The following is a 57671-nucleotide window of genomic DNA, read 5'->3' as shown; positions in this document are numbered from 1 at the left end:
AGGTTGTGGATAAAATAATCTTTAGATTTTGCTTGATCTTCTTGGTTTAGCTCATCATAATTGAGGATAAATAAATTTTCTTGTGAGAGCAAATTTTTGAGATGGAAGAAACTTTTCTCCAAATCCTTTTTTTGTCTTCTAAGCATCTTCTCAATAGCATCAAGCTGCTGAATAGGACTCATCCCATCATCGCCCACTTTGGAGATTCCCTTGTTGTAGAGTTTTTTCAATCCAGCAACACGGATCATATAAAACTCATCCAGATTCACTCCATAAATTGCCAAGAATTTCAAGCGTTCAAGCAGAGGTAGATCCTCTTTTGTGCTTTGATCTAAAACACGGGCATTAAACTTCACCCAAGATAACTCACGATTGAAATATTTTTGCATCTCATCCCCTCAAGAACTATCATCATTTTTTCGGGCAGGGATTCTGCCCTATCTTAACCAATAAAGAAAAAATCCGATAAAATGCCAGCGTTTTTGCACATGCAAATTCGACTATCCGTCAAAGGAGGATCATAGATGAAAAAAATTATTTTGGCTTTGGGGCTTTCATTGAGCTCTATTTTTGCAATTGATTTGGGGATCTTGACCATCTCTCCAGAAGTGGGAGCAACTCTCAGCTACAGTAAAGTCAAAGGTGAGATTGAAGATAAATCTACCTCTTTTAATAATGACAATACTTTTAGTCCTGGTGCATATGCAAGACTTTGGCTTGGAGTTGCGGGATTTATGATCGCTCCACATGTCAAGTATGACTATCTTAGAAGTTCCTTTGTGAATTCAAAAGAATCCATCCACAATATTCAATATGGAGGAGTGCTTGGATATCGCATCCCCTTCATCAAACTCACACCTTTTGTTGGAGCGAGTTATTCAACATTTAAAGGTGGTTTCATCAGTGGAAGCTCGATCAAGGAAACTTATGCGATCAACTTTGGTGTCAGATGGGAAGTCCCTTTGTTTTCTTTATTGGTGATTGGCTTTGAGGGAAGCTGGCAAAAACCTGATCTCAAAATCCCTGCTTCAAGCGGAAAGCATCATGCTGAGATGCTCAACCTTGGTGGCACAATCGGTTTTGCTTTCTAAACTAGCTTCTAGGGGGAAGGGGGGCTTTGATACAATACGACCTCAAAAATCAAATTGAGGTTATCATGCAGCACTTCATTTCTCTAGCCCAAAAACATAATCTTCTTAAAGTCATCGACACACCACTAGATGTCGATCTTGAGATTCCTCATCTCTCCTACATCGAAGTCAAAAAACCTAATGCCAAAGCACTTCTTTTTACCCACCCAAAACGAGGAGAGCATATATTTCAAACACCAGTTTTGACCAATATCTTTGGCTCCTTTGATCTCTTGCGTTTGATTGTTCAAAAATCACCAGAAGAGATTGCTGGGCAGATTCAAAACCTCCTCAAGCTCACTCCCCCCAAAACACTTGTTCAAAAACTTACAAAAGCCAAAGAGCTCTTTACACTGCGTCATGCAATCCCCAAGCTCCATCCCCACAAAAAAGGAACATGTCAAGCAAACATCAATCTCAATCCCTCTCTTTTTAACTTACCTGCGCTCAAGACTTGGGAACTTGATGGTGGAGCATTTATCACAATGGGACAGGTCTATACCCAAAGCCTAGATGGGGAACTCAAAAATCTTGGAATGTATCGCCTCCAAATTTATGATGATCGACGCCTAGGACTTCATTGGCAAATCCACAAAGATTCCAATCACTTCTTCCATCAATACAAAAAAGCTAGACAAAAGATGCCTGTGAGTATCGCACTAGGTGGAGATCCTCTCTATACATGGTGTGGGCAAGCTCCGATGCCTTATGGAGTTTTTGAACTCGCACTATATGGAATCATTAGAGAGAGAAAACCTCAACTTGTCCAATCCATCACCAATCCCATCTTTATCCCAGAAGATGCTGACTTTGTGATTGAGGGATGGGTCGATCCAGAACAAATGGAACTAGAGGGACCCTTTGGTGATCACACAGGATATTACACTCCAATCGAGCCCTATCCTGTGCTTGAAGTCAGTGCCATCACTCACAAAAATTCACCCATCTTCCCAGCCACCGTTGTAGGCAAACCTCCTTTGGAAGATAAATATATGGGCTATCTTACAGAGCGTGTCTTCCTTCCTATGCTCAAAATGACAACCCATGGACTGATTGATTATCATATGCCAGAAAATGGCGTATTTCATAATCTCATTCTTGCCAAGATTGATCCTGCATATCCTGCACATGCTAGACAGCTTATGCATGCATTTTGGGGAATAGGACAGATGAGTTTTGTCAAACATGCATTATTTGTCGGCATGGATGCACCTCCCCTGACTGATTATCCAGCAATCACACAGTATATTCTCAATCGTTTTCGAGCAGATCATCTCTTAATCACAGAAGGAGTGTGCGATGCCCTAGATCACTCATCTCCAAACTATGCACAAGGAGGCAAACTCGGTGTTGATGCCACAGGGGATGAATACAAACGAGATGGTTTAAGAATCTTGGAAGATCAAGAGCTCTTTGGCAAAATCAAAGCCCTCCTTCCAGAAACCCAATCTATCAAACAATACTGCACCCAAACCAACACACCAATCTGCCTACTTGGGATTCACAAATCAAATCTTTCTATTCTCCCAAGGCTTCAAGCCCTCACTCCATTGTCCTCTCACCTTGGAATCCTCATCGCTCTTGATTCTTATAAAAACAATCTAGAAAATGCCTATATGATCATTTGGAGAGTGGTCAATAATATTGATGCAAAGCGAGATATTTGGATCCAAAATGGCGTGGTTTATATCGATGCAACAGATAAGGGGGTTTGTGATGGACACTTGAGAGAATGGCCAAAAGATACGGATTGTTCAAAGGAGATTATTAGCAAGCTTCAAAATATGGGGCTTTTAGAGGAAGATCAAGAATTTTTGGAGAAATTTGCCATCCTTCACTCCTAAACACTCCCCAAAAGGAGTGCTCACACTAAATAATGACATAAAGAGGTGATCAAACACTCTTTGGAGTCTCCCTCAAAGAGACTCCATCAAATATTTTGATGACCAAGATGGCTAAAGTTTTGGGAGAAGGATTTTATTGATCAAAAACTAACCAAGATTAACAAGCCCCAATCCCCCCTCTCACAAGCCCAAGATTCCACGGGAATCTATAGACTTTTTTTGATTTTTTAAGTAAGTTACCCTTTTAATTCACACTAAGGATAAGAACACATGCGAGGAATCAAAGTTTTTTCGGGATCAGCATATAGAGAGTTTAGCGAGGAGGTTTCAAAGTTCCTAGATCTTCCTCTATCCAATGCAAGCGTTGGCAAATTTAGTGATGGAGAAATCAATGTGCAAATTGGAGAATCTGTCAGAGGACAAGATATCTTCATCATCCAACCCACTTGCGCTCCAACCAATGACAATCTTATGGAACTCTTGGTGATGATTGATGCATTCAGACGCAGCTCTGCCAACACGATCAATGCCATTATTCCCTATTTTGGCTATGCACGCCAAGACCGCAAGGCAGCTCCGCGTGTTCCGATCACTGCCAAACTTGTCGCCAATCTCTTAGAAACAGCAGGTGTTGATCGAATCGTTACGATGGATTTACATGCTGGGCAGATTCAGGGATTTTTTGATGTGCCTGTGGATAATCTCTATGGCTCAATCGTCTTCAAAGATTACATCAAGCAAAAAGACTTACCCAACCCCATCATCGCTTCTCCTGATATTGGGGGTGTTTCTCGAGCGAGGTATTTTGCTGATCAGCTTGGATTTGATCTAGTGATAGTGGATAAGAAACGAGAAAAGGCCAATATTAGTGAAGTGATGAATATCATCGGGGATGTAACAGACAAAGATGTGATCCTGGTCGATGATATGATTGACACAGCAGGCACTATGTGCAAAGCCGCCGAAGTTCTCAAAAAACATGGTGCCACAAGCGTCATGGCTCTAGGCACACATCCAGTCCTAAGTGGTCAAGCCCTTGAGCGCATCAATGCGAGTGTCTTGGATGAAGTTGTCATGACCAATACAATCCCACTTCTTCACAAATCCACCAAGATCAAAATCCTAAGTGTTGCTCCACTCTTTGCAGAAGTAATCCGCAGAATCAACAATGACGAGAGTGTCAATTCACTTTTTAGCTAATCCTTAGCTATCAAAAAAAAAGGGGGGGGGCTACCCCAGCCTTGCAATCACACTGCCAAATACATAGCCCTCTTTGACTTGCGTGATCTTCACCTCATAATATCCAGCATCAATCCCTCCATCAATCTCCACCTCATTGATCAAAATTTCTCCATCAATTTGCGGTGCCCAGCTCAATGCTCTCGCACTATAAAAATACTCGCTCACCTCACTCTTACCCTCGATAATCACAGGCAATACTTTTCCAAGCATCGATTTTTTGCGTGCTTTTTGCTGAGATAGGATGATTTTATTGAGAGTTTTGATCCGAGAGTTGATCACCTTAGGTGCGATGTGTCCATCCATCATATGAGCTGATGTCCCCTCCTCGCTTGAGTAGGCAAACACATTGATCGCATCAAACCTAAACTCTTTGATAAACTCACAAAGCTCTTCAAATTCTTCTTCACTCTCTTGAGGATGCCCCACAATCAAAGTCGTGCGCACAAATGCATTGGGTATATCTCTCATCGCTTTTAAAAGCTCGATATGTTTCTCTCGACTAACACCCCTCTTCATTCTTGTAAGCATACTTTGACTGATGTGCTGGATAGGCATATCAAAATAATTTTGCACAATCTTTGAGTTTGCAATCGTCTCAATAAGCTTGAGATCCGTTGTACTTGGATAAAGATACAAAATCCGAGCACTTCTAGCCAAACTCTGCTGATCTAATGCCTCAATCAGCTTGATCAATCCCTCTCTCTCGCCACAATCACGCAAATATGAACTGCTATCTTGAGCAACAAAAGAAAAATCTTGATATCCTCGCTTGCTTAGATTCTCAACTTCTTTCAAAACAGAATCAATTTGGCGTGATCGAAGCTTGCCTTTAAAGCTTGGGATAGAACAAAACGAACAAGATTGATTGCATCCCTCACTGAGTTTGACATATGCATGGATTGATGAACCTGTGATTATCCGCTCATGGTGCTCATCTGCCAAAAATACTCGATGTGTCTGCATCCCCTGTCTTTTGGCAATCATCAAATCAATCTTGTCATAATCCCCAACACCTGTGATGATGTCAATCTCAGGCATCTCTTCTAAAAGCTCTCGATGATATCTCTGACTCAAACATCCACTTGCGACAAGCAATGCACCTTCTTTGCGCTTTGAGCTTGCCTCCAAAATCGTATTGATACTCTCTTGCTTAGCAGCAGAAATGAATCCACAAGTATTGATAATGATCACATCAGCCTCACTGACCTCATCAGTCAGCTCATACTCTCTGAGACGACCAAGCATCACCTCGCTATCGACAAGATTCTTTGTGCAACCCAATGAAATCAAATGCAGTTTATTCTTCACTAGCCTTCTCTCAGCTCACCACCACTTTCCCCTCTTCTTCATGAGTTGCACAGATTCCCATCATGTTGTAGCCACAATCCACATAATGCACCTCTCCTGTCACTCCGCTAGAGAGATCAGACAAAAGATACATGGCAGAATTTCCTACATCTTCGATGCTAACATTGCGACGCAAGGGGGAATTGACCTCATTCCATTTGAGCATCAATTTAAAATCTCCTATCCCACTTGCTGCCAAAGTTTTGATAGGGCCAGCAGAGATTGCATTGACACGGATTCCATCTTGACCCAAATCATAAGCAAGATAGCGCACACTTGCCTCAAGCCCTGCCTTGGCGACACCCATGACATTATAGTGCGTCACATATCGCACAGCGCCCAAGTAACTCAAAGTCAAAATACTTCCCCCAGCACTCAGCAATGGACGCATCTCTCTTGTGAGCTCAATCAAAGAATACACAGAGATCTCCATCGCTTGAGAAAAAGCTTCTTTGGACACATTCATAAACTCCCCACTCAAAGCTTCTTTGGATGCAAATGCCACAGAATGCACTATAAAATCAAGACTTCCAAAGTCTCTCTCTAGATTCTCTCTCAAAGAGACAAAATGCTCAGGCTTACTCACATCAAGCTCATAAACATATTCTCCACTACCCAGCTCCTCAGCAATAGGTCTCACACGCTTCTCAAGTGTTTCATTCAAAAAAGTTAGAGCAATCTTGGCACCCTGCTCTTTACATGCTTTGGCAATCCCATATGCGATTGATTTATTATTGGCAACTCCAACGATGAGCCCCTTCTTTCCTTGCATTATCATTTCATCTCTCCATTTTCAATAATTTCACAAAAACTCTCAAGCCTCAAGCTCGCCCCACCCACAAGCACACCATCTACTCCATCCAAACTCATAATCTCTCTAGCATTTTGAGGATTGACACTTCCTCCATAAACCACCCTTGAGCATCCCAAATCTTTCAAAATAGCATGCGTTTCTTGTATCTCTATCAAACTCGCACTCACCCCTGTCCCAATCGCCCAAATAGGTTCATAAGCAACAATCAAACGCGCATAAGAAAGATCAATGCCAGATAATTGCAAAGCCAAAAATTCACGCACTTTTTGAGCTTGCCTAACCTCCAAGCTTTCTCCTACACACAAAAAGATATTCATCCCATGGTGAGCAAAAAACTCAAATTTTCTCTGACAGATTTGATCACTTTCACCCAAAAGGACTCTACGCTCACTGTGGCCAATCATTAGAGTTTTGATCTGAAGTTCATTGAGCTGATCTAGACCAATCTCTCCAGTATAGGCACCTCCACATACAGGATAAGCATTTTGAGCCCCGATAGAAAAATGACTAAAGTCATCATAAGCTAGTGCGCTCATCGGAGGAAAAAGATAAACCTCCGCCCCAAATTGTCTATCGCGCAAAAACTGATTCAATCCTTTGGCATAAGACAAAGTGGAAGAACGCGTGTGGTTGGTTTTGAAGTTGCCTGCTATAATCATCATTTCCTCACTTTCTTAGATTTTTTTGAATTTTATCTCAAACACAAAAAGGATTTTGATGCGAACCCTCACAATCATTGATACATTTGGTTTCTTTTTTAGGAGTTTTTATGCACTCCCTCCATTGAGAAATTCAGAAGGTTTTCCTACAAGCCTTCTGCTAGGATTTGCCAATCTCATCCATACAATCTACAAGGAACAAACCTGTGATTATCTTGTCTTTGCCCTTGAGGGGGGAGGGATCAATCATCGCAAAAAACTTGACCCAAACTACAAGGCCAACCGCTCACCAGCTCCAGAAGAACTAAGACTTCAGCTTCCCATCGCAATCGAGTGGATTACTAAAATGGGGTTTGAGAATCTTTCATTTGAAGGATATGAGGCTGATGATGCTATTGCTTCACTGACACATTGGGCCAAAGATCAAAATATGCTAGTCAAGATCATCAGTCACGACAAAGATCTCTATCAGCTCATCGACGACACAACATTCCTATATGATCCGATCAAAAAATGCGAGATTCGATCACAAGAATGCATCAGCAAGTGGGGAATCAGCCCAGAAGATTTCATCCATTTTCAAGCTCTTATTGGAGATACAAGTGACAACATCCCAGGCATCAAGGGCATTGGCAACAAAACTGCTCAAAAACTCATCAATCACTACCACACCCTTGAAGCCCTATATGATGATCAAGAACACTTAGAATCACTCGTCACAAAACGCCTTGCAACGCTGATTAGAGAGGGCAAAGAAGCGGCTTTTAGAAGTCGTGATCTTGTGACCTTGCGCAAAGACCTTATTCAGAGCTTCACCCCCACTCCCTTCCCTAAAGACAATCCCCTCAAATGCATCTTGCCAGATTTGGTGCGCTTTGATTTTGAGCGCCTTATCCTCAAAGTCAAAGGACAAAGTCCATTTGGTTTCAAAAAACCTTTTGATCAAGACTATGGACAAAAAAAAGTCCAATATAGCCCCAAGCCTTTTACTTATCGATATCATCTACTCACTTCACTAGATGAAGCACTCAAGATCCTACAATCTCATCCTATAGAATCTAGAATCGCATTTGATTGCGAGACTGATGGATTAAATATTCAAGAATCTCAAATGGTGGGCTTTAGCTTCTCCCTTGATGGAGTGGATGGCTATTATGTGCCATTTGCGCACGATTATCTTGGAGTCAATACTCAAATTTCAAAAGATGAAGCCAAAATCCTCATTCAAGAAATTTTCAAACACCCAATCATTGGACACAATCTCAAATTTGACTACCTCATCACCAAAAATAATTTTGATCTTTTGCCACAAAATCTCATCTTAGATTCTATGGTTTTGGCTTGGCTTGAAGATAGCAGCTCTCCTGTGGGACTTGATAGGCAAATGTTTAAATGGTTTGATCACAAAATGATTGCCTTTGAAGATGTGGTATCAAAGGGACAGCATTTTGGCCAGATCCACCTTGAAGATGCTGCAAAATATGCAAGTGAAGATGCTGTTGCTACTTATCAACTTTTTCATTTTTTGGAAGCAAAACTCAAAGACATACCCCATCTTCTCAATCTTGCTCATACATTGGAATTCCCCCTTATTCTCACACTTGCAGAAATGGAAAATCAAGGGATCAAAATCGATATTGCATTTTTTGAAAAGCTCAAAAATCAAGTCTCTCAGCTGATTTCAGAGTGCTCAAGCAAAATTTACACACTAGCCAATGAAGACTTCAATCTCAATTCCCCACAACAGCTTTCAAATATTTTATTTGAGAAGCTCAAGCTCAAAGGAAGCAAGCAAGTCAAAGGAGGATTTAGCACAGAAGAAAAAGTGCTAGAAAAATTGATCAATGATCACCCCATCATTCCTGAAATCTTGCAATATCGAGAGGCTTATAAATTGCGCAATACCTATATCGAGCCTCTACTTAAGCTTGTCGATACCCAACATAAAATCTTTACTTCTTTTTTGCAAACTGGGACAGCCACTGGACGCTTGAGCTCCAAATCTCCAAACCTCCAAAACATTCCCGTGCGCAGCGAGGCTGGACGAAAAATCAGAGAAGGCTTCATCGCTCAAGAAGGATGCGTTTTGCTAAGTGTTGATTATTCACAGATTGAGCTTAGGCTTTTGGCTCATTTTAGTCAAGATCCTAATCTAACCCAAGCTTTTGAAAGCCATCAAGATATCCATACACAAACAGCACTCAAAATCTTTGGAAATAGCGATGATTCCAAACGCGCTATTGCCAAAAGCATCAATTTTGGACTCATCTATGGCATGGGAGCCAAAAAACTCTCAGAAACACTAAAAATCCCTCTCAAAGATGCCAAAAGCTATATCGAAAGCTATTTCACCTCCTTCCCCACGGTGAAAACTTTCCTTAAAACTCAAGAAGAAAATATCCTCTCTCAAGGCTATGCTCAAACCTTGCTTGGACATCGAAGATATTTTAATTTTGACACAGCAACAGACTTTCAAAAGTCCAATTTTTTACGCGAAGGAATCAATACAATCTTCCAAGGCAGTGCAGCCGATCTCATCAAGCTTGCTATGAATGCAATCCAGCAGCACATTCAAAACACACCGATCAAAATGCTTTTGCAAGTCCATGATGAGCTGATTTTTGAGCTTCCAGAGAGTGGGGCTAGAGAGAAGGGGGAAGAGATCGCAACCATTATGAACTCTATCTACTCTCTCAAAGTCCCTCTAGAGTGCGGAATCTCCATAGGACGAAATTGGGCTGAACTCAAATAATCAGTGATAGAGTGCTTTTTGATTTTTGAGCTCTTTGTCATAGTCCTTGCCTTGAGCTCCACCAACGATTCTCTTACGAGAGGCATTGAAAGCATCATTGATGATGCTGCGTGTAGGATTAAAGTCTTGAGTTTTGATCCCTGCAATATCCAAAATAGTATGAATCAAGTCATCAGTCATATAAGGGCGATTGATAGCTTTTTTGATGCGCTGATATAACTCTGGATGCTTTTGGATAAAGAGATCAGAAACATAAATCATAAAGGGAATCTCAACCATAAAGCGACTGATTTTATCATCAGAGTGCCCTACAAAATCTCGGTAATCATAAACTTCTTCTCCATGATCGGCAAGGTAAATTACAAGCGAATCACTAGATGAAAAAGATTTAAAAATCTCACTGACCACATAGTCATTGTAAAGCACGGCATTTTTGTAGCGTGCAATTGTTCGATCTCTTAGATTGAATGTCCTATCATTAAAATAAGCAAAAGATTGGGGATATCGATTCCCATAGCTCGCATGTGCACCCATCAAATGAAAAACAAAAAATTGAAAGGCTTTTTTGGAATCAGGTTTAGCAAATTCAAGCAGTCTTCCATCATAAAATACTTCATCAAAATTTCGCTTATATTCAGAAACAAAATGTGCTTCTTGACTTAAGGATGCAATGGCCCCTATTGGTCCCCCATGTGTTACATTGAGTTGATTGGAAACCCAAGTAACCCAGTAGCCATATTGTCTAAATAAACTTACAAGATTCTCTTGTAAATACCAAGGCTTCTCTGAATTTTCAACATTTGAAAATGTTAAAACATTTTTTAAAGAGAGTGTTGTTTGGGCATGCGGTGAAATCACATCAGAAAATACAAAAAGATTTTTGTTTATTTCAAAAGTAGAAAGCAAGGGTGTCGTAGGATCAAAAAATCCATAAATTTGCATATATCCTCTCTGAGTTGATTCCCCCAAAATTAAAACTAAATTTTTAATCTTTTCTGTTGAAGTAAGGGAAGTGGCAGATACTGTTTTGAATGCAAATAGCTTTTGATATTCTTTGAGAGCTTTTTGAGCCTCTTGCAATTCATGCAAGGCTCGATAAAACTCGCAACCTTGACGCATCGGAGTCATAAAAGTAAAGGTATTGCGATATTGGCAAGAAGCAAAATTTGGAACCAGTAAATAAATCTCATAAATCCAAGCAAAAATTCCCAGAAAAGCTAAAATTTTAAGACCGACAAAAGGAAGGTGTACTTTTTTAAAAACCAAAAATCCTACCCCTATACCAACAAGACTTACACAAATGGCCCAAATAATCTTTGCGCCATAAAGCTCAAAAAATGACATTGCCTCACTTGGGTTGGTTTCCAAAAGTGTTGCAACCATTGCTCCGCTCAAAGGAGTTTCAAAAATCCAAAGACAACATAAATCAATTACAAAACAAAGCGTTGAAATCAGCAAAATAATGTAGCACATTATGTAGCCAGCTTTTTTTGCCCCATAACATACATAAAAAAGAGTGGCCAACATCGCCCAGCCTACAAGCTTTGCAACAAAAATTGAAATAGAAAAATTTTTCCCTATAGATGTTAGACCATAAACAAGAAAAAAGAGAAAACTTACATACAAAAAAGCTTGGATAAAAAAACTCCTGTCTTTCATGACTCTATGCTTTAAACAAAGATTCCAAGGCATCAAGTCCCATTTTCTTGCCTTCTTCTGCTGGGAGATTGCCCTGCTCAAAAAGCTCTGCTACGCCCACTTCTTTGATCTCAATCTCACACTGTGTTAGCATCGATGCAAGACGGATATTGACGCCATTCTTTCCGATGGCTTTGGATTTTTGATCACTTGTGAGCGTGACGATGGCTTTCTTTTTGTCTCCATTTTCTTCGATTTTGACACTTGAAACACTTGCAGGAGACAAAGATTTGGCGACAAACAGCTCCAAGGGCTCACAGTATTCTACACAATCGATATTTTCTCCATTGAGCTCTTTGCTCACAGCATTGATTCTCACTCCCTTTGTCCCCACAGTCGATCCAATAGGATCGATCTTGGGATTTTGTGTAGAGAGAGCGATTTTTGCTCGATCCCCCGGAATCCTCGAGCATCCCTCGATCACCACTTCTCCATCCTTAATCTCTGGCACTTCCAAATGCAAAAGCTCGATCAAAAACTTAGGTGTTGTGCGTGAGAGTTCGATTTGCATCCCTCCTTTGGCAAATCGCAGATGTTTGAGCACACAAGAGACAGTATCGCCTACTTTGAATTCCTCTCCTTTGATTCGATTTTTCTTACTCATCACCCCTCGGATCTCTTCGATCTCAATGTAAGTATTCCCCTCATCATCTACCCTCACAACTTGTCCACTGACGATCTTTCCAAGCTTGGCTTTTAATCGCTCATAGAGCTTGTCTTCAAGCATTTTTTGCAAGCGAATCTCAAGCATCTTAAACAGCATATTGATCGCATTTCTGCTCATATTCTCAAGGCTAATCTCATATTTGAGCTCATCCCCGATATTTAATTCTGCATTGAGTTCTTTGGCCTTGCTAATCCCCATCGAATTGAGATCTTCCTCTCCATCCTCACAAATCACAACTTTCTGAAATAATTTAAGTGTCCGCTCTCTCTCATCGATCTCTGCGCTAAACACAGCCTCAGAACTGAGTTCATCTGTCGCGATTTTGACCAAACATTCCTTGACCAAATCAATCACAAGATTTGACTCAACACCTTTTTCATAGGCAATAAGCTCTACAATATCTAGCATCTTTTCCATCTTCTTCCTTATGACAGCTATAAACTTTGGGATAACTAATTTGCTTTTGAAGTTTGCTTGAGATTATAGCAAGCTTTTGGCTTCAAACTTTGAGATCCAAAGAGTATAATACGCGATTCAACTAAACTCATAAGCTAAAGGAATGATATGGACTTCAAACTTGCCAAGCAAAATCTCCAAGACAAAAGTGAAAAAATCACACTCAAACAAATTCAAGAAGCCGCTCAAGATGGAGAGAAAATCTTTTATTTTTCCAATGAAAATCAACACAAAGATCTCCTTAAGCTTGCCGAAACATTCCAAAAAAGTGGCAGGAGCGCTCATTTGAGAGAAGCCAAATTTGGGCTTGATGAAAAAGAATACATCTACGAACTACACATCATCTAACAATGAATACCAAAAAACTCTATATCGAAACCATGGGTTGTGCGATGAATAATCGCGATAGCGACCATCTCATCGCTGAACTCAGAGAAAAAGAAGGTTATGTTTTGACTGATCAGGCACAAGAGGCAGATTTGATCCTCATCAACACATGCTCAGTGCGCGAAAAACCAGAGCGAAAGCTTTTTTCTGAAATCGGTCAGTTTAATGCCATCAAAAAACCTCATGCCAAGATTGGGGTTTGTGGATGCACAGCAAGTCACCTAGGAGAAGAGATCATCAAAAAGGCTCCGAGTGTGAGCTTTGTTTTGGGTGCAAGAAACATTAGCAAGATCACCCAAGTCATTCATCAAGATAAAGCCGTAGAAGTAGATACAAACTTTGATGACAGCACTTATATGTTTTCAAAAAACACCAATCCAGATATCAAAGCACTTCTAAATATTTCTATTGGTTGTGACAAAAAATGCACATATTGCATCGTTCCGCACACACGAGGCAAAGAGATCTCCATCCCCACTCAAATGCTTCTTGATGAAGCACAAAAATTGGCCCAAAATGGTGTCAAAGAACTTTTGCTTTTGGGACAAAATGTCAATCATTATGGGACACGATTCTCAAACCCTCACAAACCCACAAACTTCACTCAACTTCTTCGAGAGCTTTCTCAAATCGAGGGGATTGAGCGTATTCGCTTCACTTCCCCCCATCCACTCCATATGGATGATGAGTTTTTGGAAGAATTTGCAAGCAATCCAAAGATATGCAAAAGTATCCACATCCCTCTCCAAAGTGGATCTACAAAAGTTTTGCGCGAGATGAAGAGGGGCTATACGCAAGAATGGTATCTTGATAGAGTGCAAAAGCTCAAATCCCTAGTGCCTCATGTGGGAATCAGCACAGATATCATCGTTGCTTTCCCCACAGAGACAGAAGAAGATTTTGAAGAGACGATGAAAGTCCTAAATCTTGTCCAATTTGATACACTCTATAGCTTCATCTACTCACCCAGACCACACACAGAAGCTCAAAATCTTCACAACCCAATCTCTAAAGAAGAAGCCTCCAAAAGATTGGCTACACTTCAAGCACGCCACAAAGAAATACTAGCCCAAAAAGCTAAGCAAGAGATTGGAAGCATTCATTCTGTTTTGATTGAAAATCATCGTGACCAATCCCCCTACATTTGGAGCGAAGGAAGGAGTGATACAAATCGTCTTATCAAGATTCCCGACCAAGTCCTCCCTCTTGGATCAATCGTCTCAATCAAAGTCACACATCATGAGGGTGGTAGCCTAAGTGGCGAACTGCTCTCATGAAACGATTCAAAAAAAAACTTCTTCTTTTTTTGGCTCCTCGCCTGCTCTATGGCTGGCTTTGGGTGATCTACAAAACATCCAAAAATCACTTTCATATCCCGCAAAATGCGATTGAGGGGAATTTCATCGCAACCTTTTGGCATGGTGAGATCCCTATGCAGGGCTATTTCTATCACCAAATCCTCACCCAACTCCACCAAGATCACAAACACTTTTGCTATGGAGTGCTCATCAGCGAGCATTCTGATGGAGAAATAGCAGCAAGACTTTATGAAATGTATGGTTTCACTGGCATTAGGGGATCAAGCACACGCGGAGGAGTCAAAGCCCTCAAAGATGCCTTGGGAAAGCTCAAACAAGGATGGAATATCGGTCTCACTCCAGATGGACCCAAGGGTCCCTATCATTCCATCGCCAAAGGAGCGATCAGTATGGCAATCAAAAGCCAAACTAAAATCATCGGTTTGCGTGTGCAACCTAGACATTTTTGGCAACTCAAAAGCTGGGATCAGATGAAAATTCCCAAACCCTTTGGGATCATTGACTACTATGTTTTGCCTCCATTGTGGCTAGATCCTAATCTCTCAATGGAAGAAAATCAAAACATTCTCAAAGCCTATTTAGAACAAGATCTTCCACTCAGTAATTCTAGAGAGGAATAATCCTTGCTTATTGCTTGGATATCTTTATAAATGAAGGACGATTTGCAGTGTTTGGCTTGATTAGAAAACTTTATTCTAAAATCTTTATAGGAATTCATCTTGACAAAGACACTTGCCATGTCAATATCATTCGCACCAAAAATGGAAAAATCAGACAAAACATCAAGACCCAAACCAAACTGATTAACAACACAATTTCTATGGAGACGCTCAAATTGATTCATTTTTATCGCAAGCGTCATCCTTTTACATTTATTGGCATGATGAGCAAAACCCCATATCAAGGAGCGATTCCCTCAGTCGATCCTCAAGATTTCATCCAGCATCAAGTCAATATCAAACAGAATGATTTCATCACATTTCAGACTTGGAGTGCCTATATCGACAAATCTGCTTGCGGGGCACTCACACATCAAATCAAAGAAATCGGGCCTCTAGATTGCCTGTTTTCACCCTTTATTTTTATTTTTATGCAAGCCCAAAAATACCCAAGACTAACGCTCTATGTGCTCCAAGAAAAAGAATCTCTCTCTCTAGCAATTGCTGATCAACAATGTCTTTACACAGGAAAGACATTTATACTTCAAGATGGAGATGCTTCATTTGAACTTCAATCCAGCCAAAGCAGTATTTCTTCTCTTGATCGCCTTTTGGAAAGCCTCAATGAAGATATTGACAAACTCGATTCCAAAGAGATCTCTAAGGGGGCAAGTGAAGATGAAGAAGGAAGTGATGAGGCAAGACAATCAGAAGAGCTCAATGATTTTGTTCGTGCTACATCTGTTGTGCAAATCTTAGAGGAAAACATCCAGACATATTACAAAAGCAATCAAAGCTCTTTTATCCATGAAATCATCTTCTTTGACACCTATGGAATCACTCCAGATGCGATTCAATACATCCGAGATACTCTGCTTATTGAGATGCGTGTGATTCCATTTTCTCCAGCAGAAGAGATCTCGACATTGATGTTCAAAGAGCACCAAAGGAATCAATTATGAAATTGAGCTTCATCACCCCCAACAAAAAGTCCATCCTCTCCCCCATCACCAAAGCTTGGCTTATCTGTTTTGTCGCATCTGCATTGATGATCGCTGGGTTTTGGGGATTGCTTGATCTTCAATCTTCTAATTTTATGCGTTATTCTGAAGAATTTGAATCCAAGATCCACGCTCAACAATCCATTCAAAACACGCTCAAAGGACGCCTTGATTTTTTGCAAACCCAGCTTGAAATGCTCCAAACCATCAAAGATCAAAACTCCTCTCTTACAAATGCCATCAAAAATCTCTTTGATCTCATTCCAGAGCAAATCACCATCAATGCCATATCTTTGACAGAAGATGCGCTCACCATCAAAGGGATCACCCCCTCCAAAGAGCTCTATATCTTCTTGCTTGAAACACCTCTAAAGGCAATTTTTTCAGATAGTAGAGTTGACTTTTTTGTATTGCCTAGTGGGTGGTATAACTTCGTTTCAGTCAGTAAAATCAACCCAATTTACAAAGGCGAACAATGATTGACAAAAGAGAAGAACTTGCAGAGTTAATTATCAAGAATTTGATTTTTATCCCACTTTTTGTATTGTTTGGCTTTTATGGCATCACATTGATTTTGCTTCCAAAGATTCAAGACTTTCAAGACAAAAGATCAGCGGTCAAACAGCAACAGTTTTTTGAACTCAAACTCAAAGAGCAAAATCATCAACTCCAAACACAAATTGATGAGCTCTCACGCAACAATCAAAACCCTCTTGCTTCACTCCAAAAAAATCTTGATGTTACCAAACTTCAAACTATTGCCCAAGAATACTTCAATGCCCCAACAATCAAAGAAATCCAAAACAAAACAGATAAAATTTTTAGCCAAACTCATCTTCAAATAGAGGGGGAAAGCAATGGAATCAAGGCTATTTTTGACTTCATCGAAAAGATCGATCAATTGATGCCCAATGCCTCATTTGCTCTTCCTCTACTGATCCAAAAAGAAGATCCACTGACCAATACATTAAGATTCCAACTTCTTCTCCACACCACTAAACTCACTCCAAGATCATAGTCTTTGTCAAATCCTCTTAAGACTCATCAAGTTTTTATGTTAGGATTTTGGCTCACCACGACTAAAACACGACAAAAGGAGAAAAGATGAAAAAGTTAAGTTACTCGCTAGTCACTTTGGCTGCATTGGGAGCTCTTCATTTTGCTTATGCTGAAGATGGGCAAAACACAGAAGATAAAACTATCCCACCTTCGACCAAAACATCACTTCTAGAAGCTCTTCAAGGGACAACCATCGGTGGTTATGCCTATGGACAAGTCACTTCAATGTTTGGAAGCGACGCTGATGGAACAGCGATGAGACTTAGAACATGGATTGATCTCAATACTGGTGCATACCATGGATTTAGCATCGGAACAGCGATCTATGCTTCTATCGGTGGAAGCTCCCCCAATGGCGGAACCTTTATCAGAAACTCTGGGTTTAGTCCTTATGAGACGATTCCCGTTGGATTGCGATCACTGTATGGACGCAAGACTTTTGAAAGCAGTGCGACAGTGATCACAGCTGGAAAAATCACACTTGCAACACCTTTTTCTGATACAAGTTGGGATTCAGGATATGGGGTTTCTGTGGATAATTATGATGTCAAAGGACTTGGTTTCCACTTGCAAGCATATGGTGCTTGGGCGTTGGATAATGGAAACTCTATCCCTGGATCTTATAATTTTGTCGATAGCAGCCTTGAGGGCAAAGTATCAAGTGGTCTGACTTCAGAGAATGGGTTGTTTATCCTAGGTATCTCTGGAGATCAGAAAGAGTTTGCTGGGGTAGGGTTTGATGTCTGGGCAGCTCATTCAATTGACACAATTGATTTCCTCACATTTGTCGATCTCAATTACACAATCTCTGGACTTACTCTCCAAACTCAAGTAGCAACAACACAAGTGGAAACTTCAAGCAGATATTTCCACTCAACAGATGCAAGCAAGACACTTGATTTATCAGCAAAACTCAGAGGTCTCTACAATCTCCAGCTGACTTACAATTCAAGCGAGCATGGATTCAAAGCTGCAGTAGGATATACAGGAAGCTTTGGAGATGGATATGGCGCATTGCTCAATAATGTGTCTTCTTTCAATATGGGTGGAAAAATCTGGTATGACACACTTAGCTCTGGAGCCAATGGATATGGAATCACTGGTGTAGGAGGATTCAAAAACAAAGATGGCTCTTCCTCTACAATCCAAGTTGCCTATGCTTCTATCGGCTATAAAGGCACTGCAAATCTTTCTTTGGGTCTTGATTATGCATGGGTATCTGGAGATAACAATTATGCACTTATGAAAAAAGGAAGTGCAAACAATCAAAATATGACAAATATGAATGCGACTTTCCATGAAGTTTCATTGTCTATGACTTATGCATTTACAGATAAGCTCTCTATGTCCGTTCTTGGAGGATCAACATTTGGAGATCTTCAAATGGGACGCGCTAGAATGAGACTTAACTACTCCTTCTAATCCTGCTGACGCCCCTCTCTTGGGCGTCATTCTTTTGTGTGCTTTACCCCCCCTTCTCCTCGCTCAAAATATCCCCCACTTTTTGTTTGATTATTTCAAAAACAGATATTTCTGTGCTTCTTGACGATCGAGTGGCACAAGATGATGCTCTCTCTCTCCAATTCTGACTTGATAAGATTGAGAAAGCTCACTTTTACCATATCCAAGCGTGATCCGCCCAGCTAGACACTTATCTGCCTCACTTGCATCTTTTTCCACTAATCCAATAGGACCGTTGCACTCCAATAATTCAATTTTTTCCATCAGAGGATTTTGGATATCTAGCTTTTGATTCTCTTCTTCATTTCTAGCAATGATGCATCGACCCCCATCAGGCAAGACCATATATCTTCCCACCTTGACAAGCTCCACATCTTCAAAAATCATCCCACGATGAGCTTGCAAATCTCTGATTTTAAGTGCCACACTTGTATCTGTGAGCAAACACCCTCCCCCGGGCTTCTCATAATATTTCCACCCATAATTTTTGATCATTTCAAGCTGTCTGCTTCTCCCACGCCCATGCACATCAAGCAACTTCTCTCGATCCACCCATCCCACTCTTTCAGGATATGTCTCTTCCAAAAGCTTGGCACTCATTGGGCGCAAGAGTAACTCATCTAGACTCTTTGGCTTTGCAATCCCATCTCCATCAGGATCAATCAAATGCGCAAATCGCTTATCCTCACCAATCTTTCTCACCAAGATTCGTACTTGATCAAGCGCCTCTTTTCTCTGACTTTTGGGGCGTTGTCCCAATACCTCTCCACTGATAACAAAATCAGCTTTGAGCTCCAAAAGTTTCAAAAATGCATTTTTGAACATATTGGCATGACAATCTACGCAAGGGTTGAAATATTTTCCATATCCATACTTTGGCTTAAATAAGACATCATCAAAAAATTGCTTACGAATATCTACACTGATAAACTCCACCCCAATCTGAGCTGTTGCATTGTGAAAATATTCTAGTTTGCTTTTATTGCCTCCAAAGCCGATATTGAAATTGAGTGCGACTACCTCAAGTCCCTGCTCTTTCAAAAGCTGCATACTGATCAAACTATCACATCCCCCACTAAACAGGGCTAAAACCTTTTTCATATTTCTCCTTTCTGTATTTTTTGAATGAAATTTTTATATTTTGTGATGAGTTCTATCTTTTGCCTATACTCTAGGTTTTTCTCAAAAGGAATCTTTTTGAGTTTTTGCTGATAATCCTTGATCGCAAAATCTCTCACCTGCTTTTTAAAATCATCAAAATCCAAAGCCACGATCGCCTCATTGATCCTAATCCCAAGTAGTGCTGGATGATTCCACTCTTCTTGCAAAATGAGTGCAAACTCTTCAAAATGTCTTTGAAAAGATTGGATCTCCAAAAACTCAATCGCAAAATCCAAAAATTCATGATGCTCCAAAATGCTTTTAATCAACACAAGTTCGGTCAAACTCGCATGATCCACCCTTGCAATAGAAGAGACTTGCTTTTCTCTTCTTGTGCGCACAAGCGAGAGTGGGATTTTAAGCAATCTTGAGAGAAATGCTCGATATTCTTCTTGCAAAAGTGAAGAAAGAGAGTGCAAAAACTCCAAAGATTCTTTAAGTGCTTTTTCTTTTTGTAAAGGATTTTTGAGATCATAAGCTCCCACAATCTGCTCCAAAACAAACTCAACAAATGGAATAGGGGAAGACAAAAGAGATTTGATCTCTTCAATTTTCCCAGCAACAACCATATCTGCTGGATCTGCCCCTCCCTCAAAAATCACAACTCCCCCCTCTCTCCCAGCCAAGAGCTTGGCTGCTTTAAACGCAGCATTGATACCTGCTTTGTCTCCATCATAGCTTACAATCACCTCAGGCTCTCCTTTGCTCAAAAGTGGAAGATGCTCTTTTGTCAGAGCTGTTCCAAGAGTGGCAACGACATTTTTAAACCCTGCCTGATGCATCATAATCACATCGATATAGCCCTCAGCGATGATGATTTGCTTTTGTGCATAGATTGATTCTTTGGCTAAATGATAGGCATAGAGAAGCTTGGATTTGTTAAATACTTTGCTTTGAGGAGAATTGATGTATTTGGCACTATTTTCTCCCATCGCTCTCCCACCAAAACCCACAACTTTGCCACTAGGAGAGTAGATAGGAAACATCAGTCTTTCAAAAAAGCGTGAATACACTCTATCTCTATCTTGTCCCAACACTCCAAGTTCTATAGCCTCACTGCGTGCATTGTGCATATCTGCAAATTTCACGCTCTCAAATCCCGCACCACAAAGGCCAAGATTAAATCTCTCAATACTCTCTCTTGAGATCCCACGGCTTTTGACATACTTGAGTGCTTCCTCTGATTGCAAGAGTTTAGAGTGATAAAACTGGGCAATCTCGTCCAAAAACTTAGAATCTTGTTTTTGTCTCTCTTGGGTATAGGTCAGTGAAAATCCCACCAATGAAGCAATCTTTTCTACAGATTCTGCAAAGCTGAGCTTTTCATACTCCATCACAAAAGCAATCGTATCTCCACTTGCCCCACACCCATAGCAATGATAAATCCCCTTAATCGGACTGACCATAAAGCTAGGAGTCTTTTCATCATGAAATGGACAGCAGGCACTATAATTGGATCCTGCGCGTTTAAGCTGGATGTAATTTCCCAAGATCTCGATGATATCAAGACGAGCCTTGAGCTGTTCGATGGATTCTTTTGTTATCATTGTACTTTCCCCAAGATTTCAAACCAAAAAAGGCATTGTAATGAAAGAAATTCCAATTATGTTTTGTTTCGATCAAAACTATGTGATTCCCGCATCTGTCGCGTTTTACTCACTATTAAAAAACAATACCCCCCCCCCCACACAGAAGAAGTGTATTTCAAACTCTTTGTCGTGCACAATGACATTTCTCACAGCGATCAAGAAAAACTTCAGCTCACCATCAAGCCTTTTTCTCATTTTGCTTCCCTAAGTTTTATCCACGCAGGAGAATATCTCAAAGATATTTGGGAGAAGCTACCAGATAAGCATCATTTTGCTTATGAGATGTTTTACAAACTCATTGCTCCTAGCCTTTTTCCACAATATGACAAAATCATCATTTCTGATGTTGATGTTGTGTTTTTGGGAGATGTCAAAAAAGAATTTTTAGAATTTGATTGTGATGAGAATCACTTGCTTGCAGGAGTTGTAAGCAATGATCCTGATGCTTTTTTTCCCATTCCTTCTAAGGGATACAGAAGCGGATACAAAAGATTTAATGCTCAAGAACTTAAGGCCTTACAATATGGGGTAGATGCCTGCTATCTCATTATCAACTTAAAGCAATGGAGAGCTCACAAGACACAAGAGAAAGCTATTGAGTATTTACAAAATAATTTCCATAAGCTTGTTTTGGCTGAACAAAATGTATTAGCGATTGTATGCGCCAATCATATCAAATCTCTAGGATTGCAATATGGCGCCTCCAATAAATCATGGCTTCATCTAGGAGAATCTTGGGAAAAACTCACACCAAAAATCTACACTCAAAATGAAATCGATGAAGCATGCAAAAATCCTATTCAACTTCATTTTGCAGGAGCAAATAAACCATGGAACACACCTTCTGAACCAAAGTCAGAAATATGGTTCCAATACCTTTGCCAAACCCCATTTTTACAAGACTATCTCAATACTCTTGAGCAAAGGATGTTCAAAAAATTCAAAGAATCTCGCTTTGTCTATCGTCTCTTGAGATTGATCAAAAGAAAGCTGTTGAAATCTTGATATTGATTCCAGACAGCACCACAATCACAAAGCTTTGATTTACTAGAACACTTTCTACAAAGAAAAAGGCGTCAAAAAGGATGGACTATATGAGACTATATTCTTCTAGGAGTTTGATTGGCTACACTTCTTGCATCAAATAGATCATGAACAAATTTAGATCCCCCCCTTACTCCCCATCCATTTTTAAGTGTCCCTAGAATCAAAACATAAAAATTTAAATTTCTTTCTAAGATTTTATTTCAAAAGCGAAAAAATTATAGATTCTTCCAATCTATTGACTTCAAACTAAATAAACTTTAGCTACTTTGGCTAAAGTATTATTAGCCATCTATACTTAGAGTAATTGAAAGTAAATCAAAAATAGTTTAGAATTATGGCACTTAAATCTTTTAAGTGCTATCAAACTATCAAGGAGAATTGAAATGAATTTCAAGCCACTGGGAAAAAGGATCTTGGTTGAAAGACTTGAAGAGGACACGAAAACAAGTTCAGGAATCATCATCCCTGACAATGCAAAAGAAAAGCCTTTGCAAGGAAAAATTGTAGCCATCAGCAAAGAAATCGAAGAGGGGTGCAAATGTGTGGCACTCAATCAAATCGTTGTTTTTGGGAAATATAAAGGCAATGAAATCAAGCTTGATGGAAAAGAATTCATCGTTTTAGAACTTGAAGATGTATTAGGAACTATTTTATAAGGAGCAAACAATGGCAAAAGAAATCAACTTTTCAGACAATGCAAGAAATAAACTTTATGAAGGTGTGAAGCAACTAAGTGATGCAGTGAAAGTGACAATGGGACCAAGAGGCCGCAATGTTTTGATTCAAAAAAGCTATGGAGCACCAGCAATCACGAAAGATGGTGTAAGTGTGGCAAAAGAAGTCGAACTAGCTGATCCGATTGCAAATATGGGTGCTCAACTTGTCAAAGAAGTAGCAAGCAAAACAGCAGATGCAGCAGGTGATGGAACAACAACAGCAACAGTTTTGGCTTATAGCATCTTCAAAGAAGGACTAAGAAATGTCACAGCTGGAGCCAATCCAATCGAAGTCAAGCGCGGAATGGATAAAGCAAGTGAAGCCATCATCGAAGAGCTTAAAAAAGGAAGCAAAAAAGTAGGCGGAAAAGAAGAAATCGCGCAAGTGGCGACAATCTCAGCAAACTCTGATGAAAAAATCGGGAATCTCATCGCAGAAGCTATGGAAAAAGTAGGCAAAGATGGTGTCATCACAGTCGAAGAAGCTAAGGGAATCAATGATGAACTAAGCGTAGTAGAAGGAATGCAATTTGATCGAGGATATCTCTCTCCTTATTTTGTGACAAATAGCGACAAAATGAATGCTCAACTTGACAATCCTTATATTCTTCTAACAGATAAGAAAATTACTTCCATGAAGGATATCTTGCCACTTTTGGAATCAACAATGAAAAGTGGAAAACCATTGCTGATCATCGCTGAAGATATCGAAGGTGAAGCATTGACTACTTTGGTCGTCAATAAACTCCGCGGTGTGCTTAATGTCGCAGCAGTCAAAGCTCCTGGATTTGGCGATAGAAGAAAAGAAATGCTCAAAGACATCGCGATCCTCACTGGTGGACAAGTCATCAGCGAAGAGCTTGGCAAGACATTGGAATCTGCAAGCATTGAAGATCTAGGACAGGCTGGACGCATCGTGATTGATAAAGACAACACAACAATCGTAGATGGAAAAGGAAGTGCTGAAGAAGTCAAAGCTCGTGTAGCACAGATCCGCACACAAATTGAGAGCACAACAAGCGATTATGATAGAGAAAAACTCCAAGAGCGCCTAGCAAAACTTAGCGGTGGAGTAGCGGTCATCAAAGTAGGTGCAGCGAGTGAAGTAGAAATGAAAGAGAAAAAAGATCGCGTTGATGATGCGCTTAGTGCGACAAAAGCAGCTGTTGAAGAAGGAATTGTTATCGGTGGTGGTGCAGCCCTTATCCGTGCAGCCCAAAAAGTCTCTCTTTCACTCAAAGGCGATGAGCAAATCGGATATGAAATCATTCTTAGAGCGATCAAAGCTCCGATGAAGCAAATCGCTGAAAATGCAGGATATGATGCTGGCGTAGTTGTCAATAATGTTGAGAGTGCAAAAGAAGATACTTATGGATTTAATGCAAGCAATGGAGAATATGTGGATATGTTCAAGGCTGGAATCATTGATCCACTTAAAGTCGCTAGAGTAGCACTCCAAAATGCGGTGAGCGTCTCAAGCTTGCTCCTTACAACAGAAGCTACAATCAATGACATCAAAGAAGACAAACCTGCGATGCCCGATATGAGCGGAATGGGTGGTATGGGAGGAATGGGTGGGATGATGTAATCCCCCCCCCACTCCCCTCATTTATCCTCTTTTGTTTAAGAATTCTTTTTTATTTTTTTCAAAATATTTCTAATTCTTGTTCTTGGCTTTAATCTACGCAAAGGAGAGGCATAAACCCACTGATATAAATATCGATACAAATTATTAAAAATAATACAAACAAATGGCAATGCACTTGCAGTCATACAGCGCAATTTGAAGTTTAACTTCTTATTTCGCAAGATCTTGAGTGTCTTATCACAAAGATCATCTGAAATTTCACTCAATATTTCCTCAATTTCTTGCTCCAAATTTTTCTTGCGTTTCAAAACAGAAATAAAATCAAGACTATTCCCTACAATATGCTTCATGCTATTAAAGGCAATATAGGGCCACAATTCTTGCTGAGAAATGATCTTTTTGAGCTCTTTGTGCACAAGAAGGAGATTTTGGAGTTTGAAATCTGATGAAATTGTTTTTCCTCTTGAGAGACTTTCTCTTGAGCTGTCATAAAAATAAAATCTCTTATGACTAAGTCCAACACGGTTAGAAATATAAGCACATCCCAAATTCAAAAGAATATCTTCTCCATAATGGATTTCCTTATGCAATAAATTCTTCAATACAACATCTCGATGAAAAAATTTTGCACAAGCCCATGAATTTCCACTAAAAGCACAAAAATCTCGAAAATACTCGAGTCCACTGATTGTTTCAAAGGATTGAATTTTTCTCTTATGACTCCAAAACACTGGGACTCTATAAATTTGCCTTTTGTTTAGAGGATAGCTTAAACCCCCATAAACCAACATATCTAGCCCCTCTTGATACAAAAGTACTTTGGCATCTCTAAAAAATCCCTGAAAAATATAATCATCACTATCGATAAAAGTAATGTATTCTCCCAAAGCATGTCTTAATCCAAAATTTCTTGCCGAAGAAACTCCCTGATTGTCCTGATACAAAACCTTCAATCGAGCATCTTGATATCTTTGCAAAATTTCTGAAGTATGATCCACACTTCCATCATCAACAACAATCAGCTCAAACTCTCTTTCATTCTGATTTAAAATCGAATCAATACATCGCTGCAATAATTCCGCACGATTAAAAGTAGGGAGTATTACACTCAAAAAAAGCCTAGAAGAGGATGAGCCAATCATTGAGGACAACTCCATATCATCCATTCTCTGATCTCTTGCATCACTTGCTGATTATTTAACTCCAATAATAGCTCATGTCGTGCGCCACTATAAAGACGCATTTGGACATTGTGATACCCTTGAGAAATCAAATGCTTATATGCTTTTTGCACTCCATACCCAAATTCTCCACATGGATCATCATCTCCACTCAAAAATAAAATAGGAAGAGCTGGATTGCAAACCTTGGGATAGGAAGAAAACACTTGTTTAAGACCATTAAAAAGCTCTCTAAATGAATTCAATGTAAAAGAAAAATGATAATCTTCTCTCAACATATAAGGCTGTATCCGATCTAGATCCCTTGTAAGCCACGCATAAGATGGAGCTTGTTTATCTTGTTTTTGAAATTTTTGATTAAAACTTATAAGACTAAGTTTATTCATCAAATAAACTCCTGTTTGATTCCAACCCAAAACCTCAAACATCCGACAAATCCTTGCCCCAAATCCAGCAAAAACATTTGGTGATGGTGTCCCCATCAAAATCAATCCATCCAACTCATCCTCATAAAGCTGCAGATAGCGTCGAGCAAGCAAAGATCCCATAGAATGGCCAAGCAGAATAAATTTAAACCCACAAAAACGATTTTTAAGAATCTGTGTTAAGACCAACAAATCTCCAGCAGCCCTCTCAAATCCATCCTCACCCATCTCACCTAGTCTGACTTCATACTCTCCACTCTTTCCTCCGATACTTTTTCCATGTCCTCGATGATCGCTAATTGCGACTACAAAACCAGATGAGGCTAAAAATTGGGCAAATTCATCATATTTATCTTTTTCTTCAATCATTCCATGGGCAATTTGGACGATCACACCATTAGGAATCTTTGGGAGATAAAGAACAGAATCAATCTCTCCAAAATCACTCTTAAATCTTAAGTCTTCTTTTTGCTGCACCCAAAATTCTCCTACCTAAATTTATGCATCGTATGATCCATATCCTTCTTTTAATCCATTTTTGATACGATACAGTATCCTTACATAAAAATTCTTGCATACGCTCAGAAAACTTGCAAAAATGAGGAGAAGATGCCAGATTTAACCTGCAAGCTAGTTTCTTGGCACGATAGAGATATTCTGCTTCATTGCTATAGCCCATACCTGAATTCCACAAAAAATAATCAGGAGGATTAAAACGATCAAGCAGTCCTCTCTCTTCATAAAACAAATAAATTGCCTCAAACACATCAAGCAAATCATAACTTCTAAAATTTTTATGCTTTTGCATAATGCTACTTGTGCGCTGACGATAGTAGTAGGGTTTGCCAAAATACTTCACAAAACGCTCTGCAAGGGGTGCAACCATATATAAAAACCCCTCATCTTCATAGATCTTTCCCTCCAAAAACTCTACACCGCAGGCATCCAAAAATGATTTTGCAAACATAAATCTCCACACCGCCCCACCAAAACCAATATTGTCAGCTTGAGGGATTAGAATCTGAAACCCTTGGGTTTTTTGAAGAGGCTGTTTGGGTAGTTGCTCAAATCGAACAATATGTTCATTGCAGACAAAATCCACACTGTGCTGAGTAAAAATCTCAACCATCTCTTGAATATATCCTAGATCAAGATAATCATCACTATCAATAAAAATAATCAACTCTCCACAAGCTTGATGCATACCTACATTTCTAGTCGCACTAAGTCCGCGATTTTCTTGAGTTATCAAACTTGCACGCACATCGCCTAGATATTCTTTTGCAATTTGCTCACTTTCATCTGTACTGCCATCATTGATCATAATGATTTCAAGATGCTTATAAGTTTGAGAAAAAACCGAATCTAGACATTCTTTTAAATATGGAGCAACATTATAGATAGGGATAATCACACTAACTAAGGGATTCATAGACTTTCTCATCTAGCCACCCCCCTGACAACTAGATCTAAAATCAAGAGAGTTTGAAGGGGTTTTCGACCACTTTTTTGCGATCGACAATATAGGGGATCAAAGCCATATGGCGTGCTCTTTTGATTGCCTTCTCAACTCTTTCTTGCCATTTTTTAGTATTGCCTGTGAGGCGTCTTGGCATGATTTTATATCTCTCAGACAAAGAATGTTTCAACAAATCAACATCCTTATAGTCAATAAACTCAATCTTGGCTTCCGTGTAGCGACAATAGCGCTTTGAATATTTCTTTTTTTCCATACATTTAACTCCTAAAATGGGATTTCATCATCATCGATATTGATCTCTGGGATATTGCTATGGTGGTTATAGTTTGATTGCTGTGCTACTTGAGGCTGTTGTGCATAAGGAGTCTCATACTGAGGAGATGCATCATATCCTTGCGAGCTAGATTGAGTATCTTGACGGGTATCCATCATCTGCATTGATTCTGCAGTAATGACATGACGCGAGCGCTTAATACCGGTCTGATCAGTCCAGCTCTCATAAGTCAATTTACCCTCGATAAGCACCTTGCTTCCCTTTCTCAAGTATTGATTGGCTACCTCTGCTGTGCGCCCGAAAAGCTTGGCATCCACGAAGCACACTTCCTCTGCTTGTGTCCCATCCTGTCTCTTATAGCGGCGATTTGAAGCTAATCCAATCGTTGCTACAGCACTCCCACTAGGGAGATACCTCAGCTCTACATCACGCGTCAAATTTCCAACCATAATCACTTTGTTAAACATATCCCAACCTCAAATTTACTGCTCTTTGCAAACCTCTTCTTGAGATGCATCATAAGTACATACTCCACAGCATGTCTCTTCTGTTTTTTCAACACTTTGCTCTTCGCTCTTTGATACATCCTCTGCTTTTTTTCTTGGAGGTCTTTGAGCATCATCTTTTCTGAGCGTCTTTTTGGCATATTTTTGTGGATTGTTTGCTTTATCAACAAGCGTTTCCCATGCCTTCTGCTCTTTTTTGTTTTCATACTTCACAACAATGAATCTCAAAATATCTTCATTGATTCGATAAAGTCTTTCAAGCTCCAAGATCAAAGAAGGCTCAGCCTTGAAGTAAATCACGAAGTAATATCCTCTTTGATTTTTCTTGATCTCATAAGCGAGTTGTCTCATCCCCATATCTAGGCATGTTTCAATCTCACCACCATTCTTGACAATCGCTTCTTTAAAGAAATCGATCTTAGACTTGATTTCTTCTTCGACAAGCGTGGGCTTGACGATGAACATCGTTTCATAATGTTTCATAAAAACTCCTTTTGGTTTTAGCCTAACTCCACAAGAGCCAAGCAAGGTCTTTTTATAAAATAAAAAGCCTCGGATTCTATCCTAAAATCGATTGAAGTTTTTGCAAAGCCACGATCGCACCTCCGATTTTGCCCCTGCCTGAAAAAATCTGCAACCTCCACTCAATCATGACTTCAAACACAGCCTTATATTGCCCCTCACGCAAACTCATTGCTTCTCGCACAAGTCCATCAAGAACAAAACTTGGAGGCACATATCCCAGCACCTCCTTTGCATCAACTCTTCCATGCGATCTAATAAAAGCAAAAATCATAAACAACTTATAGAAGTGAGAAGCAATAGCGCTCATCATTCCCATCTCATCCAGCCCCTCTTCTTCAAGTCTTGCATAGATTCCCATCACATTTTTGCGCATCAAAAGAGCACCCAATAGATCCTCGATCTCCACACTCCCCAATGCACTGCACAGCTCCCCAACATCCTTTTCTTCAATCTGACGATCAAAATACACAAACTTTTCAAGCTCTTTGAGTGCGATAGCTATATCTCCATTTTGCATCCCAAGAAGAAAAGACAAACTCCGCATATCAATTTGGATTCCAAGCTCTTTGGCCCTTTGTGCCAGAAGCATCTGACACTCACTTTGATTGGGTTCAAAAAATCGCACCTCAACAACCCTCTCGCCTTTAAACATCCCAGCCATTTCTTTGAAATCTCGTGCATACTCACTAGAGCTTCTAGAATCACTTTTATAAAATTCGATGATGAGTGAATTTTGGGCGTTTTTTTCCAAAGCATTCAAAAAAGCTTGAAGTTCTTTTTTGGACAACTTTTTATCAAGTTTGAGTATCACAAGAGTGCTATCTCCAAAGAGTGAAGACTGCCCCAGCAAATCAAGCACTTGAGAATACTCATAATCACCAAAATAAAATCGCGCAATATTCTCAGGCTCCACACTTTTGGATGCAATTTTTTTAGAATACAAATCAATCCAAAACGCACATTCTCCATATAGCAATGTCGCTTGTGGAGTTTGAGTGGTGAGATATTTATCTAATTGCTGACGATTCAAGCCCTATCTCCATTTATCTTGCATCATACTTTTTGGGCATAGATTCTAGCATTTGCCAAATCTACTTCTACAATCTTTGCCTCCATCTCCCAAAAGCGCTCCACTCTCCCCCTCTCTTGAAGCACGATTTTGGCTCCATTGATTTTCTCCAGTGCTACACACAAGGGCGGATAACACTCATCTATGACGCTCACCTTTAGCTCTTCACCCATATGTGCCCTTGCCCAGTGTGCAAATTTGCGATCTTTATACTCTAGTTCTGCCCTGCCCACCTCTCGCTCCAAATCACTCAAACTCTTAGACAATGGGGCAAAATCTTGGCTTAGATATTCCAATCTCTTGCCTTGATTCAAATACTCTTTGATCACTCGATGCACGCACAAATCACTATAGCGTCGGATGGGAGAGGTAAAATGCGTATAAAACTCAAACCCCAAACCAAAATGCCCCAAATTCTCACTTGAGTATTGGGCTTGATTTTGAGCCTTGATGATGAGCCTATCGATCTCTTTTTGCATTCCCTGCTCTTTTGCCCATTTTTGAATGATCTGAATGCCTTGATGAATATCAGAGTATTTGATCTTCTCAGCAAAGCCTAGCACTCTCACACTCTCTAAAAGATTGAAAAACTGCTCTTCTTTGATCTCTTCATGGACTCTATAGATCCCACAAGTGGGCATAGAATCAAGCATCTTTGCACTCTCGACATTGGCTAATAGCATCGCCTCTTCAATCAGCCTATTGCTCTCCCCCTCACTTTTAGACTCCACACGCTCCAAACTCATCGCATTATTTAGCACCAGCCTGACTTCTTCACCCAAAAAGTCATAACCCTTTTTGAGGCGATTGGATCGACTTCTCTGAGCTAGGGGGAAAAATCCAAGGATACTTTGCCCTAGCTCTTGGGGCAGAGTATGGAGATTTTCACCCTTTAGCCACTCCTCCACTTCTTCATAGTTCAAGCTCCAATGACTGCAGATCAATGCCTCATACACACAAGAATCCACCACTTTGCTATTTTCATCTAGCTTCATCTCCCACACCAATGCTAAGCGATCTTTGCCTTCTTTGAGGGAGCAGATATTCTCACTCAGATTCCTAGGAAGCATCGGAATACTTTTGTGAGGCAGATAGAGACTAAAGCCCCTCTTCTTTGCTTCTCTATCTATAGAGCTATCTTTGCTCACATACTCGCTCACATCGGCAATCGCCACATAAAGCGTGCAAGAAGTAGCATCAAAACAAATCGCATCATCATGATCCTTGGCATCTTTTGGATCAATGGTGCAAAAAGGGAGATGAGTGAGATTCTTGCGCTTAGGATAGAGCTCTGCATAGACCTCATGCCCAAAGCTCTCTGCTAGATTCAAGCACTCTTGTGAAAACTCTTCATCCCTTCCATAACGACTAAGCACGATTTTCTCATCCACGCTCTCATCTTCAAGCACCCCCAAAACCTCCAAAATCTCTCCACTGCGACACTCAATCTCAAGCACAGTATGTGGTGGGAGGGAGCTCAGGGCTTTTTGTTTAGCTTTGAGGGAGTGGATGATGGGCTTATCCTGTGTGCTTTTGAGATCGATCGCACAGATCTTGCCTTTGATTTTCTCCAAATACACAAGGGTTTTTTGAATCGGAGAATACAAAAGACTAACTAATCTTGCTCTTGTGCTTTTTGAAGCGATCTTCACAAGAGCGATATCCCCACTCACAAGCCCTCTCAAACCCCCCATCACCCTAAAATCCTTGGAGTGTGATGGAGAAAAACTCTTCAGAAAAATCAAATCCTTTCTCACCACATCAAGGAAGCCGATCGCAAATCCTTCTTTGAGCTTGAAAAATTTTTCTTTTTTGGTGATGACATCAAGCTTTTGAAGGGCATAAAAAAGAGGATGATGCTTTTTGGGAATCTCTCTAATCCCTACACACAAAAGCTCCAAAAACTCCCTGACTTCCACCTTATTCTCCATCTCTTCAAACTAAGGAGTGCATTATACACTTTGCTATAATCCGCCAAAACATTCAACAAGGAACACAATGGCTCTTGAAATCCTAAGAGACAAAGACTGCACAACCCAATACCTTAGAAACAAAACAATCGGAATCATCGGATTTGGAGCTCAAGGCAAAGCCCAAGCTCAAAACCTCAAAGACAGTGGATATCAAGTCAAAATCGGACTTAAGCCCGATTCAGATTCTATAATCCCTGCTCAAGAGATGGGGTTTGAAGTCTGTGATCTAGTGTCTTTAGCAAAAGAGTGTCAAATGCTTGTTTTTCTTCTGCCAGATGAATGGCATAAGGAAGCATTTTTGCAACTCTCTCCATATTTGCAAAAAGATCAGATTCTTTGCTTCTCTCATGGCTTTAGCGTGCATTTTGGTGAGATCGTGCCTCCATCTTTTGTGGATGTGATCCTTGTCGCCCCAAAGGCTGCTGGACATGCAGTCAGAAGTGAGTATCAAAAGGGTAGAGGCGTGATTTCTCTCATCGGTGTCGCCCAAGATGCTTCAGGAGATGCCAAGTCAATCGCCCTTGAATACGCCTGTGCTTTGGGAAGTGGGAAAAGTGCGATTTTTGAGAGTAGCTTCAAAGATGAGTGTGAATGTGATCTATTTTCAGAGCAAAGTGTGATTTGTGGAGGTGTGGATGCCCTCATCCGTGCAGGATTTGAGACCCTTACAGAAGCAGGCTATCCTCCAGAGATCGCTTACTTTGAGTGCTTGCATGAGATGAAGCTCGTGGTAGATCTCATCTATGCCAATGGAATCCAATCGATGCGAAAGCACATCTCAAACACCGCAGAATACGGAGACATCATCGCAGGAGAACAAATCATCACCCAAGAGAGCAAAAAAGCGATGCAAAAAATCCTTCAAAATATCCAAAGTGGAGAATTTGCCAAGCAATTCCTCCAAGAAAGAGACAAGGGATTCCCCACACTCAAAACAAAACGAGACAATTTGAAACATGATGAGATAGAGCAAGTGGGAGAGAGATTGAGAGGGCTTATGCCTTGGCTACAAAAGTAAGTTTGAGGGGATGGCGATCAGATTCTCATACCAAATAAAATTTTTCAAAAATAAAAGACTTTATAATTTTTAGAAAATTATTATGATAAAGATGACTTGATCAAATCAAAGACTTAAAACAAGGAGAGACACTGAAACGCTTTTTGTACCCCATAAGCTTATTTGCCTCATCATTGCTTGCCAACATCGCTGATCATAATTTTAGCTATCAAGATTATCTAGATTTTGGACAAAATAAGGGTCGATTTCAGGCAGGCTCAAATTTTTTCATCACATCAAAAAAGGGAGAGACTAAGCATTTTGATATATCGATGCCTGATTTTGTGGGTGTTGCAAACTGGGGACTGACTGCTACCTTTGTTGGAGGTTCTTATATGGTTAGCGCTATGCATATTTATACTGCCTTCAAAGGATCTGGGATCAGAATGCATAGCACCACATATCAGACTAGAGATCATGTAGGAAATGAATATGGACAGGGAGATGTTCTTTTTGTGCGTAGTGATAAATTTATTACCGATACCTATGCTCCCACTTTTCTTGAAATCTCTCGCCAAAAACCTCTTGATACGAGTAGATACACATATGCTGCAAGAGCTGGACAGGGAGATGCTTATTATCAGCGTGAAAATGGAGATCGTGTTTTTATCCAAAAAGCTGGGATCAAAACTGGGGGACTTATGAAATATCATGGGATTCAAGATGGTAGTCCTAGACTTATATATGGTCCAGATTCTTTCTTTGGTCTTGCAACAACAGCCGGAGATAGTGGATCCCCTATCTTTATGTGGGACACTCAAGAAAAACAATGGGTAATGACTGGATCAGATAGCGCAGGATTTAATTCAGGAAAAGAGAAGAGGACACTTTACTCTGCCTATACACCCTCATACTTAGATGATCTCATCGCTAGAAATACCAACCCCACTATCCATCTCAATGGTTCTTCTGCCACTTGGACAGATCAAAATATCTCCACTCACTCTAGCTCCTCTCTCAACAATGCTGCCCAAAACAAAGACATCATTTTAAGAGGTGGTGGGACCATTACCTTGAGTGCAAACACAGATCAAGGACATGGAGGGATCTACTTTGATGCCAATCAAACCTACACCATCACTTCCCCCATAGGAGATGGGAATACACCCTTTTATTGGAAAGGAGGAGGACTACACATCGATAGTGGGACGGTAGTGCATTGGCAAGTCAAGGGGGTAGCTGGGCAAAAACACTCAGGCAACAGACCTGGATACAAAGAAGCTCCAGATTCATTGCATAAAATTGGCAAAGGTACACTAAGCGTGGAAGTCTTCAACGGTGGGTGGCTTAATTTGGGAGAAGGAAAAGTGATTTTGAATCCCAACGATGCTTCCAAACCTACCTTTGAGAATATTGTTATGGTTAGCGGAAGAGCAACTCTTGAGCTTACAGAAGGAAAGAGTGGTGCCTTCGATCCTAATAGATTTTTCTTTCTCTTTCGTGGTGGGACTTTGGACATCAAGGGCAATGATCTGACCTTTAGCATAATCAATGCTTCAGATAATGGAGCCAATATCATCAATACAGGAAGCAAACAAGCAAAGCTTATTATCGAAAAAAAAATGCTAGATTTGATTGATCAACCCATTTCTGGATCTGGAGAGTTTCTTTATCATGGAAATATTGGAAACAATATTTTAATTTCAAAAACTCTAGAAAATCAACCCACTTGTCCATGGGGCAAACCAGGAGAACCCTCTTGCTATGGTTATGGAGAAAATCTTTTGGCCTTTGATGGGAATATCCTCAATCCCAGCGGAAGTATCGAGCACATCAATGGCAAGCTTGTCTTGCAGGGTCATCCCGTGATCCATGCCTATCTCCCAGAAGGAACAGCTCAAAATGTCAGAAGAATCACCGGAGATGATATTTATTCCACTCCTACACGCCTTACCCAAGAAGACTGGGAAAATCGCACCTTTGTTTTGGACAAAATCCAAGTGAGCAAAGATACAAATGATTCGACCCTTATCCTTGGACGCAATGCTTTATTGCTCACCAATCTAAATGCCAAAGATACACAAGTCTTTTTTGGTGGAAGTGCAGAAATTTATATCGACCGTTGGGATGGAGAAAATGTTTTGACATCCAACAAGGGTAGCTATATAGATTATCGTTTTCAACAAACTCTTACCAAGGGAGTATCCCAAAAGGATGATTCTTTCTACTTTGAGGGCAATCTTGAGGGAAGAGGAAGCACCTCTATTGTAGTAAGCAACACTGTGATCAATCCTCTTCGTTTTGGTTCTTTTGAAGGATTTGATCGCTCAAAAGCCCAAAAGATTCAATTCCTTTTTGATTCTTTTGGATTACAAGGACTTCAAGATCCTTCCATTCTTAAATCCGTGACCTATTCGATCAAACTCGATCCTACTTCCACATTTCAAGCCAAATATGTCTCACTCTATGGAGAGGATCAAGTCATCCTAGACACCATTCCTCCCAATTCACAGCCAAACACCCAAATAGAGCCACAAACTCAAGCTTTTGCAAGTTTTACTATCGAAAACCTATCACTCCATGGAAAAAACTCCATCGTGCATGGAGATCTTTTGATCCAACCCATCCAAGGTATCAAAAATGCAAATATCCCAACAAGCATTACCTTTGATTCGCTTCACTCCAAGCTCCATATCAATAGGGGAACTTTGACCCTAGCATCTCAAACCAAACTCAAGATCGATTTTGCAAGCACGGATCTCAAATCTCTCTCCTATGGTATCTATCCACTCATTCTCACAGAGCACACAATCAATGATCAAAGAGATAAGACAAATAAAGACATCAGCATTTTTCACTCACAAGATGAGCACTTCAAGCTCCCTGATTTCCTCACTCCACAAACTTTGAATGAAGACAAAAGAATCGCCTTAGTCTTTGATAAAGCACCCAATACAAATCCCCCATCCAAAGACTACGACTGGTTTGAACAATACATTTTAGACATTTTGGCACTCAAGGATTTTTCTCTTGATTATGCTTCTTTGGATTCTAAACTCCAAGATGTTTTGAAAGTCATTGGAGAAAATCGCCCCATCATGGAAGCCATCGTTGCAAGCAACATCCATGGTGGAGAGAAATATTTTGAATACTTTATTGATTTCATCACATCACAAGCAAGTGAAGGAAATGGAGGAGATTTGGATCGATTTGCCTCTATGCATACCCAAAGTGTGCAAAACATCGCAAGAGAGGGGATCATCATCACTTCAAGACTTTTAAATAACATTGCCTCATTTGACTATTATCGCAAATCTCTTTTTGCACTATATGCCAAAAACCCCTATTCCAATCTTCCTCAAAAAAGGCAAACTCTAGCATTCAATGCCCTTGCATGGAGTGACAATAGCTTAGCAAGAAGTGATGTTCCCTCCTCTATCGCACGATTAGAAAGAAGAATCTTTCAAGAGAGATTCCAAAGACATGGATCACAAAGAGACTTACAAAAACACCATCTATGGATCACTCCCCAAGGAAGCTATTTCTCTATCGGGGGAGAGTATTTCAATGCAGGGGTGAGTGGAGGATATGACTATATTCCCATTGCAAGAGCTGATTTGTTTTTGAGTATTGGAGCTTCATTGCACTATGCATACACAGAGTTTAGCCAAGATAAACTCAAAGAAAGTGGAAATGGAGTCTTTGCAGGACTTGGTATGCACCTCGCCTACAAAAATCATGAATTTTTTACAAATCTTTATGGGGGGATGCTCAAAGAAGATCTACACTTCAAAGACTATTATCTCTCTGATCATCCTATATTTTCCAATACCTTCAATCAACTCCAAACCACTCAAGCCAAGCAAACAAACTATGGCCTACTCTTTCAAGCCATCTACAAATACGGATTTGAGTTTGATCAAAAAAATATCAAACATATTCTTAAGCCCGTTGGAGGGGTTGAAGTCAGTCACTATTGGATTCCAGAAGGAAGATTTGATCTAGTAACCTTTCAAGCCATCCAAGCTACCATTCCCACAGTGGATCTAGGGATAGAATACAACCTTCTCTCTTCCTCATCTCAAAATATTTTTTCTATCCTTGCAAAATACAATATCAAAAATCTCAAATCCAGAGATATGGCTTTTGGCATCTCTCCTCTGCCTTCAAATCTCACTCAAACAGATATGCAAGGAGCTTGGATCGAGCTCTCTTATAGTGGGAATTATGCTTTTAATGATTCGTGGGGGATGGATTATTCCCTGCTTGCTTCTATGAGTGCGAGTCGATTGGGGTATTTTGGGATTAGTGGAAATATAGGGGTGAATTGGAGGTTTTGATGGAGAAAAAGAGCCGATACAACACACCCTACACTTTTTTGGAGGAGAAATCTTGATCTATTCTCTAGATTCTCTTCCACCCAGCCTTCAGCAGCTCAAAAAACCTCCAAAAGCACTTTTTTACAGGGGAAATCTTGAGCTTTTGGATTCCAAAAAGATTGCCATTGTTGGCACACGCAAGCCCAATCCCTATAGCAAACTCTTCACCCAATCCCTCTCCTCACAAATCTCCAAAAGTGGAGGAGTTGTGATCAGTGGTGGGGCTCTTGGAATTGATATCATCGCTCACTCAGCAGCCTTCCCACGCACAATTATGGTTGCCCCCACAGATTTGGAACATTTCTATCCTCAGACCAATAAAGCTATGATTGAAAAAATCTACACCCAAGCCCTTGCACTCAGTGAATATGCCAAGATTCCTAATCCCAAGCCCTATCATTTCTTAGAGAGAAATCGGATCGTGATCGCCCTCAGTGATGCTGTGATCATCCCCCAAGCAGATCTTGCAAGCGGATCGATGGAGAGTGCAAGAATCGCTCTTGAACTTAACAAACCTCTTTATGTCATCCCTCACAGAATCGGTGAAAGCGAGGGGACAAATGCCCTCCTTGCCAAAGCTCAAGCATATGCAATCTATGACATCCAACGATGGATTGAAGAATGGTTTGGCTCACTTTTTTCTCCATTACAAGATGAGATTCTTGATTTTTGTGCTTTGATTCCAAGCTTTGAGGAAGCATATCAACGCTTTGGGGATCGCTTACTTGAGTATGAATTGGAGGGGAAAATTGAGCGCAAAAATGGACGAATCTATGTCTTATAACAATATTTTATCTTGTGATATTGGACTCAAACGCATCGGCATTGCTTGCTATATACAAGGTCTCATCCTCCCACTTCCCCCCATCATTCGCAAAAATCGTAACCAAGCCTCTAGCGCACTCTCTCAAATCCTTCTTGAGCGAGAGATCCACACACTCATTGTGGGGATCCCAGATTATGAGGATGGCAAAACACATGAGATGGAGAGACGCATCAAGCATTTCATCTCTTTGGTCAATTTCAAGGGAGAGATTCTCTACATCAATGAGGCCCTAAGCTCAAAAATCGCCCAAGAATCTCTTCTTGAGCTTGGCAAAAAAGAGAGAAAAGAGAAAATCAAAAATGGCGAGCTAGATAGTCTCTCAGCTATGGAGATTCTCAAACGATATCTTTCTCAAATCTTTTGACTTTACCTCCCTCTTTCCCTTGTGTTATCTGTGTTGGCCAATCTTGGGCATCCAAGGATTGATTCCCTCAAATGTAACAACATCACAGACACAGATCATCCAAATCTCTAAAATCTCACACTTATCTAAGAAATAAAGGAAAAAAATGAACATTCACTGGTCGATTTTGGGATTTTTTCTAGGAGGCGTGTTTTTTCTTGCGATATGGATTGTCAAACCCATTGGAATCTCAACGCAATTTAGTACAATCAGTGCGATGGCTTATGGAGCCATCAATAGCGATCTAATCACAAAAGACATAGATGGGAACTACTCTAGCTCCAACCCCTATCTCAACAAAGACAAAGCAAAACTTGCCAAAAAAGTCAAAGAACCATGGGGGTATGATCTGATCTTTTTCCTAAGTGTTCCACTAGGGGCATTGATTGGATTTTTGCTTTTTTCAAAAAATAAACAAATCCAATGGAGCATCAGCACCAAAGAAATCATCATCGGATTCCTAGGAGGCTTCCTCCTTTTGTATGGAGCCAGAATGGCTGGGGGTTGCACAAGTGGGCATATGATGAGTGGAATCATGCAAAGCAGTATGAGTGGATTTGTCTTTGCCCTGTGCGTCTTTGCCTCAGGGATTGCCTATACAAAACTAAGGAGACAATCATGATCGCAGTCATCTTGGGTGGATTATTTGGCTTTGTGCTCTATCTCATCGGAGCAACTCAAAGCAAAAACATCACAAATATGCTCAATCTCAAAGATTTGACATTGGCAAAAATTATTTTATTTGGGATTGGGTTTGGAAGTTTGCTCATAAGCATCACACATCTTTTGGGCTTTTTTGACTCCTCGCACCTTGGCATCAAATCTTTAAATCTTGGTGTTGTGCTTGGGGGATTGATCTTTGGAATTGGGTTTGGTATCGCAGGATTATGCCCTGGGACATGCATCGCCTCTAGTGGGACTGGTAATTTTTCCAAAGCTTTTTTTGTGATCCTTGGAGGATTGGTGGGAGCTTTGTTTTTCACTCTAAGCTATGGATTTTGGGAAAATCTTGGCTTGTTTGCACAACTCAATTTCGGAAAGATAATGCTATTTTCCCTCTCTCCTTCTTATCCTTCTGTGTTTGATCTTGGGTTTGAGGGACTTGGAGTTTTTGGAATCTCTCTTATGATCCTTGCCTCAATCTTGCCCAAACATCTCAAATATGTCTGATGATCTTCCCTCGATGGAGGGAAATCTCTCCATTTTTCTCCATCTCTTTTAAGATTCTACTGATGGCTTCTCTTGTACTCCCAAAGTGATTGGCAATCTCCTCATGAGTAATCCTAATCTCTTGTTGAGGTAGATTAAGAAACTCTCTCACTCGCTCAGATAATGGCACAAATGCTGTTTGATTGAGGGTTTTTAAGACTTGCATCAGTCTTTGATTGATGATGAGCGAAATTTGATTGTGAAAAGTATTGTCTGTGATTTGGGCTGCGATCTTGCTTGGCAAAATCGCAACATCACTTGTCTGAACTGCCTCCAAGCTCACATCCAAATCCATTCCTTTGATCATACAAGCTGAAGATAGGACGCAAACCTCTCCAACTCCAAGTGCAAACAAAGTGAGCTCCTTGCCTGATTCTGCCACACTCAAAGCTCGCAAACTTCCTTCAAGCACACAGATCACCCCCTCACACAAGCTAGAAAACAATCTCTTGCCTTTGGGAAACTTTTGAATCTTGATTGCATACTGATAAGAATGCAAGCCAAACTCATCTATCCACTGCTTGAGAATCTCTTCTTTTGTCTCTTGATATTTAATCTTATCCATGTGCCCTCTCAAGCATTTCGCACAATGAGACTCAAAGGTAGATCAAACTCTCTAATCAGCTCTTCTTCCCTCTCTCGATGCTCTCCACAATCTCTCTCATGATCAAATCCAAGTAGATGCAACACCCCATGAATAAAAAGAAGCGCGATCTCATCCTCGATACTATGCTTATATTCCCTTGCCTTCTCTGCGATCAAACTCGCACTCATCACAATACTTCCTAGAGGGAGATTGGGTACGACAGCCTCACACGGAAAAGAGAGCACATCTGTGATCCCCTCTTTGCCTCGATGCTCCAAATTAAGCCCAGCCATCACCTCATCATCTACGATATACACCTCCACCTCCCTATCACTCAAACTCTGCAGAATCTCCTCAATTTGCAACCCCCCCACAGATAAATCACTTTGATTCTCAAAATAAATCATTGCCACTCTCAAATCTCACTTATCCAAAGACTTTTTTGTATTCTTGGATGATAAAGTCTGCGACAGGTTGCCAAAGCTCGATCGTACCATCGGGATTGGTTTGAAAAATTTTACCAATAGTAGAGTGTGCAGATTTCATGTTAGAAAAACAACTATAGAACGCAGATCTATCTAAACCACATGCTCTTTCAAGACTGCTTGGTTGAATAGGAAGTGAATTAAGTTTTGATACTTCAAGATAGGCAAGAAGTATTTTTGAATTTTTTTGATGTATTTTTACAAACCATTTTGAGATTCTTCTCATTACTTTTTGAATCTCAATATCATCATCTTCCAAATTATTAACACTCTTTAACAATGCACAATCTCCTTCATCAATACTGGTAAGTTGCCCTATTTTCTCTACAAAATTTGGACGACCACTGACTGTAAAAAGCATTCTTCCCTCTAGCGAGATCAATCTCACTACAGAATACTTAAGCTCTATCATGACTTCTTCTCCTCGATAGTCCCATAGATTTGCTCCCTTTTCCATTGAAGAAGTTCCATTGCTCGCCACACGATCAAACTCTTCAATAATAGGTGATGTTAAAACAATGATCTCTCGCCTTTCTTTAAAATTTTTCTTTGTTGCCGAAGGATAAAATGAGATTTGTCTCTCTTCTTTCATTGTTTTTCCAGCAATTTTCAAAATTTCTTGAAAATTCTCTTCACTCGCCACTTCTTCAAGAGTTTTAAGAGATTGAGAATCTATAGTCTTTAATAATCTTAAATTTCTCAAATATTCCCTTACTTCCAAACTTTCTTTTTCAAGCCTTTTTATCTCCTCAACAGCATCAATGTAGCACCATGCTTCTACTTCTCGCATATTTCACTCCTCAAAAATTTATGAGCAAAATCATACATACAAAATGTAAATATAAAATATTAAATGTGTTTTTATAAAAAATATTTATTTCTCATTACATATTAAAAAAACAAAAAGCAAAAAAAAAGGGGGGGGGGTGAGGATTAGTTTTCTAATACCTCAGAGCATCTTTGACACAATGCCTCTTCACTCTCTGCTGTATATCTCCAGCACCTTGGGCATTTATATTGGCTTGATCGATGGATGTCAAATTTTCTGCCTCCCACCTCAAATCCTCCCAATCTCTCTCCTTCACAATGAGTACTCACTTTGGAAATGATCAGCCACTCACTTAGCTCACCAAACCCATAATCACTCGCAATCTCTACTTCAAGAGAGCTTTTGATCTTTCCTTCTTTTTTGAGCGAATCAAGCACGATTTCAAACTCATTTTTGATCTCCAAAAGTTCATCAAAATTAGCTCTTGGCTTTTGCTCCACCCTCACCTCACTGCGCGCCAAGTCAAACACACTCTCAATCTTGCCTCCATCTGTGATCGCCCCACTTGCATAGTTGAGTGCCTCATCTGCTGTATAGGTCAAGATAGGAGCGATGGCAAAAAGCATCTCTCTTGCCAAAATCGCCATCACACTCACACTCGCCTGACGCTTCTTGCTCTCCTCTTTCTCACAATACAAAACATCCTTGCATAGCTCAAGATAGATTCCACTCAGTTCATTGGCGATAAAATTTTGCAAAAGACTTAGACCCTTGACAAACTCAAATTCTTCAAAATTTGCACTCACCTCATCAAAAACTTGCATCCCAAGATGATAGATCCACAAATCAATCTCACCCCACTCTTTAGGATCGCTCAAGCTCTGACATTCATTTGTATTGGCCAAAAGGAATCTAAGCGTATTGCGAATCTTGCGATAAGTCTCTCCCACCTGTTTGAGAATATCTTTTGAGATTTTGAGATCATTTTGATAATCACTGCTTGCCACCCAAAGCCTCAAAATCTCCCCACCCATATCTTTAAGCACCTGCTCAGGAGCGATCACATTACCCTTGCTTTTGCTCATCTTCTCACCCTTCTCATCGACACAAAATCCATGAGTGAGCACCTTTTGAAATGGAGCCTTAGCATTGATCGCACAAGAGATCAAAAGCGAGCTTTGAAACCATCCACGATGCTGATCGCTCCCCTCAAGATACAAATTGGCAGGATAAGATCCAGCATTGTATTGCTTACTTTCAAGCACAGCTTTCCAAGTGCTTCCACTATCAAACCACACATCTAAAATATCTTGATTTTTTTCTAGTTCACTCGCTCGATCCCTCCAAGATTGAGGCAGGAGATCTACATTTTCTTTGCTCCACCAAGCATCACATCCCTCACGCTCAAAGATTCTCTGAAGATGCTCTAGCACCTCATCATCCAAAATCACTTCTTGAGTTTTCTTATCGATAAAAAATGCAATTGGCACTCCCCAATCCCTCTGTCTTGAGATACACCAATCAGGACGATTTTCTATCATTACTCTTAAGCGATTTGCCCCACTTTCGGGGTAAAACTTCACATATTCAATCTCACTTAGTGCCACTTCACGCAAAGTCTTGCCCTCTTTAAAAGGCTTATCCATCAAGATAAACCACTGAGTCGTAGCTCTAAAAATCACAGGCTCATGTGTCCTCCAGCAATGCGGATAAGAGTGTCTGATCTTGATATGCTTAAGCAAAGAATCTCCCAAAAGTTCCATCACTTTGGGCTGAGCTTTGAAGATGTTTTGTCCCAAAAATTCACTAGGCAAGAGATTGAGTGAGAGGATCAGATCATTGTATCGTCCCTTCTCATCCACAGGCACAAGGGTAGGCAAGCCATACTTCAACCCCACGCGATAGTCATCTTCTCCATGCCCAGTGGCTGTATGCACACACCCCGTCCCATCAGTCGTGCTGACATGCTCTCCCAAAATAATCAAACTCTCTCTCTGATTCAAAGGATTGAGTGCTTTAAGTCTCTCAAGCTCTCTAGAATTCCACTCTTTGATGATTTGATCTTCTTGAGCGATCACTCCCTTTTGCTTCAAAGATTCCAAAAGCTCTTTGGCAACGATATAGCCATTTTGAGTGAGGACATAGACTTCATCAGGCTTGAGGGCGATTGCCACATTGGCAGGGAGCGTCCAAGGAGTCGTCGTCCAAATCACAAAAGCTCCATTTGAGATTCCAAGCTTCTCTAGACTTTCTTCACTCAAGGCAAAGGCTACAAAGACAGAATCACTCTCTTTTTCCTCATACTCTACTTCAGCCTCTGCCAACGCACTCTCAGCCGCCCAACTCCAATAAATTGGCTTATAGCGCTGTGCCAAAAGTCCATTTTTGGCAATCTCACACAAAGCTCCATAAATCTCTGCCTCAAAGGCAAAATCTAGCGTCTTATAAGGATTCTCAAAATCCCCCAAAACCCCAAGGGATTGAAACTCATCAGACTGAATCTTGATGAAATCCTTCGCCCAATCACGACAAAACTCTCGGATCTTTGCCTTAGGAAGAGTGTCTTTCTTGTCTTTTCCGATCTTTTTTTCTACTTGTTGCTCAATAGGCAATCCATGGCAATCCCATCCAGGCGTATAATGGGGATATTTTCCTTGAAAATAAGCAAATTTTGTGATGATGTCTTTGAGGATTTTATTGACTGCATGGCCGATATGGATATGTCCATTGGCATAAGGGGGACCATCATGGAGAGTGAAACTCTCACCCTTTTCTCTCGCCCCAGCCCTTTTTTCCTGCATTGCCCTAAAAGCAGATGTTTTCCACTCTTGATAGATTGTTGGCTCATTGTTTGGGAGATTTCCACGCATTGGGAAATCCGTTTGAGGGAGCTTCATTGTGTCTTTGTAATCCATGGCTTATTTCCTTTGGGAGAAGTAAAATAGGCAAAATTTTAACCAAAAGTTAGGATGGACGATGAATCAAATCTTTGAGAGGATTAGAACGCCAATGGGTGATCTTTATTGTGTAATCGAGAGAGAAAAGATTGTTTTACTACATTTTGATTCTCAACAAATCTCACACAATGCTCAAAAGTCTCCCCACCCACTCATACAAGAATGCCAATCACAGCTTGATGCCTATTTCAAATCATCTTTGAAGACCTTCTCTTTGTCCCTAGAAATCAAAGGAAGTGATTTCAAAAAACGCGCACTTCAAGCCCTTCAAAACTTAGCTTATGGAGAGATGATCACCTATCAGACGCTAGCTCAAATGGCAGGATCCCCCAAGGCCTATAGAGCCATAGGTTCTCTTCTTGCCCAAAACCCTATCCTAATCCTCATCCCTTGTCATCGTGTGATTCTCTCAAATGGGCAACTTGGAGGATATACTTGGGGCAAAGAGAAGAAGAAAAAACTTTTGAAACTAGAAGGGCATCAAAAATAGAGCGATCAAAAATAGTATCTATGAGAATCTATAAAAATTCTCATCTACAAGTATAATTTTTCAATCAAATCTAATTCTTGGGATGAGTTTATGCAGAAAATCACATTATGTCTCTTTTATTTTTTGTGCTGTGTTCATCTTCAAGCACAAGCCTCTCCAGTGCTCCAAGATGAACTTGGCATCGGTCAGACACCCACTCCACCCACTCAAGATGATACACAACCCACTCTTATTGGAAAAGATGGCAAAAACCCTAGAAATGCCCTAAGTTCAAAAGGTTCATTTGGGCCACTTGTCTCTGATCCTGTGTCTATTATGAGCAGCAGTGGGGGATTGCTTACAGTGTGGGCTCTAAGGGCAAATCAATGGGTGTGGGGATACACGCCAAAAGATAGCCTAAGCTTTGGCAATGCAAGAGTTTGGAGAATCCTCTCACATGCCAACAAAACAATCCAGATTAAAAATGAGCGGACTGGAAATTGTCTCTCAGCTTATCGAAATGGCGTTGTGCATGCCAAATGTGATGCCAACAACAAATATCAGCTCTGGACCATCAATCCATTTGACAATCAAGCCATTCAGCTCAAAAACGCGGGCACAGGGACATGTTTGCAAACTCCGACTATCAGGACAACAACTGCTTATTATATTTACACAGTCAGATGCTCTGATCAAACCCAGCCCAATCTGGATCAACAATGGTTTTTTACTGCACCTGCGATCAATGCTGATCACATCTTTGCTCTATAGATAAAGGAAGTCTGATGAAGCGAATTTTTATCCTTTGTACTTTGGTTTTTGATTTTGTTTTTGGGGGATTGGAAAATTATAGAGTTGGGACTTGGAATCTTCAAGGCTCTTCAGCCCTTACAGAAAATAAATGGAATATCAGTGTGCGTCAGCTAATCACTGGTGAAAATCCTGTAGATATTCTCATGCTTCAAGAAGCTGGAAGGCCTCCAAACACAGCAGTATCGACTGGCAGGGTGTTTGATGTGGGGATTCCACTAAGAGAATACACATGGGAGCTTGGCACAAGTTCAAGACCCAATATGGTCTATATCTATCATGCAGATTTGGATGTGGGGGCTAGACGCGTCAATCTTGCCATAGTCTCCAATAGGCGTGCTGATAGTGTGATCGTCATCCATCAAACAGTAATTGCGCCAGAGCGATCTAGGCCAGCTCTTGGGATTAGAATCGGTGATGATGCATTTTTTAATATCCATGCTTTTGCTAGAGGAGGGGGAGATTCTGGAGCGTTGGTGACAGCAATCCATGATCACTTCAATCTTGAGCCAAATGTAGAGTGGATGGTCGCTGGAGATTTCAATCGTAATCCAGCGACACTATCAGCAGGACTAGATAGGCGCATCTTGCATAATATTCGCATCCTTGCAACAAACTCAGCGACACATTCAAGCAGTAGTGCAGATAGAGTTTTGGACTATGGGATCATTGGAAGAACCACGCAAGCACCAAGCGCTCCAACACTCCCTGCAATCGTTGCGATTTTGATGAGTGCGAGTGTGAGAAGCTATCTTGCTTCAGATCATTTTCCTGTTAGATTTGGAAGATTTTAAGGAGAGCTTATGCGATACATCACAACATTTCTTATTTTGCTAAATACCACATTGCTACTTGCACAAGAAAATACAGCCAGAAAAGATCTAGCTGACTTCACAACGCCCTTTGTTATGAGGAATCTTTACTCAGGCAATGCCATTGGTTTCAATTTCCCAGTCACTGAAGAGAGCTTTGATTGGCGCCTGATTGATCTCTCTGCTCAAAAGCTCTATGAGCCTGTGAGTGCGGGCTTTGGTCTCAGTCTCATTCAAATTGCTCAAAGCAAAAATCCAAATCTCTGTCTTGCACTTGATAGATCCAACAATCGCCTCACACAAAAAAACTGCAAGGAAGACTTATCCTCAAAAAAATACGACACTGTTTTTACAATCATTCCTTCCTCAACAACAGCAGTTCAACTCAAAGCCTATAGCAAAGGTGGGGTTTTGTGCGTCAATTATGATCCATCTGTTTCTACAAGAAATCCCTTTATTTTTAGGCTCTGCAATCTTGATCGCAAAAAACAAATCGATCTAAAAGAGCTTTTTGTCCTTATCCCCTCTTATAAATCCTCAAAAGTCACAAACCCCTAACCACGGGGTACAAAACTTCCAACTTTCCAAAATCCAATCAAAATCACACCTCCAATGACTAGCCAGTGCCACACTGCCAATACTTTCTGAATCATCACAATATGCAATAACCCCAAAGCCACACACACAAGCACCAAATAAACAAGTGGGCGATAAAATCTCCGTGCAAAAGAAAATCCCCCAAGCACCATCATCCCTAAAAGTGAGAAGATCCCAAGATAGATATAGGTCTTTTCACCGATCTCTTCAAACATCAAATCCCATGCAAAATAAAAGTCAAAATACACAAAAATACTCAAATGCAAAAGACCAAAAGCCAAGGCACAATGCCCCAAGAATCTCCCCCATTTTCTCCCAAGCAACCCAAGCACTAGACTGCCAAAGCATAGCCACCCACTCCAAAAATAAAACACTTTGACAGGATCACTCAATCCTCCAAATTGCTCAAGAATGCGAAAGATTCCAAACAAAAATGCTACAAATGCCCAAAAAACAATGCTCTCTCGCAAACATTTCATTTCAAGCCCTAAAACTTTATTCCCACTCCATCAAAGAACAATGCTCACTTCCACAGGCATTGGCATGATCTGGATCGACCTCCATCCCATTTCCGCGTCGATTTGATCCCTCTCCACTGCAGTCATTTTGCTCCATCAAATTTTCCAAAAGGTTTGGATTGCTTTCTCCTCTCTCTAAAAGCGTTAAAGCAGCAATGCGATAGGACCCATTATTAGTAAGTCCCATTGCAAGTGCCTCTAATGTCGTGCGTGGCTCAATAAATGTCCCAAATTCAGTCAGTGTAGCTGAAGGAACATTTGTTGGAATCACAATAACCCCAGCACGCGTGCGAACAATAGGTACAGCATGCCCGCTAAAATTGGGCTCATCTTCCTGATTAATAAGAGCAATAAACAGACTTCCAGGAGGAGAGTTCAAAATATATTTAATTTCATCTTCTATTGATGAGGCATCAAACACGGAAGTTCTTAGATTCCATCTGGATTGTGGAAGAATGTAGTTTGTTACACCTTGCAATGCCCGTACACTTCTCATATAAAGCGTCAAATCAGGATTAAAAGCATCACCCCAATAATTGAGCGCTGAAAACAAAACACGATTAATACTAGGTGATCTAGTTTCAAGAGAAATAAAGGGGTTTGTTCCTTGAGCATAATTGAAAAAATATCCCACATTACCTGGATCAATCACTTGTGTGTGTGGAAAAACTTGAGTGAGCAAAGCCAAGATCTCATAGCTTTGAATCATACAGATTCCACATACACCCGCTCGTGCAGCAGAAGAATCGCTTGTAATGGCAATATGGTACAACCGGCTTCTCCATCCTCCTTTTTTGGGATCAAAATCTGCAAGAGATTGATTGCTTCCATCACGCTTCACTCTTCTTTTCTCTAGCCCACAAGTTTGAGCTTGAAAGCTCGAATTCTTGGCAATAAAATTATGCAAATCATCCATTTTAGAGTCAAAGAAAAAATTTCCCCAAAAGCCAAATCCCGTATTGGCATATTGCTTAAATGCGCGACGCGTGCTTACCATCGGTGTCCCCCTAGATTGTCCCCTTGCAACATCTAAAATATTTCCTCTTTCATCATAGATGTATCCCCCCTGCATTTGATCAAAATTCCAACGCATTGAAGGCAAAACGGCACTATCACAATCTGCCCAAGAGATGAAAGAAACATCCTTATTGTTCAACTTGCTTGATAAACAAATTCTTTTTCCATCCACAAAATCAAAGAGTGTCCCTTCTTGTGGATCATGATATATAAAAGTCTCTTCTGCACTCATTCCATTGGGAGTAAGATAATAATCTTTGAGAGTCTTATTTTCTAAGATTTTAAACATCATACTTGTCTTGAGCGCATAATTAATAGGCTTAGCCAAAGTTTTATACCAATCTTTCATAACAGGATCAAAGAGATTAAAACTTGCCACAGGTTGCTTTGATGTTGCCACAATAAGCCCTCGAGCTACATTGACTTGAATATTGGGATATTTTTCTAATCTCATCAATCCATTCTGAATCGTAAACCACTGCGTATCATCGTTAAGCACACAAGGGCGCAAAACAATATGATCAATACTTCCTCTTCCAGAAGTCAGGCCAGGTCGCAAAGAAAAGCACATCCATTTTCCCTGCACCCTCACTCCAATACGCTTATACACATCATAGCGCCCCACCAAAGCATTTGAATCACACGAAGCCAACCCCACAAAGGTTTCACCATCAATTTTCCTCACAGCCAAGCAATCTGGTTTTCCTCCATTGGCCTGAACTAACACTTTGCCATCTAGCACTTGATCTGCTCTTACTTGCACAACAGAACTTGGCTGAGCTCCAAACAATCCATAAATAAATCCAAAAAATAAAACTACTTTCCTCATTTTCCACTCTGTAAACTAAATTAAAGAAGAAAGAATACAAATGTTTTGCCAAAATTAATATAGTTTTTTAGGATTTAGCCCATCATATAAATATCCCACTTCCTTGTCATATCCATTGAGATAAAGCGTCCTTTGTCTCCCTCTCTCTCCAATCACTCTCTCACTAGCCTGAGACCATCTGGGATGAGGGACATCTGGATTGACATTGGCATAGAATCCATACTCTCTTGGATTTTGCTTCTCCCAAGTGGAGATAGGGCGCTCACTGACTAGCTCGATTTTGGCAATGGATTTGATGTATTTGAATCCATACTTCCATGGTACGACAAGGCGGATGGGAGCTCCATTTTGAGGCAAGAGTGTCTTCCCATACATCCCCACAGCCAAAATACTCAAAGGATGATTAGCCTCATCAAGTCTCAACCCCTCCACATAAGGGAAATCAATAGAAGAAAACAATGCTTTTTGAGCAGGAAAAAGTGAAGGGTCAAAAAGAGTGGTAAATTTTACATATTTTGCCTTAGCTGTAGGCTTGACAAGACTCAAAAGCTCACGCAACTCAAACCCAATCCAAGGGATGACCATACTCCACGCCTCTACACATCTTAGACGATAGATTCTCTCTACAAGCTTGACTTTTTTGAGCAAATCCTCTAGCTCTATCTGCATGGGATTTTGCACTTCACCTGTGATTTGGATCTTCCAAGAAGAGGGGGCAAAATGTTTAGAGTTTGCCTTGGGATCATTTTTGCCAAATCCAAATTCATAAAAATTGTTATAGCTTGTAGCGTGCTCTTCTTTTGTGGGCTTAAGTGATGAACTTTGTGGGAGATAATCAAGTGGAGCACCAAATGAGGTTTGTGCCATCAAACTATCGATCAAAAAAGGGGCGACACTTGCACCTATGCCGAGTTTCATAAATTTTCTACGCTGGAGAAATAATTCTTCTGGGGTTATCATACAAAAATCCTTTGAGGAGGTTTTTGCAAGAATAACCCACAAGCTTAAATCATTATTAAAAGAAAATCTCTTCTATTGAAGAGTAAATAAAAGATTGGCTCCATCTTGATAAGAGAGAATCTCAATCCCCTCTTTTTTGACCACAATACCTCGTGCATTTTTGATCGTCTCTGGGAAGCTAATCGTCTTCACAACTTGCTCTTTGATAGGATCGATCACAGCAATCACATTGTAATTTTTACTTAGAGCATAAAGTTTGCCCCCATAATAACTCATCCCTGTGACATAGAGATCTCCCAAGCTGCGCCCATTTTTGAGGTGAGCAGTAGGAGTAAATTCTCTTGAGAGCATTAGATCTGATGATAGAAATGCTGAGATCACAAAAGTCTTTTTATCTTTGTTATTGGGGACTGTGGCTGTGTAGATATACTTTCCATCTGTAGCAATGCTAAGAATATGATGGAATTTTGCCCTCACAGTCAAAAACTTTCCTCTTCCCAAACCTTCTCCCTGCCCCTCAAATGCATTTGCCCCCTTGATGAAATCAGCATATTGAAGACGCTCATTGGCTTGAGCATTTTTTTGGAATCTCAAATAGGTTTTATTGGATCCCATGAGCAAATACTTGTGGCTCATATAGGGGATGATTCCAATGATGGGATTGATCGTTGATGAGAAATAAGGATCAAGCTCAAATAAATCCCTGCTCTGAGAATCCAAAGAAAGAAAATACACATGATGCTTTGAACTCACAATATATTCTCCATAAATCTCACTCAAAGTATTCAGTGGAGCATCAATCTTGATAACTTTCTCATCTTTGATTTTGAGAGCATAATCAATGCGCTCAAAGGGAGATTGATCACTTTTTTGGGTAAAACTGATTCCAAGTTTTGAAGATGGAGCAAATGCATAATCTGGATCCTTCACATCACGCACACCAAGCACAGAAAAATCTGTGAAAAATTTCTTCCAATTTTGTGAAGACCAGATGATGTATTTTGGATCAAGTGTGAAGCGCACTGGATTCCCCTGCCCTACAAATGGCGGAATCCCTGTACTCACAAAAGCCTGAAAAGCATTGGATCCGACAATCAAAGCTGAGATCAAAAATGCCACGCGCGCTGCTCCACCCACTTCCCTCATCGCACCATGCACTTCCAGCTCACTCAATCTTGGTGCAAAAGCAAACATCACGCCCAAAAACAATACCACACACCAAAACACCACCTCAGCCCAAACATAGCTACGCATTCCAAAAATCAGCAAGCTAAAGCCTTGATCAAGATCCCCAATCGCATGCCAAGCAATATGATTAAATGACTGCCAGAGGGCAAATGCAGTAGCAATCAGCAAAAATGAGATATATCTTGGCTTCAAGCCATATCTCACAATAAAGAGCGCGGTGCTTCCGATATAGATCATAGATTCTCGCTGTCCCCAACACGAAGTACATGGACTATCCCCAAGCATATATCCAAATACCAAATTAGCAATCCCCACAGGAATCAAAATGATAAAAAATCCAGCCAAACACATCAAAGTGTAGAACAATCTTGCATTTTTCTCTTGCATAGAATCCTCCTATAAATTGATGATTGGGAGAATATTCCCAGTTCGCATTCCAAAATAAATCACAGCCATCACAATCCATGACCCTACAAGAATTCCAAATGCCAATTTTTCTTTTTCTGGCTTAAAAATCATCAAAAGCAGTGCAATAAAGATGAGAAAAATCTCTAAAAACTCCATTGTTGCCTCCTTGTCTAAATTTGTCATTTGATTTGGATTTCTCCAAACTCAATAAAACTCTATTCCACCAAAACACAACAAAAAGTAAAAATATTTTGAACAATCAAAAGGCTTTATACACAATCACTTGAGTGCCACTATCTGCCTCAAGCTCAAAGCAAGATCCTAGGGCTTCATTGAGCGTCCCATTTGCCCAAAGTGGGAGCTGTAAGGAATCTAGAGGATATTTTAAGTTTTTGGAGCTGATCTTGGCTTTGGGATCAAGACAAAACAAAGAAATCTGCATCCCTTTGAGCGAGGGGATCACACAAGGCAAAGAATAGATACCAAACTCCCCAAAATCACTTTTCATCACCACCTCTTTGCACCGCCTTGCATAGCAAGAAAGCAAAGAAATATTCCCCAATGTATGATCTTCTCTCTTTCCTGTAGCTCCAAGGATCACAAACTCATCAAACCCCAAGCCCACACAATGAAAAAATGCCTTAGAGAGATCATTGCTCTCTTGCTCTTGGATATGGACAATCTTATGGGCATATTTCTCTCTCAACTCCAAAGAAATGCTATCTAGATCACCAATAATGATGCTTGGCTCAATCCCCAAGACCTCAAGATGACACACTGCTCCATCACACACTGCCAAAAATTGAGCTTCTCTTAGCTCTGCTATGAGCTCTTTTTTTGTTGGGAATTCCCCATTTGCCAAAATCACTACTTTCATTTCCCCACCTCTTGAGACCAAATCCTCCAATACCACAGCCCAATCCCCAAAAACACAAGCATATTAAGTAGTTGTGGCAAAGCATTGGAATCCTCATGATAGATCATCCACCACATCAAGATCGAAATCACATTGGCTATGCTCACAAGCAAATAATTCTGCACATAACACTTAGCCTGAAGATAAAAAGCCAAAATCTGCAGCACCACACTCAAAGCGTTCCAATAGGCCAGCGATGATCCAATCAAATCCAAAAACACTCCATACCCCACGCTCAAGATAAGCACCCCAAGCACACACACACTCATCCCCCACACCCCCAAAGTTCGCACCACAACTCTCTCATCTCCCCAGCTCCTCCTCCAAGTCCAAAGTCCCAAAATATTGATAGGAAGATAGAGAAGATTGAGCATCACATCGCCATAAAGTTTCGCATCAAAGGCGATATAGGCATAAAGGATGGAATAAATGATCCCAAAAACAAAACATACAAGCCGACCCTCCCCTGCAAAAAAAGCATACAAAATCCCCAAAATCGCCACAAAGATACCAAGCGTGCTAGATCCACTCCAATAGCTAATCCAAGCCACCACAACACACACACCGCACAAAACAACATAGAAAAAAGCCGAAAGATTGGTCGATGAAAGCCATATAAGTCGTAACATTTCTTTCCTTCCGCGAGCATTACCTCACAAGTTCATGGGTCTAATCTCAGCCAAAGACAAAGCCTCTAGCACCCCTAGAAATCAAATGGATTCTATCCTAATCCTTGCTCTTTCATCAAAATCCATTTTTGGACAAATGTTTTGGAGACAGGGGATGCCAGAGATATTTTGACTTTGGCAAAAAATAATCCTCTAATCCCAAGAGAAAAAATCTTAACAGAGCTCAAAAATCCAAAAACAAAATGTTGAACTTGCCTAGAAACCAAAAAACAAATCATAAAAAGATAGAGGAGGGTGATAAAATCTTAAGAGAATGGAGGCTAGTGTGTTTTTTTGGTTTTATGGATGAAACAGGAGTTTTGAGCAATGATGTAGCACAGCCCTACTTTGCACTTGGCTTGTTAAGACTTCATGATACAAGCAGGTTATTGCAAAAGATCACAGCAATTAAGGCAAAACACAAAGGAATCATTATCGCCAATTCCAAAAAAGAGGATTCCAAAATGGGAGAATTAAAATTTAGCTCTCTTAAGAGTAAGAAATTTCTTCCCATGTATCAAGAAATTATCCAAACCTGCCTATCTTATGAGCATTTTTACTTCTCGATCTTTATTATCGATAAGGAAAAAGTCAGAAAACAAACGACAGTCTGGGATACTCATCTAAGATTTGCAAAAGCACATATCAAGCAACACTGCAAAGATGGTCATCAAATCGCAATTCTCGCAGATTATCTCAATAAACCTAAGGATGGTTTATTTTTTGAAGATGAAATAAGAAAGCTTAAGCAGGTCTTTAATGCCTATATGTTAGAATCTGACACATCTGCTTTTATTCAAATTGTAGATCTTTTTATAGGTGCAATCGTGTATCGCTACAAAAATCCATCAAACTCTTCAAAGCATCTAAATCGAGCACCCAAAATGCAATTAGTGCAATACATAGAACAAGAACTTAATAAATACACTATTCAAAATCAAAACACATACAAAGGGAGTTTGAAGGGGAACTTCACAATTTTTGGAGATAAATTTTATTTTAGTGTCTATGAGAAGTAATGGGGTCATTGTCTTGGCTGTTATCACCCAGAAGGTGTGCGATCAACACCCCAAAACTTTCATTGGAATTGTATTGTTTTTTTTATTTACCATGTTTGCACGAATTTAAATCCATTTTTGGACAAATGTTTTGGAGACAGGGGATGCCAGAGATATTTTGACTTTGGCACTAGATATAATTTCACCTTTTGCATTTTTTACTCCCAAGGATTTCTATGTCCCAAATCTTACTCTGTATGCTCTTGTTTGCTGCATTGCTTCATGCACATCCACCCAAAAACTTTCAAGAGGCCAAAAGAAGACTAAAAGATGTGTTTTTGGATCTTGGGGAGAAGTATATGAAGACTTTTTATTGCCAAGTGCCTTTTGACATCATTAGAGGAAAATACATCTTACACAAAAGCCCCAACTACACTCCACGCAACCCACTGACCAAAAAAGGCAAACCCAACCAAAGAGCGACAAGAGTGGAGATTGAGCATATTATGCCTGCTGAAAATTTTGGGCGACATTTGCCCTGCTGGAAAAAGGGCGGAAGAAAAGCTTGTCAAAAAGATCCCAAATTTCGCTCAATGGAATCAGATCTACATATCCTTTTCCCAAGTGTGGGGGAGATCAATGGGGATCGAAGTAATTTCAGATATTCAGAAGCTCCCAAAGGATTGGAGTTCAGCCAATATGGAAACTGCAAAGTCTATACCAATTTCAAAGAGAGGAGATTCTATCCCGCAGATTATTCCAAAGGCTACATCGCAAGAAGCTATCTATATATGAGCAAAAAATACAATATCCCTCTATCCAAGCAAGAGAGAGCACTCATTGAGGCGTGGAATAAGCTCTATCCCATGGGAGAACTTGAAGAGGAGATTAGAGAAGAGATCGAGGATGAAATGGGCGAGGAGTTTGTGTATTAATCTTTTAGTAAAATAATTTTTAGTAATTGTCAAATCAAGGAATAAAATGGACAAATGGTTAAAAAATAGACTAGTCGATTTGTTTTACATTGCACTAGCGGAGTTCATCTTGATGCCACTTGCAAGACTATTAAAATCTAAACTACTTTCAACAAAACAACATATAGACTCAAAAGATGAAAATTACATTCGAACCTATTATGCAAGTGGAGCTATTGAATTTGAGGCTCCGCTACAAAATGGAGAGATTTATGGAATTGCAAAACGCTATTATGAAAGTGGAGAATTATGGAGCAAAGTTTTTATTGTAGAAAATCTAGAAGATGGTATAGAAAAGCAATATTACAAAAATGGCAAACTACAATCAAAAACTCCCTACAAAAAGGGAATAAAAAATGGGATAGGTAAGCTCTATCACGAAAATGGAAAACTTGAAGCAATAATCCCTCTAAAGAATGGAAAAATTCGTGGGACAGTTAGGGGATATCACGAAAATGGAAAACTTCTAATGAAAGTACCAATTAAAAATGAAATGCTAAATGGTATTATGAGCATATACGATACAGACGGCATCCTCATACTAGAAATTCCGTATGTAGACGAAAAAAGAGAGGGGATCATGACGAAATATAAAATGGGAGAGATACAAGCAATAGTTGAATTTAAAAATGATCAGGCTGTTGCTGGATTATTTAAAAACGGGACATTTATTACAAAAACACATCTACACAAACTTACAAAAAATCATGATTTAATTATGGAGTTTTGTCCATAAAGTCACCCATTAGAAACTCCCCAAAATCCTCTCCACACTTCTTCCATCCCCATACAAGCCACTAGGTGTGCTAAACCCCCCTAGCGATTGATAAGCCTCAAGCACTCCTTGACTTCCCAACAATTCACACGCATCATTTTCTACAAGTTCGACCCACTCGCTCACTTCTCTCAAAACAAGACATTTTTTCTTCGCAAAATATGCTTCTTTTTGCAATCCACCGCTATCTGTAAAGACACACTGACAATGCTCAAGCAACCAAAGAGTTTGCAAATACCCCTGAGGAGGGACAAACAAGATTGAACTAGGGAGAGTGAGATCAAACTCCTCTATCCTTTTTTGTGTGCGTGGATGGATGGGGAAAATGATAGGAATCCTCTCTGCCACCTCACCCAAGCCCTCAAGCAAAAATCTTAGCCTCTCTCTATCATCTACATTGCTTTGGCGATGGAGTGTGCAGAGGATGAATTCTTCTGGGATTCTCACTCCTTGAGGGGCTTGAGACCTAGGCAAAAAGTGCAAAAAGCTATCTAGCATCACATCCCCACTGATGATCACTTCTCCTTTGATGTTTTCTCTCACAAGATTTTCATACGCTTCTATCGTTGGAGCAAACAAAAGATCTGCCATTTGATCAGTGATGATTCGATTTCGCTCTTCAGGCATCCCAAGATCCCCACTTCTAAGACCTGCTTCGATATGCGCAAGTCTCATTCCCTTATCCTTGGCAAAAAGACTTCCAGCAAGTGTAGAAGTCGTATCTCCATACACAAGAACACAATCAAAGTTCTTTGCCTCAAGATTTTTATGCATTTGAGCAAGCATAGAGCTAAGCTGAAGCAAGGAATCTCTCTCTCTTATTTCTAGCAAGAGATCGGGCTTTTTTATCTCAAGCTCTTTGAAAAATATCTCACTCATTGAGGTGTCAAAATGCTGTCCAGTGTGGAGCAAAACCTCTTCTATCCCATGCTCTTTGAGCCTTTTTTGAATCACAGAATGCTTGATAAACTGAGGCCTAGCTCCAAGGATTGTCAAGATTCTCACACTCATTCCTCATCACATTTTTGACACACACCCTTGACTAGCACACTTTTGATTTTCCCATCTAGTTTTGGCATCTGTATATTTTGA

General features: G+C 40.2%; 55 protein-coding genes and 1 pseudogene (2 of these 56 cut by a window edge). 27 read left to right on the top strand and 29 right to left on the bottom strand.

Annotation, left to right across the window (positions count from 1 at the left end; all coding sequences use genetic code 11):
• Positions 1-389 carry the start of a polyphosphate kinase 1 gene (ppk1, locus tag T391_RS07725; protein ID WP_051420548.1) on the bottom strand. 1603 nt of this gene lie to the left of the window's left edge, so 389 of the gene's 1992 nt are visible here — the first part of the coding sequence; the start codon lies at positions 387-389; its stop codon lies beyond the left edge, outside the window.
• Between the two features lie 135 nt (positions 390-524).
• On the opposite strand from ppk1, the gene T391_RS0102570 reads away from it, so the two are divergent.
• The 3 genes from T391_RS0102570 to T391_RS0102560 all read left to right on the top strand — a co-directional run bounded on the left by T391_RS0102570 (position 525) and on the right by T391_RS0102560 (position 4174).
• Complete coding sequence (locus T391_RS0102570) at positions 525-1091, top strand: hypothetical protein (protein WP_027327031.1); 567 nt, start codon at positions 525-527, stop codon at positions 1089-1091.
• Positions 1092-1156: 65 nt separating this feature from the next.
• Positions 1157-2974 (top strand): menaquinone biosynthesis decarboxylase, encoded by a 1818-nt coding sequence (locus tag T391_RS0102565; protein WP_027327030.1) that lies wholly within the window; start codon positions 1157-1159, stop codon positions 2972-2974.
• Between the two features lie 270 nt (positions 2975-3244).
• The gene (locus tag T391_RS0102560) at positions 3245-4174 is read left to right on the top strand and encodes a ribose-phosphate pyrophosphokinase (protein ID WP_027327029.1); all 930 of its coding nucleotides are present in this window, start codon (positions 3245-3247) and stop codon (positions 4172-4174) included.
• A 30-nt stretch (positions 4175-4204) separates the two neighbouring features.
• On the opposite strand, the gene rimO is transcribed toward T391_RS0102560, so the two are convergent.
• From rimO to T391_RS0102545, 3 genes are read right to left on the bottom strand one after another with little or no spacing between them, the layout of a single operon-like run.
• Positions 4205-5524, bottom strand: coding sequence for a 30S ribosomal protein S12 methylthiotransferase RimO (gene rimO / locus T391_RS0102555; RefSeq protein WP_027327028.1), 1320 nt, complete (start codon positions 5522-5524; stop codon positions 4205-4207).
• A gap of 10 nt (positions 5525-5534) precedes the next feature.
• The gene (gene fabI / locus T391_RS0102550; RefSeq protein WP_027327027.1) at positions 5535-6341 is read right to left on the bottom strand and encodes an enoyl-ACP reductase FabI; all 807 of its coding nucleotides are present in this window, start codon (positions 6339-6341) and stop codon (positions 5535-5537) included.
• Positions 6338-7039, bottom strand: a complete 702-nt coding sequence (locus T391_RS0102545; RefSeq protein ID WP_027327026.1) for a triose-phosphate isomerase — start codon at positions 7037-7039, stop codon at positions 6338-6340. The genes fabI and T391_RS0102545 overlap by 4 nt, the downstream gene beginning before the upstream one ends.
• A gap of 55 nt (positions 7040-7094) precedes the next feature.
• On the opposite strand from T391_RS0102545, the gene polA reads away from it, so the two are divergent.
• Entirely contained in the window at positions 7095-9788 is a 2694-nt protein-coding gene (gene polA / locus T391_RS0102540) for a DNA polymerase I (protein ID WP_027327025.1), read from the top strand.
• Here polA and T391_RS08375 read toward each other — a convergent pair whose 3' ends face one another.
• Together T391_RS08375 and nusA are read right to left on the bottom strand one after the other, a co-directional pair.
• Entirely contained in the window at positions 9789-11447 is a 1659-nt protein-coding gene (locus T391_RS08375) for a phosphoethanolamine transferase (protein WP_051420547.1), read from the bottom strand.
• A gap of 4 nt (positions 11448-11451) precedes the next feature.
• Positions 11452-12570 (bottom strand): transcription termination factor NusA, encoded by a 1119-nt coding sequence (nusA, locus tag T391_RS0102530; protein ID WP_027327024.1) that lies wholly within the window; start codon positions 12568-12570, stop codon positions 11452-11454.
• A 147-nt stretch (positions 12571-12717) separates the two neighbouring features.
• On the opposite strand from nusA, the gene T391_RS0102525 reads away from it, so the two are divergent.
• The 7 genes from T391_RS0102525 (at position 12718) to T391_RS0102495 (ending at position 18456) form a co-directional block, all read left to right on the top strand.
• The gene (locus T391_RS0102525; RefSeq protein WP_027327023.1) at positions 12718-12957 is read left to right on the top strand and encodes an HP0268 family nuclease; all 240 of its coding nucleotides are present in this window, start codon (positions 12718-12720) and stop codon (positions 12955-12957) included.
• 2 nt (positions 12958-12959) lie between these two features.
• Positions 12960-14273 (top strand): tRNA (N6-isopentenyl adenosine(37)-C2)-methylthiotransferase MiaB, encoded by a 1314-nt coding sequence (gene miaB / locus T391_RS0102520; protein ID WP_027327022.1) that lies wholly within the window; start codon positions 12960-12962, stop codon positions 14271-14273.
• Positions 14270-14935: a lysophospholipid acyltransferase family protein gene (locus tag T391_RS0102515; RefSeq protein WP_027327021.1), complete on the top strand. Its 666-nt coding sequence runs from the start codon at positions 14270-14272 to the stop codon at positions 14933-14935. The genes miaB and T391_RS0102515 overlap by 4 nt, the downstream gene beginning before the upstream one ends.
• A gap of 47 nt (positions 14936-14982) precedes the next feature.
• A complete protein-coding gene (locus T391_RS0102510) occupies positions 14983-15936 on the top strand; it encodes a hypothetical protein (RefSeq protein WP_027327020.1) in 954 nt (317 codons plus the stop codon).
• Positions 15933-16454, top strand: coding sequence for a hypothetical protein (locus T391_RS0102505; RefSeq protein WP_027327019.1), 522 nt, complete (start codon positions 15933-15935; stop codon positions 16452-16454). Before T391_RS0102510 ends, T391_RS0102505 begins: the two co-directional genes overlap by 4 nt.
• Positions 16451-16993: a hypothetical protein gene (locus T391_RS0102500; RefSeq protein WP_027327018.1), complete on the top strand. Its 543-nt coding sequence runs from the start codon at positions 16451-16453 to the stop codon at positions 16991-16993. The genes T391_RS0102505 and T391_RS0102500 overlap by 4 nt, the downstream gene beginning before the upstream one ends.
• An 86-nt stretch (positions 16994-17079) precedes the next feature.
• Positions 17080-18456: a major outer membrane protein gene (locus T391_RS0102495; RefSeq protein ID WP_027327017.1), complete on the top strand. Its 1377-nt coding sequence runs from the start codon at positions 17080-17082 to the stop codon at positions 18454-18456.
• 90 nt (positions 18457-18546) lie between these two features.
• Here the strand turns inward: T391_RS0102495 and T391_RS0102490 are convergent, their stop codons facing one another.
• On the bottom strand, positions 18547-19596 hold the full coding sequence (locus T391_RS0102490; protein ID WP_027327016.1) for an argininosuccinate synthase domain-containing protein: 1050 nt from the start codon (positions 19594-19596) through the stop codon (positions 18547-18549).
• Positions 19593-21203, bottom strand: coding sequence for a DNA primase (dnaG, locus tag T391_RS0102485; protein ID WP_027327015.1), 1611 nt, complete (start codon positions 21201-21203; stop codon positions 19593-19595). Before dnaG ends, T391_RS0102490 begins: the two co-directional genes overlap by 4 nt.
• Positions 21204-21353: 150 nt before the next feature.
• Between dnaG and T391_RS0102480 the strand changes: the two genes are divergently transcribed.
• The 3 genes and pseudogenes from T391_RS0102480 to groL all read left to right on the top strand — a co-directional run bounded on the left by T391_RS0102480 (position 21354) and on the right by groL (position 24596).
• A complete protein-coding gene (locus T391_RS0102480; protein WP_158654380.1) occupies positions 21354-22250 on the top strand; it encodes a glycosyltransferase family 8 protein in 897 nt (298 codons plus the stop codon).
• 425 nt (positions 22251-22675) lie between these two features.
• A pseudogene (groES, locus tag T391_RS0102475) lies at positions 22676-22942 on the top strand (co-chaperone GroES); the annotation flags it as partial.
• Positions 22943-22958: 16 nt separating this feature from the next.
• Entirely contained in the window at positions 22959-24596 is a 1638-nt protein-coding gene (gene groL / locus T391_RS0102470) for a chaperonin GroEL (RefSeq protein WP_027327012.1), read from the top strand.
• Between the two features lie 35 nt (positions 24597-24631).
• Here groL and T391_RS08370 read toward each other — a convergent pair whose 3' ends face one another.
• From T391_RS08370 to T391_RS0102430, 8 genes are all read right to left on the bottom strand, one after another.
• On the bottom strand, positions 24632-25738 hold the full coding sequence (locus T391_RS08370) for a glycosyltransferase family 2 protein (protein ID WP_027327011.1): 1107 nt from the start codon (positions 25736-25738) through the stop codon (positions 24632-24634).
• Complete coding sequence (locus tag T391_RS0102460) at positions 25735-26679, bottom strand: alpha/beta fold hydrolase (protein ID WP_027327010.1); 945 nt, start codon at positions 26677-26679, stop codon at positions 25735-25737. Before T391_RS0102460 ends, T391_RS08370 begins: the two co-directional genes overlap by 4 nt.
• A complete protein-coding gene (locus T391_RS0102455) occupies positions 26651-27634 on the bottom strand; it encodes a glycosyltransferase family 2 protein (RefSeq protein ID WP_027327009.1) in 984 nt (327 codons plus the stop codon). Before T391_RS0102455 ends, T391_RS0102460 begins: the two co-directional genes overlap by 29 nt.
• Positions 27635-27677: 43 nt before the next feature.
• Positions 27678-27935, bottom strand: a complete 258-nt coding sequence (gene rpsR / locus T391_RS0102450) for a 30S ribosomal protein S18 (protein WP_027327008.1) — start codon at positions 27933-27935, stop codon at positions 27678-27680.
• 11 nt (positions 27936-27946) lie between these two features.
• On the bottom strand, positions 27947-28423 hold the full coding sequence (locus T391_RS0102445; RefSeq protein ID WP_027327007.1) for a single-stranded DNA-binding protein: 477 nt from the start codon (positions 28421-28423) through the stop codon (positions 27947-27949).
• A gap of 15 nt (positions 28424-28438) precedes the next feature.
• Complete coding sequence (gene rpsF, locus T391_RS07710; protein WP_051420546.1) at positions 28439-28945, bottom strand: 30S ribosomal protein S6; 507 nt, start codon at positions 28943-28945, stop codon at positions 28439-28441.
• Between the two features lie 76 nt (positions 28946-29021).
• Entirely contained in the window at positions 29022-30017 is a 996-nt protein-coding gene (gene holA, locus T391_RS0102435) for a DNA polymerase III subunit delta (protein ID WP_027327006.1), read from the bottom strand.
• Between the two features lie 23 nt (positions 30018-30040).
• Complete coding sequence (locus T391_RS0102430; protein ID WP_034583551.1) at positions 30041-31987, bottom strand: RNB domain-containing ribonuclease; 1947 nt, start codon at positions 31985-31987, stop codon at positions 30041-30043.
• Positions 31988-32054: 67 nt separating this feature from the next.
• Here T391_RS0102430 and ilvC point away from each other — a divergent pair, with 67 nt between their 5' ends.
• From ilvC to T391_RS0102395, 6 genes are all read left to right on the top strand, one after another.
• Complete coding sequence (gene ilvC / locus T391_RS0102425; RefSeq protein ID WP_027327004.1) at positions 32055-33047, top strand: ketol-acid reductoisomerase; 993 nt, start codon at positions 32055-32057, stop codon at positions 33045-33047.
• 143 nt (positions 33048-33190) lie between these two features.
• Entirely contained in the window at positions 33191-37366 is a 4176-nt protein-coding gene (locus T391_RS0102420; protein WP_027327003.1) for a S6 family peptidase, read from the top strand.
• 49 nt (positions 37367-37415) lie between these two features.
• Positions 37416-38189: a DNA-processing protein DprA gene (dprA, locus tag T391_RS0102415; RefSeq protein ID WP_027327002.1), complete on the top strand. Its 774-nt coding sequence runs from the start codon at positions 37416-37418 to the stop codon at positions 38187-38189.
• On the top strand, positions 38179-38595 hold the full coding sequence (gene ruvX, locus T391_RS0102410) for a Holliday junction resolvase RuvX (protein ID WP_034583548.1): 417 nt from the start codon (positions 38179-38181) through the stop codon (positions 38593-38595). Before dprA ends, ruvX begins: the two co-directional genes overlap by 11 nt.
• A gap of 145 nt (positions 38596-38740) precedes the next feature.
• Complete coding sequence (locus T391_RS0102400; protein WP_027327000.1) at positions 38741-39256, top strand: YeeE/YedE thiosulfate transporter family protein; 516 nt, start codon at positions 38741-38743, stop codon at positions 39254-39256.
• Positions 39253-39804 carry a YeeE/YedE thiosulfate transporter family protein gene (locus T391_RS0102395; RefSeq protein WP_034583545.1) on the top strand — a complete coding sequence of 184 codons (552 nt, stop codon included), beginning with the start codon at positions 39253-39255 and terminating at the stop codon, positions 39802-39804. The genes T391_RS0102400 and T391_RS0102395 overlap by 4 nt, the downstream gene beginning before the upstream one ends.
• Here T391_RS0102395 and T391_RS0102390 read toward each other — a convergent pair.
• The 4 genes from T391_RS0102390 to ileS form a co-directional block, all read right to left on the bottom strand.
• Positions 39791-40408, bottom strand: a complete 618-nt coding sequence (locus T391_RS0102390) for a Crp/Fnr family transcriptional regulator (RefSeq protein ID WP_051420545.1) — start codon at positions 40406-40408, stop codon at positions 39791-39793. The two genes, T391_RS0102395 and T391_RS0102390, sit on opposite strands and share 14 nt — an antisense overlap.
• Positions 40409-40416: 8 nt before the next feature.
• A complete protein-coding gene (gene ybeY, locus T391_RS0102385) occupies positions 40417-40836 on the bottom strand; it encodes an rRNA maturation RNase YbeY (RefSeq protein WP_027326997.1) in 420 nt (139 codons plus the stop codon).
• 19 nt (positions 40837-40855) lie between these two features.
• Entirely contained in the window at positions 40856-41704 is an 849-nt protein-coding gene (locus tag T391_RS07705; RefSeq protein ID WP_034583542.1) for a hypothetical protein, read from the bottom strand.
• Between the two features lie 143 nt (positions 41705-41847).
• The gene (gene ileS / locus T391_RS0102375) at positions 41848-44598 is read right to left on the bottom strand and encodes an isoleucine--tRNA ligase (RefSeq protein WP_027326996.1); all 2751 of its coding nucleotides are present in this window, start codon (positions 44596-44598) and stop codon (positions 41848-41850) included.
• 61 nt (positions 44599-44659) lie between these two features.
• On the opposite strand from ileS, the gene T391_RS08735 reads away from it, so the two are divergent.
• From T391_RS08735 to T391_RS0102355, 4 genes are all read left to right on the top strand, one after another.
• Positions 44660-45130: a methylated-DNA--[protein]-cysteine S-methyltransferase gene (locus T391_RS08735; RefSeq protein ID WP_027326995.1), complete on the top strand. Its 471-nt coding sequence runs from the start codon at positions 44660-44662 to the stop codon at positions 45128-45130.
• 90 nt (positions 45131-45220) lie between these two features.
• Positions 45221-45880: an RICIN domain-containing protein gene (locus T391_RS0102365; protein WP_051420544.1), complete on the top strand. Its 660-nt coding sequence runs from the start codon at positions 45221-45223 to the stop codon at positions 45878-45880.
• A 14-nt stretch (positions 45881-45894) separates the two neighbouring features.
• A complete protein-coding gene (locus T391_RS0102360; RefSeq protein ID WP_027326993.1) occupies positions 45895-46713 on the top strand; it encodes a cytolethal distending toxin subunit B family protein in 819 nt (272 codons plus the stop codon).
• Between the two features lie 9 nt (positions 46714-46722).
• On the top strand, positions 46723-47289 hold the full coding sequence (locus T391_RS0102355; RefSeq protein WP_027326992.1) for an RICIN domain-containing protein: 567 nt from the start codon (positions 46723-46725) through the stop codon (positions 47287-47289).
• Here T391_RS0102355 and T391_RS0102350 read toward each other — a convergent pair.
• The 7 genes from T391_RS0102350 to pnuC form a co-directional block, all read right to left on the bottom strand.
• The gene (locus T391_RS0102350; RefSeq protein WP_027326991.1) at positions 47286-47807 is read right to left on the bottom strand and encodes a cytochrome b family protein; all 522 of its coding nucleotides are present in this window, start codon (positions 47805-47807) and stop codon (positions 47286-47288) included. The genes T391_RS0102355 and T391_RS0102350 overlap by 4 nt on opposite strands.
• Positions 47808-47823: 16 nt before the next feature.
• Positions 47824-49692 carry a DUF1561 family protein gene (locus T391_RS0102345; protein ID WP_027326990.1) on the bottom strand — a complete coding sequence of 623 codons (1869 nt, stop codon included), beginning with the start codon at positions 49690-49692 and terminating at the stop codon, positions 47824-47826.
• 54 nt (positions 49693-49746) lie between these two features.
• The gene (gene msrP / locus T391_RS0102340; protein ID WP_027326989.1) at positions 49747-50652 is read right to left on the bottom strand and encodes a protein-methionine-sulfoxide reductase catalytic subunit MsrP; all 906 of its coding nucleotides are present in this window, start codon (positions 50650-50652) and stop codon (positions 49747-49749) included.
• A gap of 72 nt (positions 50653-50724) precedes the next feature.
• Positions 50725-52227, bottom strand: coding sequence for a disulfide bond formation protein DsbI (dsbI, locus tag T391_RS0102335; protein WP_027326988.1), 1503 nt, complete (start codon positions 52225-52227; stop codon positions 50725-50727).
• 9 nt (positions 52228-52236) lie between these two features.
• Positions 52237-52404, bottom strand: a complete 168-nt coding sequence (gene dba / locus T391_RS0102330) for a disulfide bond formation protein Dba (protein ID WP_027326987.1) — start codon at positions 52402-52404, stop codon at positions 52237-52239.
• A gap of 103 nt (positions 52405-52507) precedes the next feature.
• Entirely contained in the window at positions 52508-53125 is a 618-nt protein-coding gene (locus tag T391_RS0102325) for a thiamine diphosphokinase (RefSeq protein ID WP_027326986.1), read from the bottom strand.
• Positions 53122-53793: a nicotinamide riboside transporter PnuC gene (pnuC, locus tag T391_RS0102320; RefSeq protein WP_027326985.1), complete on the bottom strand. Its 672-nt coding sequence runs from the start codon at positions 53791-53793 to the stop codon at positions 53122-53124. Before pnuC ends, T391_RS0102325 begins: the two co-directional genes overlap by 4 nt.
• A 323-nt stretch (positions 53794-54116) precedes the next feature.
• Between pnuC and T391_RS0102310 the strand changes: the two genes are divergently transcribed.
• The 3 genes from T391_RS0102310 to T391_RS07700 all read left to right on the top strand — a co-directional run bounded on the left by T391_RS0102310 (position 54117) and on the right by T391_RS07700 (position 56540).
• Positions 54117-54851, top strand: coding sequence for a DUF3800 domain-containing protein (locus tag T391_RS0102310; protein WP_027326983.1), 735 nt, complete (start codon positions 54117-54119; stop codon positions 54849-54851).
• Between the two features lie 215 nt (positions 54852-55066).
• Positions 55067-55765: an endonuclease gene (locus T391_RS0102305; protein WP_027326982.1), complete on the top strand. Its 699-nt coding sequence runs from the start codon at positions 55067-55069 to the stop codon at positions 55763-55765.
• A gap of 46 nt (positions 55766-55811) precedes the next feature.
• Complete coding sequence (locus tag T391_RS07700) at positions 55812-56540, top strand: toxin-antitoxin system YwqK family antitoxin (RefSeq protein ID WP_051420543.1); 729 nt, start codon at positions 55812-55814, stop codon at positions 56538-56540.
• 9 nt (positions 56541-56549) lie between these two features.
• Here the strand turns inward: T391_RS07700 and wecB are convergent, their stop codons facing one another.
• Entirely contained in the window at positions 56550-57584 is a 1035-nt protein-coding gene (gene wecB, locus T391_RS0102295; RefSeq protein ID WP_027326981.1) for a non-hydrolyzing UDP-N-acetylglucosamine 2-epimerase, read from the bottom strand.
• Positions 57585-57586: 2 nt separating this feature from the next.
• On the bottom strand, positions 57587-57671 hold the 3' portion of the coding sequence (locus T391_RS0102290; RefSeq protein WP_027326980.1) for a transcriptional repressor. It continues 263 nt past the right edge of the window; the window shows 85 of its 348 coding nt (coding positions 264-348); its start codon lies off the right edge, out of view — the gene reads right to left on this strand; its stop codon occupies positions 57587-57589.

The sequence above is a fragment of the Helicobacter pametensis ATCC 51478 genome, assembly GCF_000518225.1.
In the GTDB taxonomy this organism is placed as follows: domain Bacteria; phylum Campylobacterota; class Campylobacteria; order Campylobacterales; family Helicobacteraceae; genus Helicobacter_G; species Helicobacter_G pametensis.
Note: the sequence above shows the minus strand (reverse complement) of the source record. Positions and strands in the feature narration are given on the sequence as shown.

Coding starts and splice junctions, on each gene's coding strand:
- polA (WP_027327025.1), top strand. CDS start 7,095: ATGCGAACCCTCACAATCATTGATACATTTGGTTTCTTTTTTAGGAGT.
- T391_RS0102455 (WP_027327009.1), bottom strand. CDS start 27,634: ATGAATCCCTTAGTTAGTGTGATTATCCCTATCTATAATGTTGCTCCA.
- T391_RS0102390 (WP_051420545.1), bottom strand. CDS start 40,408: ATGGATAAGATTAAATATCAAGAGACAAAAGAAGAGATTCTCAAGCAG.
- T391_RS0102305 (WP_027326982.1), top strand. CDS start 55,067: ATGTCCCAAATCTTACTCTGTATGCTCTTGTTTGCTGCATTGCTTCAT.
- T391_RS07705 (WP_034583542.1), bottom strand. CDS start 41,704: ATGCGAGAAGTAGAAGCATGGTGCTACATTGATGCTGTTGAGGAGATA.
- T391_RS07700 (WP_051420543.1), top strand. CDS start 55,812: ATGGACAAATGGTTAAAAAATAGACTAGTCGATTTGTTTTACATTGCA.
- T391_RS0102490 (WP_027327016.1), bottom strand. CDS start 19,596: ATGAAAAAGGTTTTAGCCCTGTTTAGTGGGGGATGTGATAGTTTGATC.
- dsbI (WP_027326988.1), bottom strand. CDS start 52,227: ATGCAAGAGAAAAATGCAAGATTGTTCTACACTTTGATGTGTTTGGCT.
- T391_RS0102570 (WP_027327031.1), top strand. CDS start 525: ATGAAAAAAATTATTTTGGCTTTGGGGCTTTCATTGAGCTCTATTTTT.
- ruvX (WP_034583548.1), top strand. CDS start 38,179: ATGTCTTATAACAATATTTTATCTTGTGATATTGGACTCAAACGCATC.
- ileS (WP_027326996.1), bottom strand. CDS start 44,598: ATGGATTACAAAGACACAATGAAGCTCCCTCAAACGGATTTCCCAATG.
- rpsR (WP_027327008.1), bottom strand. CDS start 27,935: ATGGAAAAAAAGAAATATTCAAAGCGCTATTGTCGCTACACGGAAGCC.
- dnaG (WP_027327015.1), bottom strand. CDS start 21,203: ATGATAACAAAAGAATCCATCGAACAGCTCAAGGCTCGTCTTGATATC.
- ilvC (WP_027327004.1), top strand. CDS start 32,055: ATGGCTCTTGAAATCCTAAGAGACAAAGACTGCACAACCCAATACCTT.
- msrP (WP_027326989.1), bottom strand. CDS start 50,652: ATGATAACCCCAGAAGAATTATTTCTCCAGCGTAGAAAATTTATGAAA.
- T391_RS0102505 (WP_027327019.1), top strand. CDS start 15,933: ATGAAATTGAGCTTCATCACCCCCAACAAAAAGTCCATCCTCTCCCCC.
- rpsF (WP_051420546.1), bottom strand. CDS start 28,945: ATGAAACATTATGAAACGATGTTCATCGTCAAGCCCACGCTTGTCGAA.
- T391_RS0102365 (WP_051420544.1), top strand. CDS start 45,221: ATGCAGAAAATCACATTATGTCTCTTTTATTTTTTGTGCTGTGTTCAT.
- dba (WP_027326987.1), bottom strand. CDS start 52,404: ATGGAGTTTTTAGAGATTTTTCTCATCTTTATTGCACTGCTTTTGATG.
- T391_RS08370 (WP_027327011.1), bottom strand. CDS start 25,738: ATGATTGGCTCATCCTCTTCTAGGCTTTTTTTGAGTGTAATACTCCCT.
- T391_RS0102395 (WP_034583545.1), top strand. CDS start 39,253: ATGATCGCAGTCATCTTGGGTGGATTATTTGGCTTTGTGCTCTATCTC.
- T391_RS0102565 (WP_027327030.1), top strand. CDS start 1,157: ATGCAGCACTTCATTTCTCTAGCCCAAAAACATAATCTTCTTAAAGTC.
- T391_RS0102560 (WP_027327029.1), top strand. CDS start 3,245: ATGCGAGGAATCAAAGTTTTTTCGGGATCAGCATATAGAGAGTTTAGC.
- T391_RS0102345 (WP_027326990.1), bottom strand. CDS start 49,692: ATGAGGAAAGTAGTTTTATTTTTTGGATTTATTTATGGATTGTTTGGA.
- fabI (WP_027327027.1), bottom strand. CDS start 6,341: ATGATAATGCAAGGAAAGAAGGGGCTCATCGTTGGAGTTGCCAATAAT.
- T391_RS0102350 (WP_027326991.1), bottom strand. CDS start 47,807: ATGAAATGTTTGCGAGAGAGCATTGTTTTTTGGGCATTTGTAGCATTT.
- T391_RS0102325 (WP_027326986.1), bottom strand. CDS start 53,125: ATGAAAGTAGTGATTTTGGCAAATGGGGAATTCCCAACAAAAAAAGAG.
- T391_RS0102495 (WP_027327017.1), top strand. CDS start 17,080: ATGAAAAAGTTAAGTTACTCGCTAGTCACTTTGGCTGCATTGGGAGCT.
- T391_RS08375 (WP_051420547.1), bottom strand. CDS start 11,447: ATGAAAGACAGGAGTTTTTTTATCCAAGCTTTTTTGTATGTAAGTTTT.
- groL (WP_027327012.1), top strand. CDS start 22,959: ATGGCAAAAGAAATCAACTTTTCAGACAATGCAAGAAATAAACTTTAT.
- T391_RS0102430 (WP_034583551.1), bottom strand. CDS start 31,987: ATGGAGAATAAGGTGGAAGTCAGGGAGTTTTTGGAGCTTTTGTGTGTA.
- T391_RS0102500 (WP_027327018.1), top strand. CDS start 16,451: ATGATTGACAAAAGAGAAGAACTTGCAGAGTTAATTATCAAGAATTTG.
- T391_RS0102360 (WP_027326993.1), top strand. CDS start 45,895: ATGAAGCGAATTTTTATCCTTTGTACTTTGGTTTTTGATTTTGTTTTT.
- T391_RS0102445 (WP_027327007.1), bottom strand. CDS start 28,423: ATGTTTAACAAAGTGATTATGGTTGGAAATTTGACGCGTGATGTAGAG.
- T391_RS0102545 (WP_027327026.1), bottom strand. CDS start 7,039: ATGATGATTATAGCAGGCAACTTCAAAACCAACCACACGCGTTCTTCC.
- T391_RS0102515 (WP_027327021.1), top strand. CDS start 14,270: ATGAAACGATTCAAAAAAAAACTTCTTCTTTTTTTGGCTCCTCGCCTG.
- T391_RS0102400 (WP_027327000.1), top strand. CDS start 38,741: ATGAACATTCACTGGTCGATTTTGGGATTTTTTCTAGGAGGCGTGTTT.
- miaB (WP_027327022.1), top strand. CDS start 12,960: ATGAATACCAAAAAACTCTATATCGAAACCATGGGTTGTGCGATGAAT.
- T391_RS08735 (WP_027326995.1), top strand. CDS start 44,660: ATGAATCAAATCTTTGAGAGGATTAGAACGCCAATGGGTGATCTTTAT.
- ybeY (WP_027326997.1), bottom strand. CDS start 40,836: ATGATTTATTTTGAGAATCAAAGTGATTTATCTGTGGGGGGGTTGCAA.
- T391_RS0102355 (WP_027326992.1), top strand. CDS start 46,723: ATGCGATACATCACAACATTTCTTATTTTGCTAAATACCACATTGCTA.
- nusA (WP_027327024.1), bottom strand. CDS start 12,570: ATGGAAAAGATGCTAGATATTGTAGAGCTTATTGCCTATGAAAAAGGT.
- pnuC (WP_027326985.1), bottom strand. CDS start 53,793: ATGTTACGACTTATATGGCTTTCATCGACCAATCTTTCGGCTTTTTTC.
- T391_RS0102525 (WP_027327023.1), top strand. CDS start 12,718: ATGGACTTCAAACTTGCCAAGCAAAATCTCCAAGACAAAAGTGAAAAA.